General features: G+C 59.2%; 61 protein-coding genes and 1 tRNA gene (1 of these 62 running past the window's edge). 32 read left to right on the forward strand and 30 right to left on the reverse strand.

Annotation, left to right across the window (positions count from 1 at the left end; translation table 11 throughout):
* The first annotated feature begins 191 nt into the window (after positions 1–191).
* Positions 192–593, forward strand: coding sequence for an Hsp20/alpha crystallin family protein (locus BW940_RS16320; protein ID WP_076610282.1), 402 nt, complete (start codon positions 192–194; stop codon positions 591–593).
* 93 nt (positions 594–686) lie between these two features.
* Here BW940_RS16320 and BW940_RS16325 read toward each other — a convergent pair whose 3' ends face one another.
* Entirely contained in the window at positions 687–1,559 is an 873-nt protein-coding gene (locus BW940_RS16325) for a hypothetical protein (protein ID WP_076610283.1), read from the reverse strand.
* 157 nt (positions 1,560–1,716) lie between these two features.
* On the opposite strand from BW940_RS16325, the gene BW940_RS16330 reads away from it, so the two are divergent.
* Positions 1,717–2,496, forward strand: a complete 780-nt coding sequence (locus BW940_RS16330; RefSeq protein ID WP_076610284.1) for an SDR family oxidoreductase — start codon at positions 1,717–1,719, stop codon at positions 2,494–2,496.
* A 6-nt stretch (positions 2,497–2,502) separates the two neighbouring features.
* On the opposite strand, the gene BW940_RS16335 is transcribed toward BW940_RS16330, so the two are convergent.
* The 3 genes from BW940_RS16335 to BW940_RS16345 form a co-directional block, all read right to left on the reverse strand.
* Positions 2,503–3,372, reverse strand: a complete 870-nt coding sequence (locus tag BW940_RS16335) for an ATP-grasp domain-containing protein (protein ID WP_076610285.1) — start codon at positions 3,370–3,372, stop codon at positions 2,503–2,505.
* A gap of 128 nt (positions 3,373–3,500) precedes the next feature.
* Positions 3,501–4,031, reverse strand: coding sequence for a 50S ribosomal protein L16 (locus BW940_RS16340; RefSeq protein ID WP_076610286.1), 531 nt, complete (start codon positions 4,029–4,031; stop codon positions 3,501–3,503).
* A 358-nt stretch (positions 4,032–4,389) separates the two neighbouring features.
* Positions 4,390–4,620 carry a MarR family transcriptional regulator gene (locus BW940_RS16345; protein WP_076610287.1) on the reverse strand — a complete coding sequence of 77 codons (231 nt, stop codon included), beginning with the start codon at positions 4,618–4,620 and terminating at the stop codon, positions 4,390–4,392.
* 515 nt (positions 4,621–5,135) lie between these two features.
* Between BW940_RS16345 and BW940_RS16350 the strand changes: the two genes are divergently transcribed.
* From BW940_RS16350 to BW940_RS16360, 3 genes are all read left to right on the forward strand, one after another.
* Positions 5,136–6,365 carry a site-2 protease family protein gene (locus BW940_RS16350; protein ID WP_076610288.1) on the forward strand — a complete coding sequence of 410 codons (1,230 nt, stop codon included), beginning with the start codon at positions 5,136–5,138 and terminating at the stop codon, positions 6,363–6,365.
* Positions 6,366–6,456: 91 nt separating this feature from the next.
* Positions 6,457–7,461: an ABC transporter ATP-binding protein gene (locus tag BW940_RS16355; protein ID WP_076610289.1), complete on the forward strand. Its 1,005-nt coding sequence runs from the start codon at positions 6,457–6,459 to the stop codon at positions 7,459–7,461.
* Positions 7,461–8,258 (forward strand): ABC transporter permease, encoded by a 798-nt coding sequence (locus BW940_RS16360; protein WP_076610290.1) that lies wholly within the window; start codon positions 7,461–7,463, stop codon positions 8,256–8,258. The genes BW940_RS16355 and BW940_RS16360 overlap by 1 nt, the downstream gene beginning before the upstream one ends.
* Before the next feature lie 56 nt (positions 8,259–8,314).
* Here BW940_RS16360 and BW940_RS16365 read toward each other — a convergent pair whose 3' ends face one another.
* On the reverse strand, positions 8,315–9,331 hold the full coding sequence (locus tag BW940_RS16365) for an NADP-dependent oxidoreductase (RefSeq protein ID WP_076610291.1): 1,017 nt from the start codon (positions 9,329–9,331) through the stop codon (positions 8,315–8,317).
* A gap of 146 nt (positions 9,332–9,477) precedes the next feature.
* Here BW940_RS16365 and BW940_RS16370 point away from each other — a divergent pair, with 146 nt between their 5' ends.
* The 9 genes from BW940_RS16370 to BW940_RS16410 all read left to right on the forward strand — a co-directional run bounded on the left by BW940_RS16370 (position 9,478) and on the right by BW940_RS16410 (position 17,729).
* Positions 9,478–10,179, forward strand: a complete 702-nt coding sequence (locus BW940_RS16370) for a carbonic anhydrase (protein WP_076610292.1) — start codon at positions 9,478–9,480, stop codon at positions 10,177–10,179.
* A gap of 190 nt (positions 10,180–10,369) precedes the next feature.
* Complete coding sequence (locus BW940_RS16375) at positions 10,370–10,588, forward strand: hypothetical protein (protein WP_076610293.1); 219 nt, start codon at positions 10,370–10,372, stop codon at positions 10,586–10,588.
* Positions 10,589–10,698: 110 nt separating this feature from the next.
* Positions 10,699–10,893: a cold-shock protein gene (locus BW940_RS16380; RefSeq protein ID WP_005554588.1), complete on the forward strand. Its 195-nt coding sequence runs from the start codon at positions 10,699–10,701 to the stop codon at positions 10,891–10,893.
* 114 nt (positions 10,894–11,007) lie between these two features.
* Positions 11,008–11,433, forward strand: coding sequence for a cupin domain-containing protein (locus BW940_RS16385; protein WP_076610294.1), 426 nt, complete (start codon positions 11,008–11,010; stop codon positions 11,431–11,433).
* 131 nt (positions 11,434–11,564) lie between these two features.
* Positions 11,565–12,674 (forward strand): FecCD family ABC transporter permease, encoded by a 1,110-nt coding sequence (locus BW940_RS16390; protein ID WP_076610295.1) that lies wholly within the window; start codon positions 11,565–11,567, stop codon positions 12,672–12,674.
* Positions 12,674–13,540: an ABC transporter ATP-binding protein gene (locus tag BW940_RS16395; protein WP_076610296.1), complete on the forward strand. Its 867-nt coding sequence runs from the start codon at positions 12,674–12,676 to the stop codon at positions 13,538–13,540. The genes BW940_RS16390 and BW940_RS16395 overlap by 1 nt, the downstream gene beginning before the upstream one ends.
* Positions 13,541–13,590: 50 nt before the next feature.
* Complete coding sequence (locus BW940_RS16400; protein ID WP_076610297.1) at positions 13,591–14,700, forward strand: ABC transporter substrate-binding protein; 1,110 nt, start codon at positions 13,591–13,593, stop codon at positions 14,698–14,700.
* 239 nt (positions 14,701–14,939) lie between these two features.
* Positions 14,940–15,593 (forward strand): class I SAM-dependent methyltransferase, encoded by a 654-nt coding sequence (locus tag BW940_RS16405; protein WP_076610298.1) that lies wholly within the window; start codon positions 14,940–14,942, stop codon positions 15,591–15,593.
* 69 nt (positions 15,594–15,662) lie between these two features.
* The gene (locus tag BW940_RS16410) at positions 15,663–17,729 is read left to right on the forward strand and encodes a DEAD/DEAH box helicase (RefSeq protein ID WP_076610299.1); all 2,067 of its coding nucleotides are present in this window, start codon (positions 15,663–15,665) and stop codon (positions 17,727–17,729) included.
* 213 nt (positions 17,730–17,942) lie between these two features.
* Here BW940_RS16410 and BW940_RS16415 read toward each other — a convergent pair whose 3' ends face one another.
* A complete protein-coding gene (locus BW940_RS16415) occupies positions 17,943–18,197 on the reverse strand; it encodes a pro-sigmaK processing inhibitor BofA family protein (protein ID WP_076610300.1) in 255 nt (84 codons plus the stop codon).
* Between the two features lie 85 nt (positions 18,198–18,282).
* Here BW940_RS16415 and BW940_RS16420 point away from each other — a divergent pair.
* The 7 genes from BW940_RS16420 to BW940_RS16455 all read left to right on the forward strand — a co-directional run bounded on the left by BW940_RS16420 (position 18,283) and on the right by BW940_RS16455 (position 23,673).
* Positions 18,283–18,355 (forward strand) — tRNA-Pro (locus BW940_RS16420).
* 88 nt (positions 18,356–18,443) lie between these two features.
* On the forward strand, positions 18,444–18,674 hold the full coding sequence (locus BW940_RS16425; RefSeq protein WP_143823920.1) for a DUF7563 family protein: 231 nt from the start codon (positions 18,444–18,446) through the stop codon (positions 18,672–18,674).
* 401 nt (positions 18,675–19,075) lie between these two features.
* Positions 19,076–19,309 carry a hypothetical protein gene (locus tag BW940_RS16435; RefSeq protein ID WP_076610302.1) on the forward strand — a complete coding sequence of 78 codons (234 nt, stop codon included), beginning with the start codon at positions 19,076–19,078 and terminating at the stop codon, positions 19,307–19,309.
* Positions 19,306–19,827: a hypothetical protein gene (locus tag BW940_RS16440; protein ID WP_076610303.1), complete on the forward strand. Its 522-nt coding sequence runs from the start codon at positions 19,306–19,308 to the stop codon at positions 19,825–19,827. Before BW940_RS16435 ends, BW940_RS16440 begins: the two co-directional genes overlap by 4 nt.
* Positions 19,828–19,993: 166 nt before the next feature.
* A complete protein-coding gene (locus BW940_RS16445) occupies positions 19,994–20,284 on the forward strand; it encodes a hypothetical protein (protein WP_076610304.1) in 291 nt (96 codons plus the stop codon).
* A gap of 2 nt (positions 20,285–20,286) precedes the next feature.
* Positions 20,287–21,909, forward strand: a complete 1,623-nt coding sequence (locus tag BW940_RS16450) for a DUF7845 domain-containing protein (protein WP_076610305.1) — start codon at positions 20,287–20,289, stop codon at positions 21,907–21,909.
* Positions 21,910–22,251: 342 nt separating this feature from the next.
* The gene (locus BW940_RS16455; RefSeq protein ID WP_076610306.1) at positions 22,252–23,673 is read left to right on the forward strand and encodes an SIR2 family protein; all 1,422 of its coding nucleotides are present in this window, start codon (positions 22,252–22,254) and stop codon (positions 23,671–23,673) included.
* Here BW940_RS16455 and BW940_RS16460 read toward each other — a convergent pair.
* The gene (locus BW940_RS16460) at positions 23,670–24,272 is read right to left on the reverse strand and encodes an MjaI family restriction endonuclease (RefSeq protein ID WP_076610307.1); all 603 of its coding nucleotides are present in this window, start codon (positions 24,270–24,272) and stop codon (positions 23,670–23,672) included. The two genes, BW940_RS16455 and BW940_RS16460, sit on opposite strands and share 4 nt — an antisense overlap.
* A 337-nt stretch (positions 24,273–24,609) precedes the next feature.
* Here BW940_RS16460 and BW940_RS16465 point away from each other — a divergent pair, with 337 nt between their 5' ends.
* Positions 24,610–24,864: a DUF7692 domain-containing protein gene (locus tag BW940_RS16465; RefSeq protein WP_076610308.1), complete on the forward strand. Its 255-nt coding sequence runs from the start codon at positions 24,610–24,612 to the stop codon at positions 24,862–24,864.
* Between the two features lie 49 nt (positions 24,865–24,913).
* Entirely contained in the window at positions 24,914–25,768 is an 855-nt protein-coding gene (locus BW940_RS21145; RefSeq protein ID WP_143823922.1) for a hypothetical protein, read from the forward strand.
* A 28-nt stretch (positions 25,769–25,796) separates the two neighbouring features.
* On the opposite strand, the gene BW940_RS16470 is transcribed toward BW940_RS21145, so the two are convergent.
* The 9 genes from BW940_RS16470 to BW940_RS16515 form a co-directional block, all read right to left on the reverse strand.
* The gene (locus BW940_RS16470) at positions 25,797–26,180 is read right to left on the reverse strand and encodes a hypothetical protein (RefSeq protein ID WP_076610309.1); all 384 of its coding nucleotides are present in this window, start codon (positions 26,178–26,180) and stop codon (positions 25,797–25,799) included.
* Positions 26,177–26,440, reverse strand: a complete 264-nt coding sequence (locus BW940_RS16475; protein ID WP_076610310.1) for a hypothetical protein — start codon at positions 26,438–26,440, stop codon at positions 26,177–26,179. The genes BW940_RS16470 and BW940_RS16475 overlap by 4 nt, the downstream gene beginning before the upstream one ends.
* Before the next feature lie 166 nt (positions 26,441–26,606).
* Positions 26,607–27,773, reverse strand: a complete 1,167-nt coding sequence (locus tag BW940_RS16480) for a hypothetical protein (RefSeq protein WP_076610311.1) — start codon at positions 27,771–27,773, stop codon at positions 26,607–26,609.
* Between the two features lie 177 nt (positions 27,774–27,950).
* Positions 27,951–28,160: a hypothetical protein gene (locus BW940_RS16490; RefSeq protein WP_076610313.1), complete on the reverse strand. Its 210-nt coding sequence runs from the start codon at positions 28,158–28,160 to the stop codon at positions 27,951–27,953.
* Entirely contained in the window at positions 28,157–28,975 is an 819-nt protein-coding gene (locus tag BW940_RS16495) for a hypothetical protein (RefSeq protein ID WP_076610314.1), read from the reverse strand. Before BW940_RS16495 ends, BW940_RS16490 begins: the two co-directional genes overlap by 4 nt.
* Positions 28,972–29,550 (reverse strand): hypothetical protein, encoded by a 579-nt coding sequence (locus tag BW940_RS16500; protein ID WP_076610315.1) that lies wholly within the window; start codon positions 29,548–29,550, stop codon positions 28,972–28,974. The genes BW940_RS16495 and BW940_RS16500 overlap by 4 nt, the downstream gene beginning before the upstream one ends.
* A 1-nt stretch (position 29,551) precedes the next feature.
* Positions 29,552–31,324 (reverse strand): hypothetical protein, encoded by a 1,773-nt coding sequence (locus BW940_RS16505; protein WP_076610316.1) that lies wholly within the window; start codon positions 31,322–31,324, stop codon positions 29,552–29,554.
* Complete coding sequence (locus BW940_RS16510; RefSeq protein ID WP_076610317.1) at positions 31,324–32,058, reverse strand: hypothetical protein; 735 nt, start codon at positions 32,056–32,058, stop codon at positions 31,324–31,326. Before BW940_RS16510 ends, BW940_RS16505 begins: the two co-directional genes overlap by 1 nt.
* 18 nt (positions 32,059–32,076) lie before the next feature.
* The gene (locus tag BW940_RS16515; protein WP_076610318.1) at positions 32,077–32,508 is read right to left on the reverse strand and encodes a hypothetical protein; all 432 of its coding nucleotides are present in this window, start codon (positions 32,506–32,508) and stop codon (positions 32,077–32,079) included.
* A gap of 110 nt (positions 32,509–32,618) precedes the next feature.
* Here BW940_RS16515 and BW940_RS16520 point away from each other — a divergent pair, with 110 nt between their 5' ends.
* The gene (locus BW940_RS16520) at positions 32,619–32,804 is read left to right on the forward strand and encodes a hypothetical protein (protein ID WP_076610319.1); all 186 of its coding nucleotides are present in this window, start codon (positions 32,619–32,621) and stop codon (positions 32,802–32,804) included.
* Positions 32,805–33,120: 316 nt separating this feature from the next.
* Here the strand turns inward: BW940_RS16520 and BW940_RS22480 are convergent, their stop codons facing one another.
* Positions 33,121–33,768 (reverse strand): type IV pilin domain-containing protein, encoded by a 648-nt coding sequence (locus BW940_RS22480; protein ID WP_084776796.1) that lies wholly within the window; start codon positions 33,766–33,768, stop codon positions 33,121–33,123.
* A gap of 5 nt (positions 33,769–33,773) precedes the next feature.
* Positions 33,774–34,268 carry a type IV pilin domain-containing protein gene (locus tag BW940_RS16530; protein WP_076610320.1) on the reverse strand — a complete coding sequence of 165 codons (495 nt, stop codon included), beginning with the start codon at positions 34,266–34,268 and terminating at the stop codon, positions 33,774–33,776.
* Positions 34,269–34,604: 336 nt separating this feature from the next.
* Here BW940_RS16530 and BW940_RS16535 point away from each other — a divergent pair, with 336 nt between their 5' ends.
* Positions 34,605–35,444 carry a hypothetical protein gene (locus BW940_RS16535; protein ID WP_076610321.1) on the forward strand — a complete coding sequence of 280 codons (840 nt, stop codon included), beginning with the start codon at positions 34,605–34,607 and terminating at the stop codon, positions 35,442–35,444.
* A gap of 52 nt (positions 35,445–35,496) precedes the next feature.
* Here BW940_RS16535 and BW940_RS16540 read toward each other — a convergent pair whose 3' ends face one another.
* Positions 35,497–36,039, reverse strand: a complete 543-nt coding sequence (locus tag BW940_RS16540; RefSeq protein WP_076610322.1) for a hypothetical protein — start codon at positions 36,037–36,039, stop codon at positions 35,497–35,499.
* Between the two features lie 153 nt (positions 36,040–36,192).
* Between BW940_RS16540 and BW940_RS16545 the strand changes: the two genes are divergently transcribed.
* Complete coding sequence (locus BW940_RS16545; protein WP_076610323.1) at positions 36,193–37,206, forward strand: Cdc6/Cdc18 family protein; 1,014 nt, start codon at positions 36,193–36,195, stop codon at positions 37,204–37,206.
* Between the two features lie 150 nt (positions 37,207–37,356).
* Complete coding sequence (locus BW940_RS16550) at positions 37,357–37,650, forward strand: hypothetical protein (RefSeq protein ID WP_076610324.1); 294 nt, start codon at positions 37,357–37,359, stop codon at positions 37,648–37,650.
* 5 nt (positions 37,651–37,655) lie between these two features.
* Here the strand turns inward: BW940_RS16550 and BW940_RS16555 are convergent, their stop codons facing one another.
* Positions 37,656–37,922: a helix-turn-helix domain-containing protein gene (locus tag BW940_RS16555; RefSeq protein WP_008164165.1), complete on the reverse strand. Its 267-nt coding sequence runs from the start codon at positions 37,920–37,922 to the stop codon at positions 37,656–37,658.
* Between the two features lie 234 nt (positions 37,923–38,156).
* On the opposite strand from BW940_RS16555, the gene BW940_RS16560 reads away from it, so the two are divergent.
* The 4 genes from BW940_RS16560 (at position 38,157) to BW940_RS16575 (ending at position 44,446) form a co-directional block, all read left to right on the forward strand.
* The gene (locus BW940_RS16560) at positions 38,157–38,585 is read left to right on the forward strand and encodes a helix-turn-helix transcriptional regulator (protein WP_084776797.1); all 429 of its coding nucleotides are present in this window, start codon (positions 38,157–38,159) and stop codon (positions 38,583–38,585) included.
* Complete coding sequence (locus BW940_RS16565; RefSeq protein ID WP_076610325.1) at positions 38,575–38,892, forward strand: hypothetical protein; 318 nt, start codon at positions 38,575–38,577, stop codon at positions 38,890–38,892. Before BW940_RS16560 ends, BW940_RS16565 begins: the two co-directional genes overlap by 11 nt.
* Positions 38,889–39,911 carry a tyrosine-type recombinase/integrase gene (locus tag BW940_RS16570; protein ID WP_076610326.1) on the forward strand — a complete coding sequence of 341 codons (1,023 nt, stop codon included), beginning with the start codon at positions 38,889–38,891 and terminating at the stop codon, positions 39,909–39,911. The genes BW940_RS16565 and BW940_RS16570 overlap by 4 nt, the downstream gene beginning before the upstream one ends.
* A 506-nt stretch (positions 39,912–40,417) precedes the next feature.
* A complete protein-coding gene (locus tag BW940_RS16575) occupies positions 40,418–44,446 on the forward strand; it encodes an LAGLIDADG family homing endonuclease (protein ID WP_076610327.1) in 4,029 nt (1,342 codons plus the stop codon).
* Positions 44,447–44,493: 47 nt separating this feature from the next.
* Here BW940_RS16575 and BW940_RS16580 read toward each other — a convergent pair whose 3' ends face one another.
* Positions 44,494–45,393 (reverse strand): transcription initiation factor IIB, encoded by a 900-nt coding sequence (locus BW940_RS16580; protein ID WP_076610328.1) that lies wholly within the window; start codon positions 45,391–45,393, stop codon positions 44,494–44,496.
* Between the two features lie 359 nt (positions 45,394–45,752).
* Positions 45,753–47,012 carry a threonine synthase gene (gene thrC, locus BW940_RS16585; RefSeq protein ID WP_076610329.1) on the reverse strand — a complete coding sequence of 420 codons (1,260 nt, stop codon included), beginning with the start codon at positions 47,010–47,012 and terminating at the stop codon, positions 45,753–45,755.
* 230 nt (positions 47,013–47,242) lie between these two features.
* On the opposite strand from thrC, the gene BW940_RS16590 reads away from it, so the two are divergent.
* On the forward strand, positions 47,243–47,713 hold the full coding sequence (locus BW940_RS16590; RefSeq protein ID WP_076610330.1) for a histidine kinase: 471 nt from the start codon (positions 47,243–47,245) through the stop codon (positions 47,711–47,713).
* A gap of 397 nt (positions 47,714–48,110) precedes the next feature.
* Here BW940_RS16590 and argF read toward each other — a convergent pair whose 3' ends face one another.
* The 8 genes from argF to argH all read right to left on the reverse strand — a co-directional run.
* Complete coding sequence (gene argF / locus BW940_RS16595; protein WP_076610331.1) at positions 48,111–49,040, reverse strand: ornithine carbamoyltransferase; 930 nt, start codon at positions 49,038–49,040, stop codon at positions 48,111–48,113.
* A 30-nt stretch (positions 49,041–49,070) separates the two neighbouring features.
* Complete coding sequence (locus tag BW940_RS16600) at positions 49,071–50,141, reverse strand: [LysW]-lysine hydrolase (RefSeq protein WP_076610332.1); 1,071 nt, start codon at positions 50,139–50,141, stop codon at positions 49,071–49,073.
* A complete protein-coding gene (locus BW940_RS16605) occupies positions 50,138–51,283 on the reverse strand; it encodes an aspartate aminotransferase family protein (protein ID WP_076610333.1) in 1,146 nt (381 codons plus the stop codon). The genes BW940_RS16600 and BW940_RS16605 overlap by 4 nt, the downstream gene beginning before the upstream one ends.
* Complete coding sequence (locus tag BW940_RS16610; RefSeq protein WP_076610334.1) at positions 51,280–52,131, reverse strand: acetylglutamate/acetylaminoadipate kinase; 852 nt, start codon at positions 52,129–52,131, stop codon at positions 51,280–51,282. The genes BW940_RS16605 and BW940_RS16610 overlap by 4 nt, the downstream gene beginning before the upstream one ends.
* Positions 52,132–52,240: 109 nt before the next feature.
* A complete protein-coding gene (gene argC, locus BW940_RS16615) occupies positions 52,241–53,287 on the reverse strand; it encodes an N-acetyl-gamma-glutamyl-phosphate reductase (protein ID WP_076610335.1) in 1,047 nt (348 codons plus the stop codon).
* Complete coding sequence (gene lysX / locus BW940_RS16620; RefSeq protein WP_173834904.1) at positions 53,287–54,165, reverse strand: lysine biosynthesis protein LysX; 879 nt, start codon at positions 54,163–54,165, stop codon at positions 53,287–53,289. Before lysX ends, argC begins: the two co-directional genes overlap by 1 nt.
* Before the next feature lie 58 nt (positions 54,166–54,223).
* Positions 54,224–54,388 carry a lysine biosynthesis protein LysW gene (gene lysW / locus BW940_RS16625; RefSeq protein WP_005554620.1) on the reverse strand — a complete coding sequence of 55 codons (165 nt, stop codon included), beginning with the start codon at positions 54,386–54,388 and terminating at the stop codon, positions 54,224–54,226.
* 225 nt (positions 54,389–54,613) lie between these two features.
* On the reverse strand, positions 54,614–55,670 hold the 3' portion of the coding sequence (argH, locus tag BW940_RS16630) for an argininosuccinate lyase (protein WP_076610337.1). It continues 452 nt past the right edge of the window; only the last 1,057 of its 1,509 coding nucleotides appear in the window; the start codon falls outside the window, past its right edge — the gene reads right to left on this strand; its stop codon occupies positions 54,614–54,616.

Below are 55,670 nucleotides of genomic sequence, written 5' to 3' on the forward strand. Positions count from 1 at the left end.
ACGGGAACTATTACGGTTCCTGCAAAGTGCGTCATGGAAGCAGGAAGCCCCACCCTCAGCGAGCGCATTAGCGCGAGCAGGGTGGGGTAGTTCACACGACGCCAGTCGGACCTTCGATACCTCGATTTCGACCACCCCGAACAACTAGTGGCGACAGAAAGTTTTTGCCGTGTGGCCCACTACGGATTCGCATGCGCCGAGACGACCGCGACGAACCCTTCGACGACCTGTTCCGTGAGATCGAACGAATGATGAACGAAATGATGAACGGTGCCGACGCCAACGTCGAGTTCAACTCCTCGAGCAATGTGGACAACGGCTTCGGGATGGACACTCACGTCGATATTCACGAGACCGACGAGGCGGTCCGCGTCATCGCCGACCTGCCCGGTGTCGAGAAAGACAATATCGAACTCGAGTGCGACGGGAAGACGCTGACCATCTCCGCCTCGAGCGACCACCGCGAGTACGACGAACGCGTTTCGCTCCCCCAGCGTGTCAACGAACACACCGCATCCGCGACCTACAACAACGGGGTTCTCGAGGTCGTCTTCGACCTCGCAGAGCAGTCTTCGGATATCAGTCTCGAGTAACGTCGTTGCGTCGCGGTCGAAAGACAATTTTAGCGCGCAACTCGAAAACACACCGTCGGATTGACGCGAGCGGCTCTCGTCGTGTACGTTGGCTTACACCACAATCTTTGCAGCCAGCCAGCCAAGCGCCATTCCGCCCAGAACGACACTGCCCAGCAACAGCGCCGCGTTTGCCAACGCGTTCGGAACGAGTGCTGGTACCTGTCCGCTGACGAACATCATCACCGACACGCCAAGCAGGCCGACGATTCCCCCGATCCCTGCCACAGTCGGTGGATCCGGTGACGTCCCCGGGGAGGCCTCGGCTGTCGTGGTCGTCGACGCTGTCGAACTGTCGTCTGCCGTCGCTGGGTCCGTTTCCGTCTCGGGCTCTGAGTATGACGTCGTCGCCTCGTCCGCATCCGACTCGGCGGGTGACTCGTGATTCGAATCGGGCTCCGTCGACACATCGTCGTCTTCTCGCTCTGTCGTGTCGGTTTTTTCGTCCGTGCCGGGAGTTGGTTCGACAGCGAGGCTCGGCTCCTCGAGTTCCGACACCACGACATCTGTCGCGGTCGTTGGGCGTTTCGCGATCCAGTTTCGCCCCTCGGTAATGTCGTCGGTGATCAGCCGCTCGATGTCGTCATCGACTTGTTCCATGACGCTGTCGACGGACATCTTCGCGATGACCGACTCGGGATAGACGATGACGAGAGAATCAAGCCCCGCTTCGTCCGCCTGCGTCGCCCACTCAGTGATCGACCACAGTTTGTCCTCCTCGCTGATCGCCCCCTGATCGCGTGCATCGGCGTACATCTTGTTGGCCCCGGTGGCCTCGAGCAACTCGATACAGAGCTCCATATGCGCCCGGAAACTCTCGCTGGTCGCGAACCCGTGCCATCGGAGCAAGACGGCATCGAGCTCGTCGTCCCAACCAACAGTTCCGGCGTCCGTTCGACGATAGACGTTCTCTTGAACGAGAGTCATACCGACCGCTAACAAACCTGTATAAATATATCTACGCCAGGATATCAAATATAATAATGAGACAACTGTTGAGAGAATGACTATAAATAATGCAATTTTAGTTCCAATTCATCTATATCAACGCAAGATTGATAGTCAAGGTATTTGATGCACAACCATGAACACTGTACTCGACGGCGAAACGGCAGTTATTACAGGTGCCGCAAGTGGGATCGGTCGTGCAATTGCACTGACGTTTGCAGACGCAGGCGCAGACGTCGTCGTCGCAGACCTCCGTGAGGAGCCACGCCAGGGCGGTGTTCCAACACACGAACGGATCACCGACGAGACCGACGCCGAAGCGACGTACGTCGAGTGTGACGTCACCGATCAGATCGCACTCGAGGCAGCGATCGACGCCGCAGACGAGTTCGGCGGCCTTAGCATCATGGTGAACAACGCGGGCGTGTTCGGGCCGATGGGTTCGATCACGGAGATCTCCGTCGAAGACTACCGCGACCTGATGGCGATCAACCTCGACAGCGTCTTCGTCGGCTCGAAACTCGCCGCCGAGAAACTGATCGAGCAGGGCGAGGGTGGAGCGATCGTGAACATCTCGAGTCTCGCTGGGCTCCAGGGATACGGCGAAATCGCCCCCTACTGCACCGCAAAAGCCGGGATTCGGAACCTTACCTACTCGCTGGCCGACGATCTCGGCCCGCACGGTATTCGGGTCAACGCCATCCACCCCGGAGAGGTCGAGACGGCGCTGACGACCGAAGACTTCCCGATCGTCGGCACCGAACAGGAGGCGGCACTCAAACAGATGATCCCGCTCCAGAAACTCGCACAGCCGGAAGACGTCGCCAACGCGGCGCTGTTCCTCGCGAGCGACATGGCTGGCCACATCACGGCCGAGTCGCTGCTCGTCGACGGTGGCACGCGGAACACGAGCTAGGTTTCCTCACCGACACCGAGTGCGTATCGCCGCCGCTAACCGATCGTAGAAGTCCGGCTCGTACTTCGTCTCCTCGTCGATCGTCGGACGGGCGTTCGTCTCGTTTATGACCAGTCGATCGTCGGTCTCGAGCAGGTCCACGCCGAGAAACGAGATCTGGAGTTCGGTCGCAACCGACTCGGCAAGGGCACGCCACTGCTCGGGGAGGTCGACACCGGTTGCCGTCGCTCCGCGATGGACGTTGTGTTTCCACTGGCCCGCCGCGACCGCGTCGTCGGGAAGGCGACGCTCGACGGCGCCGACGTACTCTCCCTCGAGAACCATCACCCGGTAATCGGTCGCATCGGGCAGATACTCCTGGACGAGAAACGAGCGGTCGCCGGTCGCACGGTAGTCGTGGACCAGCGAGAGGTAGTCACAGATCCCCAAAAACGAATCGAGATCGTGGGCCTTCGCCACGCCGACGCCGCGCGTCGTCGAGTTCGGCTTAACGACGACCGGTGGGTCGAATCGATTGAAGACGTCGGCTAACTCCGCCTCCGAAACGTCGTTCGAGACGTAGACCGACTTCGGGACCGGCAGATCGGCCCGCTCGAGGCGAGCGAGCACTTCGGCCTTGTTTCGCGAGGTGAGGACCGCCTCGAGATCGTTGAGCCACGGCACCTCGAGGACGGCATCAGCTACCCCACCCTCCATGAGCCGGCCGGGATAGACATAGCCGACGTCGTACTCCTCGGGCGACCACGGTGCGTCCGCACCCAGCGCCACCACGCGCTCGCTAACGGGCACGTGCTGGGCACGGACTCCCCGTTCTGCAAGCGGGTCGCGCATCCGCTGGAACGTCTCCTGGTCGTTCGCGACCGCAAGCTCGATCATACACAGCAGTCGGGAGTGAGTGAATAAAAAGCTGCTCGAGACGCCAGTCGAAACAAGCGAACGGCTCTTTCGAAGCTGGTATCGACGATGCGGCGCTATCGCATCCGCAGCACAAAAGGTCGGTTCGGTTAGGCGATCAGCTGCTCTTCGCCCTTCTCGACGACGATTCGGCACGGCGGCGAGATCTTGTTGTAGGCACGGCGGAGCGCGTCCTTTGCGAACTCGGCGTCGTCGACGTCACACCAGATCGTAAAGATGCGCTCGCCGGAGCCCATTCGCGCGGCGGTGCCAACGATCTTCCCGAAGGACTGTCGCATCCCGTCGGAGACACGGTCTGCACCCGCACCCGTCGCCTGCTTGTTCTCTCGGATGACTTGGTGGGGGAACTTCCGGAGAATCATCTTGTAGTTGCCCTCACCGGCGTTTTTCAGCATGTGACGGTTGGCCGAGAGGCGCGAGGCCTCGAGGCTGCCGTGACGGAGCTGAACTTCTTCTTCGGTGATGAGGCTAATCTGGACGGGGTAGTCCTCTGCGTTGGCGCTGAGGTCGCCCATCTTGTGCTGTGCAATCTTCGAACCCGGGATGCCAGTAATGTATTCGCGGCGCGTGTAGGCCGGCTTACTGATTTCCCGATACATTGAGGCGGGTTTATCGGACATGGTTGTGGTTACTTACGAAAACGCAGGCCTACCGTGCGGATAAAGGCTTCGAAGCACGCGCTGAGAAGACCGGCCGAACGGGATGTATAAGCCGACCGATGGGGACGAAACTGTGGCTTCTGCAACAGAGGGTAACTTTCGCGCGGGTGCGCGAGGATCTCGAGCTACTCGAGGTGAGCGACACCCGTTGGTGGTAGGCGACGAGAGAACCATGTGGGGTGGAAAGTACCCGAAACCGACGACACGGCACGAGGAGGCGACAGAACAGCGACGGACTCCGACTCATACGGTCTGCTGTAATGATATACCGATGCAACCGCAGGGCGGTCGCGCCGGAAATGACTTCTAACAGACCGTCTCAGTTGTGCAGGACGTATTCGCTGCCGTCTTTCTCGATTAGCTCTTGCGTCGAGAGGGAGTTCAGGACGCTCAGAATCGAGATCTTCTTCATCGACAGGAGTTGGCCGAGCTCGTCGGCCGTCGCACCACCGGTCGCATCGATCGAGAGGTAGACGAGTTTGCCCTGTGGGGACTTAATTTCGGTTGGGAGGTCGTCGACCGCGGCGTCGGCGTGGGTCTGTTCCATCATTGTACTAACACCAACCACGAACTCCTGTATAAATCTATGGTGCAGTGGGTGCATATTGACTAGCGAGTAATAATGTGATTATATGTATTGTTGTGTGATATCACGGCCAACTGTCTCCGGCGGTACGACACCGAAGCATCGTTAGAAACCCGCTACGGCGGATAAAACCGTAATCATCACTGTGGTCTATGCGTTGTGTCGATCGACGGACTTCCCGTGTGTCCTCGAGGAGAACTAGCGAAGTCGTCGACTACCAGATCAATTAATGATATGAAACGTATGTATTACCATATATCACGTTCTGTTTACTGTGTATTAACATCGTTAGTCGATCTGCTGGAGAACACGATTCAACAGCGATTTCGGCTCCGCTCGAGTGTGACGAACGACTGGGAGAGGATCTGTGTAGGCGATGGCTGCACGGGTCGGCCTCGAGTTGCGAGAACCGGTCTCGACAGCCGAGGAAATAGCACACTGGCAGCGTGTTTAAGGCCTTCCCGCAGGTATACTATGGTATGATGAAGAGTTTCCGAATCGGCTCTCTATTCGGGATTCCGATCAAGTTGGATCTCACGTTCTTGCTGGTGTTGCCGCTGTTTGCCTATCTCATCGGCGCACAGATCGGTCCTGTCGTCGAGATCCTCAACACGAGCATGAACGCCGGAATCGACGCTGGAGCGCTCACGACCGAGTGGTGGCTGCCGTACGTCGTCGGCCTTACTGCGGCGATCGGGCTGTTCGTCGGCGTCGTGCTCCACGAACTCGGTCACTCGCTGACGGCCCAGCGATACGGGTTCCCGATCGACTCGATTACACTCTGGCTGTTCGGTGGGATTGCCGCGCTCTCCGAGATGCCCGAAGACTGGAAACAGGAGTTCAACATCGCGATTGCCGGTCCGATTGTCTCCGTACTCGTCGGCATCGCGTCGTATGTGCTCTTTTCTATTACCCCCGAGGCGTTCAGCGGGACACGGTTCGTGCTCGGCTATCTCGCCGTGTTGAACGTCGCACTCGCGATCTTCAACATGATCCCGGCGTTTCCGATGGACGGCGGACGAATCCTTCGCGCACTGCTCGCTCGCGGGCAGCCGTACGCGAAAGCGACTCAACAGGCCGCAGGCATCGGGAAGTTCTTTGCAATCCTGATGGGCCTGTTTGGCCTGCTTTCGGTCAACATCATTCTCATCGGTGTCGCCTTCTTCGTTTACATCGCCGCCTCGAGTGAGGCCCAGCAGGTGACGATGAAAGCCGCCTTCCAGGACGTTACTGTCGGCGATATTATGACCCCGGCCGGTGATCTCCACACTGTCGAACCCGAAACCCCGATTTCGACGCTCATCCAGCGGATGTTCACCGAACGGCACACGGGGTATCCGGTCATCGGACAGGATATATCCGGAGGCCAACGGCTCATCGGCCTCGTCACGCTCTCGGATGCTCGCGGGATCGATCCGGTCGAGCGTGACGCCTACACGGTCGAGGACGTGATGACAACCGATCTGCAAACGATCTCGGCGGGTTCGGATGCCATGACCGCGATCGAACGAATGCAAAAACACGGTATCGGTCGCTTGCTCGTCGTCGATAGCGACCACCGTGCCGCCGACCGTTTGCACGACGAACCGCCGCGCGACGACGACGAACTCGTCGGCCTGATCTCGCGGTCGGACGTGATGACTGCCTTCGATATCGTCCAAAAAAGCGGCTCGGTTAATCCAGTTGGCCAACCACGAACCGCGGATTGAACGAATGATAAACCGGCAATATGGGCCGTAACGGCCGTCTCGAGCACCGAGACCAACATTCTTAACCGCAGTCGGGGCTGACGCTTCGTCGATGCCACCGGCCATCGAGACCGTCGATCTCGTCAAGGAGTACGGCGATTTGCGCGCTCTGCAGGAGCTTTCACTGACCGTCGAAGAGGGTGAGTTCTTCGGCTTGCTCGGCCCCAACGGCGCGGGCAAGACGACGTTTATCAACACGCTGGTTGGACTGGTCCGCAAGACCGGCGGCGAGGCACGAGTCTTCGGCCACGACGTTGAAGACGACTACCGGCAGGCCCGTGATGCGATCGGGCTTGCGCCACAGGAGTTCAACGTCGATCGGTTTTTCCCAATTCGGGAAGTCCTGATGCACAAGGCCGGCTACCACGGAATCCCGGAAGCCGAGGCCGGGGAGCGTGCCGACGAGGTGCTCAAACGCGTCGGCATCTACGATAAGCGAAACGAACGCTTCGACTGGCTCTCTGGCGGGATGAAACGCAGATTGCTACTCGCGCGAGCGCTCGTGACCGAACCCGATCTGCTGATCCTCGACGAGCCGACGGCGGGCGTCGACGTCCAACTTCGACACGATCTCTGGGAGCTCGTTACCGAACTCAACGAGGAGGGGACGACGATCCTCCTGACGACCCACTACATCGAAGAGGCCGAACGCCTCTGTGATCGGGTCGCGATCATGAATGAGGGCCGAAAGGTAACCGTCGCGACGCCTGACGAACTGAAGACCCGCGGTACGGATACGATCTCGGTACAACTCGAGTCCACACCAGCCGTTGCACCCGATCTCAAGGCCTACGCACATGACACGAGGGTCTCCGGGGACCACCTCAAGGTGCGCGTCGACGACGGCGGCTCGATTGCGCCCCGCCTGCTTAATGACCTCGAGGCGATGGGCTACGAGATCACCGACCTCGAGATCTCCCGGACCTCGCTCGAGGAGATCTTCGTCGATCTGACGAGAAGCGAGGATCGGACGGTGACTCGTTCGTCGGCCACAACCGAAACCGACGAGGAAACGAGCGAACGCGACGCCAAGCGAGAACAGGAGGGGGTCGCCTGATGTTCTCTGTCGGCTTCCGGGCGCTGTTCCGGCGTGAACTGCTCCGATTTATCCGTCGGCCGAAGAACACGTTCATGCCGCCGGCGATCACGAACGTGCTCTACTTCGCCGTCTTCGGGGTTATTCTGGGCGGCCGGATCGACGAACCGGTTGCGGGGATCGGGTACATCCTCTTTCTCATCCCGGGACTCATCGTACTCGGAACCATCTCGAACGCCTTCGAGAACGCCTCGTTCTCGATCTTCCATGGCCGATGGAACGAGTACATCCACGAGACGCTGACCTCGCCGCTCTCCTATGCCGAGATGGTCGTCGCCTACATCGGTGCCAGTGCGGTCCGCGGACTGATCGTCGGCACCATCATCGCCATCATCGGCCGCCTGTTCGTCCCGATTTCGATCGAGCACGGCCTATTCCTCGTCGCGACGATGGTCGTCATCGCGTCACTCTTTGCTGGCCTGGGGATCATTGGCGGACTGGTCGCGAGAGACTTTGACGACCTCACCGTGATGAACCAGTTCATCCTCCGGCCGCTGGTCTTCTTTGGCGCGGTCTTTTACTCGCTGACCATGCTCCCCGCGACCTGGCAGTACGTCTCGCTGTTGAATCCGATGGTCTACATGGTCGATAGCGTCCGATACGGCTTGCTGGGGTATTCGGACATGCTCGAGGTCGCGCCGGAAGCCTACGCCGAGTTCGCACCGTACGCCTCACTCGGCGTGCTGATCGCGCTCACCGGAGCCGTCATCGCACTCGACGTCTACCTGTTCAAAATCGGTTACGGGCTGACGGACTAAGCGACGCTGCTCGAGCTCTCGATACCGGTTCGAAGCCGAACCGATCTCGAACGACGCTACGACTCGTACTCTGCGACTTTGACGAGCTGTTTCCCGATGTTCTCGCCCTCGAACAGCCCCAGGAACGCGTCGGGGGCGTTCTCGAATCCCTCGACGACGTTTTCGCGGTACTGGAGGTCACCGTCTCGGATGAACCCCGAGAGACGCTCGAGCGCCTCGCCCCAGCGCCCCTCGTAGTCGCTGACGAGGAATCCCTCGACGCGGGCGCGACTCTCGATGAGTTTGCCGAGCTTTCGCGGTCCGGTCGGGACGTCGGTCTCGTTGTAGAGGGCGATCTGCCCGCAGACGGCGACGCGGGCACGGATGTTCAGCCGGGGCCAGACGGCGTCCGTGATGGGGCCACCGACATTGTCGAAGTAGACGTCGATTCCGTCCGGACAGGCGTCGTCGACCGCACTCGAGAGGTCGTCGGTTGTCTTGTAGTTGATCGCGGCGTCGAAGCCGAGGTCGTCGGTGAGCCACGCGACTTTCGCCTCGCTGCCGGCCGTGCCGACCACGCGCGCGCCACTGAGTTGTGCGAGTTGGCCGACGACGGAGCCGACTGCACCGGCCGCGGCGGAGACGACGACCGTATCGCCGGGTGTCGGCTCGGCGACGTCGAGCAGTCCGAAGTAGGCCGTGACGCCGGGCATGCCGAGGACACCGAGGGCTGTCGAGATCGGGCCGTGCTCCGGGTGTACCTGCCGGAGTTCGTCCGCGTCCGCGACAGCGTGTTCCGCCCACAGGAGGTCTCCCGTGACGATATCGCCGGCCGAGAACGCGGCAGCGTTGGACTCTATGACTTCGCCGACGACGCCGGCCCGCATCGGCTCGCCGACGTCCCAGGGCTCAGCGTACGACTCCGCGTCGCGCATCCGGCCGCGCATGTAGGGATCAACTGACTGATACAGCGTGCGAACGAGGACCTCGTTTGGCCCAGGGACGGGACGGTCGACGGTCACGAGGTCGAAGTTTGCTTGGGTCGGTTCGCCGACTGGACGGCTCGCAAGTCGCCACTGTCTGGTCGTTGCCATACGCACGCATGGATGCTCGGGAACGTGAATATTCGGCTCCCGGAACCGGATTCTCTTCGAGTTCAGCATCTAGGCAGGGTCTAAACGACGCCGTGACACGTGCACAAAGAGCAACCGTTTTGACGGCCATCCACCATGTCGTTCGTATGGGCGCAGATCACGACGTACTAGACGCGTTACTCGCAGGAAACGAGCGCCACGTAGCGGGACTCCCAGACGACTACTTTGCGGCGGTACAGGACGGCCAACACCCCGACGTCGTCTCCGTCTGCTGTTCGGACTCCCGTGTCCCACAGGAACGAATGTGGGGTGTAGACGATCCGGGAACGGTCTTTACCCCCAGCAATATCGGTAATCAGGTCTGGGACGAGGACGACGGCGAGCAGATCGTCGACGGCGGACTGCTGTATCCGATCGCACACACCGGAACCACGGTCGCAGCCGTCGTCGGTCACACCGGCTGTGGTGCCGTCACCGCAGCCTACAACGCCGCAACCGACGGCGAACTCCCCGGCCCGCGGGGCGTCGACAAGTGGGTCGAACAGCTCGTTCCGGTGATCGAAGAGGGCCTCGAGAGCGACCTGATCGACGCCGATGCCAACGACGAGACGGTCATCAACCAGCTCGTCGAGTACAACGTCGACTATCAGACACGGTTCCTTCGTGCGGCCGACGACGTCCCTGACGAGGTCGACGTCTACGGCTTCGTCTACGATTTTCAGGGGATCTACGGTGACGAACCCGGCCGGACGTATCTGGTGAATATCAACGGCGAGACGGATCCTGAAGCGATCGCAGCGGAGCTTCCCGAGGAGTACGAAGCGGTGACGGACAGCCTCCTCCACTGATACGGTCTGCTGTACCGAGTTACCGCCGATCACCGACCCGTCTCTGGTGATCGGCGGTAATTGACGACAGCAGTCCGTATGAGAGCGACGCCAAAGGCGTCGGTTTCAGTCTCGACGTTCGAGACCTCGAAACGCAGTCGAGAGCACCTGTGTCGGTAGCGTTTTGCCGCTCGCAGTAAAACGGTTGGCTATGCGAGCGTTCCTCGAGTCCGATACGGGATTTTATTACGTTATTGGCCTCTTTACGATTGGTGTGTTTCTCGTGGCGCTGGCGGCGCTAGCAGTGGTCAGTCCTGCCGGCATCGGTGCAGCCGAACTGGGTGGCCTCATCGTCGGCTTTCTGGTGTTTATGCTGGTGTATTTCGTCTCGATGGCGGTCCATCGCCTCGAGGAACGAGACGGGCCATGACCGCTCTCCAAAATCGCCGATATAGTCCCTGAAACCCCAATAGCGCCCGATATCGGCACTTGCGGCGAGTCGCAGGCTTTATGCATATACGGCCACTCTATCCAAAAGCAATGGCGAAAGGAACCGTTGATTTCTTCAACGACACTGGCGGCTACGGATTCATCGAGACTGAGGACGCGGACGACGACGTGTTCTTCCACATGGAAGACATCGGCGGCCCGGACCTTGAGGAAGGACAGGAGCTTGAGTTCGATATCGAGCAGGCCCCCAAGGGCCCGCGCGCGACGAACGTCGAGCGCCTGTAAGGCGAATTCGCGGTAGTATCGGCACTTGATTGCAGTATTTTACACCGGTGAGCGACAGCGCTCCGTTGTTGAGGTCCACCGAACGTTTAGTATCTCCACCGTCCACGGATAGACATGCACACCACTGACGACGGCTCCCACGTGCTCCGACGTGGCGACGAGATCGAGTACGAGTCTGTCGACGCCGCTGATGGCCTCGAGAAAGGCGTTCTGATCGACGAGAGCGACGGCGCGCCGACGTTCGCGATCCGGCGGTTCGTCCTCGAGGCCGGCGCGACGGTGCCAGAACACACCAACGAGGTCGAACACGAGCAGTACGTCCTCGAGGGCGAGTACACGGTCGGTATCGGCGATGTGCCAAAGGCACATCGAGCAGACGGCAACGCCGTCGACGGTGACGAGGAGTATACGGTCGAAGCGGGTGACTCGCTGTATATTCCCGCCGGAACCGTCCACTGGTATCGCAACGACGGGGATCGAGACGGCGCGTTCCTCTGTGCTGTTCCCAACGGCGACGACGAGATCGAACTGCTCGAGTAACGACGCCCGCGTGGTGGTCGTCGGCACACGTCGCCGGCCTCGAATGCGAGAGGACTCGGACGGGACGACCGTCGGCGAGCACTCGTCTCGAACCACAACTACTAAACACCTTTTAGGTGCACCTAAATGTAATGCGAGAAGCGAAGTCGATGGGTGAACACGCGCCTACCCGACAGCGGGATGGGTGGGTGACGGGAACGCTCATCGTGTTTTGTTTGGCGAGTACGGTCGTTACGATCGTTGCCGGACTGATACAGGTGAGTTTCGGGGAGTACTCGATGACGTTCGGCGAGGCCTGGAGGGCGGTTTTTAACCCCGATGTCGTCTTCGATCTCGACGCGTGGTCGGCGTTCCTGTTCGGTACCGACCTGCCGGAGATGGACACCGGAAGTGTCGTTGTCTGGACCCTCCGGCTCCCACGGGTGTTCGTCGGCATTATCGCTGGCGCGACGCTTGCGGTCTCCGGTGCGATCTTTCAAGCCGTGACGCGCAACGAACTGGCGAGTCCGTTCGTACTCGGCGTCAGCTCAGGCGCTGGGTTCGCCGTTCTGGCAACACTCGTCGTCTTCAGCGGCCTCTCACCGTTTCTACCACTGATCGCTGCCCTCGGTGGGACGTTCGCGTTCGCAGTCGTCTACACGATCGCCTGGAAGGGAGGGACCAATCCCGTTCGACTCGTGCTCGCGGGCGTCATTGTCAACATGGTCTTCCAGTCGCTTCAGCAGGGACTGTTCTTTTTCGCGGACGATCTGGGTGTCGTCCAGACGGCGATCGCCTGGCTTACGGGCTCGCTCACGGGAACCGGCTGGGGGGAGGTCAGGATCGCGCTCCTGCCGGCGATCGTCGCGGTCGCGATCGCGCTCGCCGGCTCGAGACAGCTGAACGTCCTCATGCTAGGCGAGCGAACCGCCCAATCGCTCGGGATGCGCGTCGAACGGGTCCGCTTTTTCCTCTCGGCCGTCGCGATCTTGGCCGCGAGCGTCGCGATCGCCATTGCGGGGGTCGTGAGCTTCTTCGGCCTCGTCGTTCCCCACATCGTTCGGAACACTGTCGGCGGGGATTATCGGCGGCTGATGGTCGGCTGTCTGTTCGCCGGCCCGGCACTGATGGTCACCGCCGACGTCGGCGCACGTCTCGCACTGGACGGCATCCAGATGCCCGTCGGCGTCGTGACCGGGCTGATCGGGGGCCCGTACTTCCTGTATCTGATGCGGAAACAGCAATCGATGGGTGAGCTATAATGGACCACACACGACAGGAGATGGACCGCGAACGGGAACAGAAACGCATCACCGACGAAGACGGTGTCGCCGTCGAAAGCGCCCTCGTCGGCGACGACCTCGAACTCAGCTATCCGACGAGCGAGGAGACGATCGTCGACTGTGCTCGCCTCGACGTTCCCGAGGGTGCGGTCACCGCCCTCGTCGGCCCGAACGGCAGCGGGAAGTCGACGCTTCTGAAGGCGCTCTCGAACCACCTCGAGCCGGAAGCGGGAACAGTTCGGATCCACGACGAGGACCTCGAGTCGTTCAGCCAAAAGGAGCTGGCACGCGAGCTGGGCGTCCTCTCGCAGGAAAACGACTCGCTCGGCTCGATCACCGTCGAAGACCTCGTCTACCACGGACGCTATCCGCATCGGGGCTTTTTTGACGGAGTCAGTGACGAGGACCACGAAGCGGTCGAACGCGCGATCGAGTTGGCCGGTATCGAACACATTCGGAGCGCCGAACTCGGACAGCTAAGCGGCGGCCAGAAACAACTGGCCTGGATCGCCATGGTACTAGCACAGGAGACAGACGTCCTGTTGCTCGACGAGCCGACGACGTTTCTTGACGTCCACCACCAGTTTCGCGTCCTCGAGACGATTCGCCAACTCAACGAGGAAAAAGGCGTCACCGTCGCCGTCATTCTCCATGACATCTCGCAGGCGGCCCGCTTTGCGGACTACCTGATCGCGATGTGTGACGGCGAACTGTACGACTGGGGCCCGCCCGAGGAGGTGGTAACCGAAACGCTGCTTGCGGACGTCTTCGGCGTCGAGGCCACCGTCAGATGCGAACCCGAGTTACAGGTGCTACCCAAACGAGCGCTTCCGAATCGGAACTGAAGTGCTGCTTTTCGGAACGTTTTTATACTTTTAGGCCAGCCTAAAAATCGATGAACGACCAACGGTGCTGGACGAGACGGAACGTCCTTCGAATGGGTGGGGTAGCCGCCGTCGGCAGTGCGATGGCCGGCTGTCTCGACGATGGCGGAAGTGACGACGGGGATGCGTCGAATGACGCTGCTGGAACGATTTCGATGCAGCCGGTCGGTGACGTCGAGTTCGATAGCGTGCCGGAGACGTGGGTGGCCAACAACGGTAGCTGGGCCGACATGGGGATTGCGCTAGGTCAGCAGCCGCCGGAGGCCGTCTGGATGCCCTCGCGGTACCACACTCACTACTACGACCAAATTCCCGACGTCAGCGTCGACATCGACGAGATCGACGCCTTATACAGCGACGGCGTCGATAAGGAGAAGTTCTACGAGTATCAGGCAGATGTCCACGTCATCGACCCCAACTTCCTGCAGAACCGATTCGAAGGCTGGGACGAAGAGGACATCGAGAACGTCGAGCAGATCGCCCCCTTCTTCGGTAACAGCATCTTCTCGCGAGGCTATCCGTGGCACGAGGACTACGAGTACCTCACGCTGTACGAGGCCTTCGAGAAGCTATCGCAAGTGTTCCAGGAAGAAGACCGCTACGAGGCGTTCAAGACCCTCAACGATGAGTTCCAGTCGACGCTCGAGGATGTCGTGTCAGCCGAAGACAAACGGCCGTCGGTTGCCATCATGTGGCCCAACGGTGACGGTACGTTCCTTCCGTACCTCATCGACGAGGGGACGAGTTTCAAACAGTGGCGCGACCTCGGCGTCACCGACGCGCTCGCCGAGACCAATGTCGATGACTTCCACAGCGGCGGCGGGCAGATCGACTACGAGACGCTGCTCGAGATCGATCCCGACGTCATCCTGTGTCGCGGGCAGGAAGCGAAGAGCGCCCAGGAGTTCCAGGACAGCGTCGTCGCGAACATGGACGCGGACAACGCCGGCAGCCAGCTGACGGCCGTCGAAAACGGCGACGTTTACCGCGGTGGCCCGCTCTATCAGGGCCCGATCACGAACCTCGTCGTCACCCAGCGCGCGGCCGAGCAGGTCTACGGCGTCGACGAACAGCTGTACGATCCACAGGCAGTCAGCGACATCGTCAACGGATCGTTATAGACGATCTGATCTCTCATACGGTCTGCTGTACCGAGTTCCCGCCGATTACCAGAGACGGGGTCGGTGATCGGCGGGAATTGACGACAGCAGTCCGTATCATTGCTTCTGACTCGAGTGTGTGTCCTCTCCTCCATAGCCGTTCTCGAATACCCTGTGCATCCCGCTCAGTTGTTGGCGACGACCCACAGCCGAGCACTCGCCCGGCCAAGCGTTATGCCACCCCATGTTGACTGTCCGATATGGGCGCGCTACAGGATACCGAGGCAACCCGACGCTGGTTCAATCTCCTCGCACCGGGCTACGACGCCGTCGTGCCGTCGCTGTTCTGGCCGGCCTCGCTCCAGCAGGCAGCGATCGACCGACTCGAGCTCGCGTCGGCGGATCGAGTGCTCGACATCGGCTGTGGGACCGGCGAGACGATCGCCCAGTTGAATACGGACGCGTCAACAGTCCACGGCCTCGATCTGAGTCGGCCACAGCTCGAGACCGCTGTAAATAAAACGCACCTCGAGGACGCCCGATTCGTTCGCGGGGATGCCTGTGCGCTCCCGTACGCGGACGAGACGTTCGACTGTGTGGTCTCGATCGGTTCGATCCTCTACTGGTCCGATCCTGTCGAGGCGCTCCGGGAGGCCCACCGGGTCACGAAACCGGGCGGCGAGCTACTGCTGCTCGGGTTCAATCGCCGATCGCCGTCGTGGTGGAACCCGATTCAAAACGCGCAGGACGGCATCGCCGAGGCGCTGTTTTTCCGGTACGACCGCGAAGAGGGGACGACACTCGTTCGGTCGGCCGGCTGGACCGACCCCACCCACGAGGTGACCGGGCCCGTCTGGGGCCCCGATCTCGTGCTCGCTACGACAGCACGGAAAGCCGAGTCCGGGGCGCACTGACTCTCATCGCGATCCGCGCTGTTCGACGTTTCGAACCGCTCAAGTACGACGACCGACTATGACTATCCAGTGTCGAAGCAGGTCCAGCAGGTCGAAACGATCTTTTGTCACGAGATCGGTGACGATTATCTCGTGGTGGTCGAGCGCGACGGACAGCGGCTGTTCCGGGCAAAGCTCGGACTGTCGGAAACGTCGGCTGGTCCCCGTCCCGCGAAGTTCCGGCTCAAAGACGGCTCAAGCGAAGAGCCCCGCCAGCCCGACGAGTTCATCGAACTCGCCCGTCGAGCCAAGCGGATTCGAATTTCGGAGCAGACCTCGCGACAGGGTCGCCAGGAACTCATGGAGATGCTCAGCGGGTACCAACTCGAGGACAAGGCCAAGGCCGTCCGGACCTGTCGGTACTGTGCCTCTGCGGGTCGGTACTCGCCGATCACCACCGAAACAGCCGTCAAAGACGACAACGACTGGATCTGCCAGGACTGTGCACGGCAGGAACTCGAGCGCCAACTGTCGTATTCCGGCGGCGGCGCGGTCACCGGCGCGGCCAAAGACCGCCTCGAGGAGCTCATGCTCGAGGTCCAGGATTTAGAGCGGATCGTCAACCTGTTGAAAGGCCAGCTCGATCCCGATCTGACGAAGTTCGATACCATCTCGGCGACGACCGACGAGGTCGATCCCGTGCGTGTGGACTCGCTGAACCTCCATCCCGGCTTGCAGGGGCTGCTCGAGGACCGCTTCGAGACTCTCCTCCCGGTCCAGAGTCTCGCAGTCGAGAACGGCCTGTTCGACGGTGAGGACCAGCTCGTGGTGTCGGCGACGGCGACCGGGAAGACCCTCGTCGGCGAGATGACCGGGCTCAACCGCGTCCTAAACGGGAAGGGGAAAATGCTCTTTCTCGTGCCCCTCGTCGCACTCGCAAACCAGAAATACGAGGACTTTCAGGACGAGTACGGCCATCTCGTCGACGTCTCCATTCGCGTGGGCGCGAGCCGAATTAGCGACAACGGCAACCAGTTCGATCCCAACGCCGACGTGATCGTCGGCACCTACGAAGGGATCGACCACGCCCTGCGGACCGGCAAGGACATGGGCGATATCGGGACCGTCGTCATCGACGAAGTCCACACGCTCAAAGAAGACGACCGCGGCCACCGGCTCGACGGGCTCATCTCGCGGCTCAAGTACACCTGCGAACAACGCGCGACGCGCCGCGACGAGTACGGCGGCGCACAGTGGGTCTATCTTTCGGCGACTGTCGGCAACCCCGAGCAGCTCGGGGCGGCCCTCGAGTCGACGCTCATCGAGTTCGAGGAGCGCCCAGTGCCGATCGAACGCCACGTGACGTTCGCCGACGGGCAAGAGAAAGTCCGGATCGAGAACAAACTCGTCAGACGCGAGTTCGATACGGAGTCCTCGAAAGGCTATCGCGGCCAGACAATCATCTTTACCAACTCACGGCGACGCTGTCACGAGATCAGCCGGAAACTCGAGTACTCCGCCGCGCCGTATCACGCTGGCCTCGATTACAAGCGCCGCAAGGAGGTCGAGCGCAAGTTCGGCGAGCAAGAACTTTCCGCGGTCGTGACGACCGCCGCGCTCGCAGCGGGAGTCGACTTCCCGGCTTCGCAGGTTATTTTCGACTCGCTGGCGATGGGCATCGAGTGGCTTTCGGTCCAGGAGTTCCACCAGATGCTCGGCCGTGCGGGTCGCCCCGACTACCATGACAAGGGGACCGTGTACGTCCTCGTCGAACCCGACTGTGCCTACCACAACTCCATGGAGATGAGCGAGGACGAGGTCGCGTTCAAACTCCTGAAAGGTGACATGGAGTCGGTGATGACCCACTACGACGAGGCCGCCGCAATCGAGGAAACGCTGGCGAACATCACCGTCGGTGGCAAGGCCGCAAAGAGGCTCAACGACCGGATGCTCGGCGACGTGCCGACGAAACACGCCATCGGGAAACTCCTGCAGTACGACTTCATCGACGGCTTCGAACCGACACCGCTGGGGCGGGTGATAACTGAACACTTCTTAGAACCCAGCGAAGCGTTCACCCTCGTCGATGGGATCCGAAAGGACGCCCATCCCTACGAACTCATCGCGGATATCGAGCTTCGCGACGCGGATCTGTAATCGCTCGAGGCCGTCACACTGCCCTGCTCGAGAAACGTGGACGCGAGTTCGAGTTTTCGGAACGAAGCTGACCACTGACCGTCAGTACACAGTCGCCTCTGTTGGTACTATCGACCGCCGAGCGGTGAGATGGTCTGCTGGTACGGTGTCCGGCGCACCTGCAGGGCGGATTGGGGTGTACCGGCACTGACTGCCAGGAGTCCGTCTGAGTGATTACGGGACAAAGGCAATGCCCAGTAGCGATAGCACGAGCACGGCGATCGAGCCAGGAAGGCCGCCGAGGGCGACGATCCCGAGGACGATCGGTGTTAGCGCTACCGAGAAACCGAATACGGCCTGCGCGAGAAACAACACCACCAGTCCGACGACCGCATTGATGATGAAGGGGCTAACCGCACGGACGAGGGCTGCCGCGACGAGGACGCCCACGAGAACGAGGATCAACAGCAGGATCTCGAGGCCTGTCATGAGGCTAACCGTAGTACGTCGATGGGCAAAACCGTTCGGTCGAGAACGAAACTCTTTAATTAATGCACCCGGTAGATGGAGGTACGGGATCGTGGGTTAGCTTGGTATACTTCGGGCCTTGGGTGCCCGTGACCCCGGTTCAAATCCGGGCGATCCCATACGGTATATAAGTAAAGCGGGTCATTTTGCCGCTTTACTCCCACCATTCTCACACCACCCAGCAGCCGCTTTCTGGAGGTGGTCGTGATGTCGATAGCGTTCGGAGCCCACGCTACCGACAGCTCGTGCCGACACTGTGGCGCCCACGTTTCCGACCGGTTCAGCCGCGTGTTCGGTGACGACGACGACCGCGCCCACCGCTGTTCTGAGTGCGATACCTACGCTCGCCTGAGCCGCGGCTCCGCTGCTGGCGTGGGCGTCTCGATACCAGATCCGGAGACGTCACCCGGCCGTCACGGAGGTGAGGCCGATGCGTGAGGGCTCGTTCGTTCCCGCGAGTCAGCTCTACGATGTCAGAAGTCAAACGCCCATAGCCCATCCGGCCCACCAAGCCACAGACGAGGATGTTCGTCGCGCGCTCGAGGCTCGAGAGATCCGAACCGATGGCGGGCTTCGCGATGTACTAATCTACGTTCCGGATTTCGAATCAGTCCGGCATAAGCTCGCGAGTAATCTTGAAGACGACGAGATCGCGTACTGGTCCGTTCACGGAACACCGAGACAAACCGGAGCAGGAGCGACGGTACTGTTCTCAGACGGTAATCGAGTCGTTGCCACCGGTGACGTAGTCGGCACTTCGGAAAACCGTCTTTGGATTGATTCGCTCGAACGAGACAATCGAGCAAATCCCGCAGAGCCGGTCACACGGGGGTTCAAGTATGTCTGAGAGCGGTACTGACCGCGACGAGACTACGATCCTGAAGGTCCCGCTGGTCCCGTTCGGAGCGGCGTTTGCGCTCGTCGCGTCCGGTGCTGTCATCGCGATCACCGTCAACCCGGCCGGGCTGGTATTTTCCCTCCTCGGACTCGCGGCGTTCGTGTATCGGAGAGACGTGGAAATCGATCGCTCTGTAGGATCGGACACTGACCACGAGGACAGTGGTTCGCGATGAGTTCGCGGACGTCCGCCCTCGAGAGTTCGAAGGCCAGCGGCGATGCCCTCGAGGCCGAGATCGTCCAGACGGTCGACGCCCTGGAGTACGTCGGCGATCGAACGGCCACCTGGCACGATGCGAAGACGACGGCCGTCCTCGAGGCGAGTCAGTCGCTGCCGTTCTACGGCATCGTCCTCGTCGAGCCCGAGACGCCAATCGAGATCAAAGGCTGCCAGATTGAGACGAGCAACGGTGACCGCTCGACTCGAGGGCGATTCTACGTCAAACGCCGAGCACACGACCAGCTGCTCGAGGCGGCCGGGATGTACCTGCTCGTGGTCTACCTACCGCGGCCGGGATTGCCCCAGGTGGCCCGCGCGATCGTGCCGGCAACCATCGTCGACGAACTATTAGTCGGGCGGTGGTACGACGTCGGCGGCTCGCGATCCGAACAGGAGGTCGCGAAACTCGCGTGGTCGCACGTGATCGATCCGATGGGTGTCGATCCCTCCGTGACCGTGGGTGATCGACTGTGAGTTCCGACGCCGATCTCGATGTCAGGGACGGTTGCGCTCAGATACAGGACATCACGGGAACCTGGGCACGAGCCGATCGAATTCGTGACTGTCGGTTCTGTCGAGAGCGGTTGTATACAATCGCCGACGGTCACCGTCACGAGTGTTTCGACAGTGGTGGTCAATCGTGAGTTCGGACTCTCAAGCTGCCGATCGCGACCTCGAGGTAGAACTCGCGAGCGCAGATGCGGGAACGGTCGGCGTTCCCGTCGATGCGATCTGCGTGGGCTGTGGGCGGATTCGAGTCAAACGCGCGAGCCTCGAGGAACTGAACCAGGCTTCGCACGTCGATCCCGCCACACTCGAGACGGCAGATCTCACCTCGTTCAAGCATGTGTGCCACCCCTGCGGTGGCGCGACGTGGTGGAATCCGGTGGCAGTGCTGACCGGACTACTCGAGTCGGAGCGAGGTGAGTAGCGGTGTCACAAGTCGAGACGACGCCGCACGAGATCGAGGGCCGCTGGAAGTGGGCCGATTGGGGCCGCGGGCCGTACGATGCACTGTCGTCGGTGATGCTCGGTGCGCCGTTCGAGGGCTACCTCGAGTTGGACGTCGAGATCGACGGCGAGCCCTGGCACCTCGAGGTGAGCTACAGCAAGTCCGGCTTCGCCCCGCGACTGTCGGATGGGATCAACGCTGAACGCCTCTACGAGTGGGATATCAAGGGCCGCGGGCGAGGCGAGCGGAAAGCATCGTACAATATCTCGCCGCGGTTTCCGAACATGCGCCACTGGGAGACCGGCGATCCGATACAGCTGCCCTGGGAGAATCAGGTCGGTGACGTCGACGGTGTGGACGTCGAGTTCCACACTAGTAACATCGAACCCGAACGTGGGCTCGAGTTGCTGCCGGAGTTCTACGCGGCTATCTTCGAGCACGCGAACAAACGGATCTATCCTGAGTACTTCCGAACCGATCCGCATTCGGCGAGTCGGATGTGGGCGTACGAGCGCTACGTGCGAATTCGACGGGAGTGGGCGGAAAAGCTCTCGTCGGCCGGGGTGCTCCAGAAGGTCGCGCTGTATCTCTCCGACCTGGAGGGCATCAAAGCCGAGCTCCACATCGACAACGAGGAAGTCGTCAATCACCAGAACCGGCTGTTTCTGAACCCCGCCTCAGCTGGGAAGCTCATGCCGGGCCACACCTACGGGCGAAAGCTCGAGATCTACCAACTGGCCGATCCGGATGCGGTCTCGAAAGATCACCCGTCGTACCATCCGAAGGTGGAGGTGCTGGTGAACAAGTCGATGAACGACAAGGAGGCATGGGCATGGGCCGATCGCCACGAGGTGACCGAGCAGATCGAGGAGACGCTGTTGAACGCGCTCCACTGGGAAGACATCCCGCTCGGTCCCGATGGGAACGGTGTCTACATTCCGGACGATCACTTCGACGCCGTCGCTCGAGATGACCTGGTGGAACTCTACGACGATCCAACGCCGCGCCTCGAGGCGAAGTCGGATCACCTGTTGATGACGACGCTGCGAGATATGGGCGAGACTGCTCGGGATGTCACCGAGACAGTCGCGACCGACGGCGGTGCGACGGTCGACGATCTCGCCGACCAGCTGGGCAAACACCCCGCGACGATCTACCGAGCGATCCAGGACCTCGGTGATATCTTCGAATTGGATCAAGGGCAGATCTCGTTCCGTGCCCGGAAGTATCGCGAGGAACTTCGCGGGCTCGTCGAGTCGGCCGAGTACGCGATCGAGAGCTACGCCGATCGGATGCAACACATCATGGGCTTGGCCGACCACGTTGCGGAACTCTCGCCGTTTCAGCAGTGGCTCACGGAGAACGGTGCCGATCTCGAGTTCGACGATGTCGGGAACCCGAAGCGCCTACGAGTGGATACGATCCTCTCGACGCTGAAAGGCGACAGCTACGAAAACGCCCAGCGAGTCGCTCGAGAGGCGATCGAGAAGTGGCGCAAGTCCGGGAACGACCCAGTTGGTTTTGCGAGTATCCACATGGTCTGGCAGTCACCCGAGGGCGACACTGCCGCCCGTCCGCTCGGGAAGCTCGCGCCTGACTGGTAGCGCCGTCCCTCTGAGTGGCAACACTCGCTCGACACTTCTTTTCAGCAATTCAGGTTGTATAATAGCCGTTACTGTCCAACTGTGGTTGTTATTTGCGCCTCGAGGGCGGGGTCGGCACAGCGATCGCACCGCACTGCATGCGGGGTCGTTTCGCGCTGCGCGCGAACGCCCCCTTGGCGGGTGTCCCCAAGGGGACAGCGTCAAAAAATTACAGCGCCCCACCCCCACCTCCGTACGTAGATCTCCAGTTGAAGCACATGAAACGGAGGTGTTTGATACTATCTGGGGTCGCAGAAGCGGATTAGTCAAAGTTCTTATTTTGGCGGAGTAGGAAGTAGGCGTATGCCTCAAACGTCATACGGCGAATATATTGACACTGTCTCCTCTGCTGTTGAGGAGAAAGTTGAAGAGATGACCTGTCAACCGATATTATTTGTCGGATCAGGTATTTCACGACGATATTTCGACGGCCCCGATTGGCTTGAGCTCCTCGAAGAGATGGCTGAACAGTGTCCCACCGCAGCCGAAATCGGTTATTATACCCAGAAGGGGATGGACGAAACAAAAATTGGGGAGCAACTCGCAGATGCCTATTACGAATGGGCATTTGAGGATAAATCTCAATTCCCTTCCAAGCTTTATGACGGCGACAATTATGGAGAAGACATCTTCCTAAAACACTCTATTTGTGAGCATTTGAAAGAGAAGTCACCGGAGAGCATAGAAGACATTGATGAACAGTATCATGAGGAAATAGAGCTCTTGCAGGATATCAGCCCTCAATCTATAATCACAACTAATTATGATCCTCTTTTAGAAGTCATCTTCCCGGAGTATGAACCAATAATCGGCGAAGAAGTCCTACGGTCGCCACATCAAAGTGTTGGAGAAATCTACAAAATACACGGGTGTGTGTCAGATCCTGATAGTCTTGTCCTCACTGCGGAAGACTACAATAACTATGATGAGAAGAAAAAATATCTTACCGCGAAGTTACTCACATATTTCGCGGAACATCCAGTGCTCTTCACCGGATACGGTGTTGGAGACCGCAATGTGAAGAAAATCCTATCCGATCTGGATGAGGTGCTTGCTCCCGATGAAAACGAGGCTGTTGAGAATCTATACTTCCTCAAATGGAAGGATGATATCTCTGAGCTTGCGAAGTTTGATTATCAAAAGCGGTTCCAAACAGTAGGCGACAGGACGATTATTCTAAATTATATCGTGGCCAGTGGATTTGAGTGGGTCTTCCGGGCCTTTGGATCCGGTGGTAGTATTGAAGGAGTCAATCTCAAACTCCTGAGAACAGTTATGGCCAATACATACGATATAATCGCAGAAAAAGCTCCGAGGAAGGAGGTTAATATAAATTACGAGTCTCTCAAAACAGCAGCCGATTCTGAAGATAATTTTGCAACAGTATTTGGGGTGTCTATGATGGACGATCCGCCGGATGCAAATGTTCTATACCGATATCGTCTCACAGACATCTCCAATGAACTCGGTTACGATACCTGGCATCCGATGGATGATAACATCGAGAAAATTGAGCAGGAGACCGGGATAGATATTCGGGATTTCAACAATAGATATCACATGGATATCGCATTCCACTCTGACTACCCACAGCACCGATATTCAGAAGCAGGATTGCGGTTACTGAAGAAGGTGGAGAATGGCGAAGAATGGATACTGGATATCTCAAGGGACCTGCCCGAGAGCTCGATAGAAGAGGAAGAACCAGAAGCTTCACCTGCCTAAAAATCGGTAATCTGGTGGTTCAACTCCTTAAGATTGATCGTGATTGTATTCTCTTCTTCTTTCTCCTCATAGAATATCCTAATCCCGTCAAAGTCGGAATTCTCCTCCTTACCCTCTGGGAGAATTCGAATCTTCCTTCCCTCATACATTAACCATTCTCCCTCTTCAACTTCTTCACAACCCCGAACATCTTGTATCAATTTCCTCCGTACGGCTTGGCGCGGATTTCTATTCTCATAGGTTCCATAGAGAGACATCCCTTCCACAAACTTGCGAACATCGTCCTTGTCAAGTTGCTTTATCGATTCTCGAATCTTCACTAACATACCGTAAGCGTCCTCTGTCGCTTCTTCTAACCGTTCCTCTCCCTCATGTCGGTTGTAATAGAATTGTTCCCAGTCTTCGAAGTCACCGTTGGGATGGACTTCTTCGAAAGTATCATATATTGCCTGCATATCACCGAGTCGCTCCTTTTTATTCACGCCACTGTACCGTACTGCGTTATTCAGAGCAAAATACGTGTACTTCTTCCTGTCTGGTACTCTTCCTGAAGTTAGTTTCTTCCGCTCATCCGAATCAATCTCGATTGTATCGGACATGCTCTCTCAGTGTTGTGTTATCCAAATAATATTTTCCCTTGTCAGTCACACATTGGTCATGTTTCTATTTTGTCTCATTCCTATATCCAACTACGACACCTACGAAATAGGAAATATCCCTCAAATTTTCAAACTATCCCTCGGGGTTGCACGTCGACAGAATCCGTTTCCCGGATATGCACACGAGATCGGAAACGCCGTGTGCATATCTCGAGTCGATCGGTCCCTCGAGCCGGGATTTATCTACGATGGGCCGACAGATCACCCCCGTTTTGGGCCGATATGGGGCGTTGAGTGAGCCGAAAAAACTAGGATTTCGGGGGTCGTGTGTACGAGCATGCGAATCAGAACCGACGGCGATTATGCGTATCGACGAGACGCGATCGAGCGAGCAGCTGACTTCTACGACTGCAACAGGACGAAAGCTGTGGTCAGTGCCTGCGATGACGTCCCCCACTTTGTCCGTGCGATCCGGCAAGTCCTCGAGCGCGATGATCTCACGCTCGAGCAGCGCCGGGAGATCGCCGAGACGTTATCAACGAAGGCAATGTCCTTCAAGATCGAGACAGAGGTTGCCGTCAGCCCTGATTAGCACGGCGGTAACAGTAGGTTTTAGCGAGTGAAAACATATTGTGAATATAATGACTAGTGGGGGTGACAAATCCGATCCAAATGAAGTGTCTGATTCTAGTACCGAACAGGAACAAAACGGGGGAGAAAAGCCAAAGTCAAAAGAACCGGATTCAAACACAAAATGTGCAGTGATCAGTAATATAAATTTAAAATATATACCTAGTTTGGTTTTTCTCGTGATACTTCTTGTGTTTCTGTCAGCATATGTGCCAATCATTCTAGAAAGTCCTGAAAGCATAACTCCAGAAAGAGAGACACATTCCATTGCCCAATCTGTTGGTCAGGGAGATTATGACAATAACACCTATCAATTGGAGGAACCCGAGAGTGAATACATCTATAGAGAAGAATTTATTGCTGAGTGTACTCCAGAAGGAGATTATCTAAGTACAGGAGGATCTTTTAGTTGCGATTATAATGTCAGTGCTACTGATGGTGGTGAAAGTATTGGACTTGTGGAATTTGATCGTGATTTCTTAGACCGTATTGGAAATGAACCACTCATAATCGCAAAGTGGGAGAGACTTTCTCCAGAAAGAGAAACGTTCTATGTCACGCACCGCTACGGCTATTCAGACAATCCAACACTTAACCGAAGTTTCGAGGCATATACACCAGATGAACCCGGTGAATATGAATTCAGTCTTCTAATAAGTACATATCTCAACCCAATTGGCCCAGAGCATTCCGAAGAAAGGGTAGTATACACCATCCCTTCGAATGTATATGTTTACTCGGAGGAACAGGCTGCATCATTCACAATCTCAGAAGCGACGTATAGACTTGAACAGCTCGTAATCATTGGAATTGCTGTTGGTTTGGCACAATTGATTCTGAGTGTATATCCCAATCGAAAAGAATGAAAGATAGAATTTGAACTATCCTAAATTGTTATAAAACCGACCCTATTGCAATCTTCGCCTGCTCAGTGTCGCGGTGATCGCCGCCACCGTGCCACCGGAGCAGCGGGAGATCGGCCGCCCGAACCATCTTGTCCTTGACGACGGTCAACCCGCTACGACCGTGCGGACGGTAAACTACGAAACAGTACCAGCCGTCCGCCCGCCGAAGCTTCTCGTGATATGCTCGGTAAATCTTGAAGTTCCCCGGCTGGCCGTCGGCGTGCTCGAGCATCGTTGATTTGATCTCGACTGGGGTATCGTTCTGGAAGCGAGCGTCATGCCAGCTGGCGCGCTCGAGAGAGAACCGACGCTTCCGCGCCATCCGCTTTTCGCAGATCGTTCCGAAGTGGTTGGCTCGCTTCGATCGGTTCACAGTTTCCTCCGTTCGTCTCGCCAGCGCCGGTCGGCTCGAGCAGTCGACCAGGTGAAGAACGCGGCGAAGAACAGCGCGCTCAGTCCCAGTCCGTATGCAGCCTTCGCGATCGACGCGATCGCGACCGCACTCGAACCGCCGATGATCGCGAGCGTTTGCTTCGAGAAGACACCGCGCTCGTAATCCATCCGTAGTTCGTGGGCCAGATCGACAACGGTGAATCGAGCAACGTCGATCAGATAGCGGAGGGCGACAGCCATTCCGATCACATCCTACGCGCTCGTCGCGCGCCTTTGTTTATTTCTCCGCCAGCCATGTCACACGGAACGCAGGCGATGGGCGTAGCCACGCGGCCCTGTCGGGCCGCGCCCATAGCTATTGCAAAGGGGGGTGTGTAACCGTAACCAGCTATCCAACCCGCCGCTGTCATGCGATTACCTCCTCGATCTTGCCAAGTGTCTCGACGTGCTTGCCGTCCTTGCGGTGTTCGTTCCACCGGGAATTGACCCATCCGTGGCTGTACGGAACGAATTTGGCGGTTTCACGATCCGTCATTCCCTCTTCTTTGCACCGAATAGCCGTCCAAATGGCCGTCATCTTCGCCGCCTGGTCCGCCTCGAGGTCGTCCGTTTCCTCGCCGTACTCCGACCAACTCCAGTCGCTCGCTTCCTTCGTGTTATATCGGAAGTCCGTCGGTGGAACGCCTTCGAGCTCGCCCTCGATATCTGCCAGCTGGGCGTTCCGAATCGAGTCGGCGATGACCGCCTTCTTTCTCGAGACCTTCTTGACGATCGTCCCAACGCGCCAGAGCATCGGATGGATCGAGCGCTCGCCGTGTGCGATATAGATCAGCGCACCGCCGTACTTGCGGATCTTGTACACCAGCGGCGCCATCTTCTGTCGGGTTTCATATCCCTGCTTCCCGCTGCCGCTGGCGGCACTCGAGAACTCGTCACCGATGAACAGTTTGCTGCGCTGGCTGTGCTCGAGCGGGTCGCCGTCCTGCTCGACCCACTCCATGAGCGTGCCGTAGTCGCCGATCCATCCGTCCTGAACGTCGCCATCGTCGTCCACCCAGCGGTCTTTCTCCTCGAGGCTCTGGATGTTCGTGCCGAGCAGCGAGTTCTCCTGGTGGAGCGCTCGCCAGCGCTGTGCGAGCAGACACGCGAAGTCGGTCTTGCCCGCGCCCATCTCGCCCAAGACGACGATGACCGGAGCCGGGCCGTTCACCAGTTCGTCCACTTTGCCGATCGCCTTCAATCCAGAGACGTCCGCGCGTTTCGAGGTGTCGCCGACGAGGTGCTTGATCGTCGGCATATCGCCGTTCTCCATGGCTCTGCGGAAGGTTTCAGTTCCTTCGACCATCCTGATCTGACGGTGTTTCTCGAGGTCTTTGCTCTGGCCGGGCATCTTCTTGGGTCGATCGGCAGCCGTTGGGTCGTAGTGAATTGACCGGATCGACATGGCTCGAGAGATCGATTCATCGCGAACGATGCCGCCGTGGTCCGCGATCTCGCGATTCTCTCGCTGACCGAATCCGTCCTGGTACTCTCGCGCTTCGCCCGTGACGTGGAGTGCGTTGTCGTCAGTCATCGGTCCACCTCCATCGATTTTGCTCATGACCAACGATTAGCGGTTTCTCGGTCCGCCGAAGCTTGTACAACAGCTTCCCGAAACTGTTCCTCCGGGCCGACATGACCGGCTCACTGCCGACGAACGCCTTCGGTGGCTCAATTGTTCGATTCCGCAACGTACCGTCGTAGATGTATCTCATTCTGACCCTCCGTTTCGGCCGGCGATCACGGCGGCAAGATGGTCGTTTCGTCGCCGCTCGATGGATCGTACTTCGTCCCACAGCTGTTCTTCGACCAAGCGATATCGTTCGTCGTTCGGGGCTTTCGCTATCCCCTCGAACAACTGATTTCGATACATCTCGAGTGCGTTGCTATTGAATCCGTAGTGCTCGATATGAGGAATCATTGTTCAGGTCCTCCGTCGGTCGCTGCTTGCCCATCGCCCATGCCCATCGCTCCCTGATCGATCGTCACGGGATCGGGGTCGGCTGGGTCGAACTCCTGTTCGTACTCGCCGAGGTCGCTGATCTCGTCGCTGGACCACTCGGTCACATCGTCTTCGGCGGCTTCGAACCGCTCCTTGACGCTCGTCTTCTGTGTCATCAACCCGCGCTCGTCCGCCTCCGCGTGCGCGTTAATCGTGTCGCGTTCGATCTCGATACCCATTCTCGAGATCCGGCCGCGAAGTTTGTTGTAGGCGATCGCTGTCTCGACCAGCTCGCCGTGGATGTCCTCGAGCATGGCTTTGACCGTGACGAGTTTCGAGTCCGACAGCTGTGAGAAGTAGCAGCCGGTGACGATGAGGGTGCCAGTCTCGCCCTGGTCCTCGTGCCAGTCGAACTCGCGAACTTCGAATGCCTCGTCGTCATTCACTCGGTATGGGCTCGGGCCTTCGACCGTCTTTTCGTCCCAGACCTTGGGCTCGACGTAGAGCTTTCGCCGGACGTCCTCGACGGCGTTGATGTGGTGAACCTCGATCATCCGTCGTTGCCGAAGCTTCCGCGCACCCGTCACGAACAGCGCGAGCAGCGGTGGCCCGAGCAGGAGCAGCGCTGCGAACCAACCGAAGACGATCGGGGGAACGCCCGGCAGTGACGGCCGTATCCAGATCAGTGCCGCGCCGAGTGAGACCGCCAGCCCGAGGACGAGCAACTGACCTTCCGCCATGATGTACGTCAGTCGATCGCTCCAGGAGCCGAACGTGCCGCTCGTGTCGCTCATGCTTCGATCACCCCGCTGTCTTCGGAGCGAAGGACGTACCACGTCCCAACGCCCGCCAGCCCAACGGTCATGAGGATACCCGAGAACAGCCCGGACTCACCGCCGAAGTGCCGGAACGGGTTTTGCTCAACCTGACCGACCGAAACGAACGCGCCGGTCCCTTGCTCGAGTGACTGTCGCGTCGCGATCGCGACGCCCGCGCCCTGCCGATCGGTGACCGGCATGGTGACTGTGTTCGTTCCTTCCTCGAGGTCGAACTCTCGGTAGTTGAACGAACCCGTGCCTTCCTCGAAGTCACCCGCCTCGGTCATCGAAACCTTCGTCGGCGAGTCCGCCTCGAGCGTGATCGTGAACATACCCGGCCGGTACTCCCAGTCGACGATCCGCGTCTCGGTGTCGATCTCTCGAAGGTAGTCGTCGCCAGCTTCGACCGCGGTCTCGTTGGCCGTCTCGTTGAGCTCGTCGCTCGAGTTGTTGACCGCGTCTTCTTGTGCCGAGATCGGAGCCGCCCATAAGCCCATGCCCATCGCCAGCGCCACTGCTGCAATCGTGGCAAAAACGAAAATCCGTCTCATGTTAGTTCCCCAGTCCCGGAATAAGGTCAGTCACGAATCCGATCACCGCGAGGACAGTCACGCCGATGAGACCGAGACCGAGATAACCAGCACTGTCGCCGAGATTGCCGAGTAGTCCCGTCCCGATCGGATCGGACTCAACAGTGACAGAGACATTAGTTTCACCGTCTCGAGTCTCTCTTTCGTCGTCATACGCCTGTTGCAGTCGTTTAATGATCTCCTCTGTATCTGCTGGTTCTGTTAGATCACGTTCTTCGAAATGGAGAGTTTCACTATCGTCTTTGACACTCTCGATAGTAAACGGATTTTGCAGTTGGTGAGTGATAAGATCGCCAACCTGATCGGACGGTCCGTCAACGATCTCGGCAGCGATGTGCAACTCACCGATCGTATTAGACGGGTCGATCTCTGAGCCGACAGGTAAGCCGTCACCAGAGGGACTTGTCCAGAACATTGCACCCTCGAGCGTCAATTCCCCGGCCATGATCGTACCGGGTTTCTCAGCTTCGGGGAAGTTCACAGCGCGGTAGTATCCGGCCATGTCCTGCCAGTCTTCGGCATTGTCGGCAGCCTGTAAGATTGCCTCACCGCTGGCAATGTCGTGAGCATTGACCTCGCCATCTACGATCGGCTGGTACAGCAGGTCAACCAGATTTTGCGCTTCCGTTTGGAGTTCGTCGTGCAGGTCGCGGATATTCCGGTCTATTTCCACGAATTTCTGCACGTCGAAGAACACCGCGGCATCGTCTTCGGGGTCCGGATTCAGCGGATACGCACTGAAACGGATTGCAGCGTCAGATGTTGGGTCAGACGCGTCAGTGTAGCCATTTTCGTCGACTATTGTTTGATACTCGTCACGATCTGCAAGGAATTCGTACAAGTGACCTAACGTGTCAGTGTACGATGTACCATTACCCGGCTCGAACGTCGGACTCGACAATTCGGCAGTTGGCACGAATCCGATCGAGTCGTCACGGATGAACGAATGCGCGGGAAGCGTGGACTGGCTGCCATCAAGCAGCGTTGTCGTCACAGTGTGAGCAGCTATATCATTCCACGGCGCAAGCTCGGTGCTCTGCTGTGCTGTCCACTCCCACGGATACAGCGAATCGTTACTGTTGCTACTCGAGTCCCAGTACCCAACGTGAACATTGTTTTCGGTAGTTACTGGCTGGGTGGTAATCCCAGTGCCATCATAGAACGACAGATAGAACACCGAGCCATAGTTTGTGAGTGATCCATCTTGTCGGACTTGTTCAGCCCGACGCATGGAAGCGAGGAAGTCAGTTGCCCAGAGATTATACAGCTTTCCCTGAATGTCTGCCGCATTAGCAGATACAACGGACTCAGCAGCAGCAAGCACGTCAGCCTCAGAGTCTCCTGCTTTCGTTCTATCAGCAATCTCAAAGGCCATATTGTTCCGCACATAGCCCTTGAGCATTGTGACATTATCACGGATTGAGTTTAGTGCCGGGCCACGGTTTTCCTCGAGTTCAACCGCGTCAGCGTAGATCCGCGTATGCAGATCTTCACCCGACTCATCACCGAGATCAGCAAGGGCACCAAAGCCACGAAACAATGCGACCGGACCAGTAATCGGCATTGGGTAGGTCGCCAGTTGTGCCGATGCCGAAGTGCTCGAGGCCGTCCCACCCACCGCGAGAGCCATGCTCGCGGCCGTCCCTTTGATGAACGTCCGGCGGTCGATCGAGCAGCCGGGCACGACCTCGTGGGCCGTGGGCTGTGGGCTGTGGGCCGATCCGTCGGCAGCCATCAGCTACCACCACCGAGACGAACTCGAGCGACCATTGCCGACGCGATCGCGATCACCGCGACACCGACACCGAAGCCGGGCGAGCCGTCCGCGCCAGTGAAGATGCCACCGATCGAGCCGTCGTCGACAGTGACGGAATCGGCTTCCGTGTCGTCGGCCGAGACGATCACGCGGTACGAGTCGCCGTCAGTCAGGCCGTCCGCCGTCGTGTATTCTGCCTCCGTGGTGTTGCCCGGATCAGCGGTCATCGAGTCGGAGACGACCGTATCCGCCGTCGCCGTCACCGAGAGAATCGTATCGTCGGCCGTCAGCGAGTCAGCCGTGTGCGTCGACAGATCAACCGTCCCGTCGTCTGCGATGTCCGCCGCCGCGATCGTGACCGTCGTCGCGCTCGAGTCCAGCTCGACATCGAACGACGTGTCGTTCGAGACGTTTTCTGTATCGAACTCGGCGACCGTCCCGGTCAGGGTGGTCGCGTTCAGATGCGAGTCCGTCACGTCGTCGCCGTCGACGTGATATGCGTCTTCGCCGTAGACCGTGATATCTGCCGTCGCGCTCGAGTCCGCGCCGTCCCTCCAGTCGACCGAGACCGTCAGGTTGCTCGAGTCGTCGAAGATCACCTCTTCGTTCGCCATATCGGTCACAGCCGCCGCGCCGAGTCCAGCCGCGCCAGCGATGCTAACCGTAATCAGTGCCAGTGCAACAACCGCCGTGGTGAATCTTGAAAATGCCATTGTAGGTAATCGAATCGGTTACTTGTAGGCGATGACGTAGAACGCGGCTCCGTTCAGAAAGACGCTGAACCAGCCGACGTACCACATGCTCTCGAGGGTGACCTGCATCGCTGGGACGAGTGCCCCGAGCACGTTCAACAGCACCGCCAGGAGCACAACGACGGTCTCGACGTCGGTCCAGTCCTCGGGGGTACTTTCGTTGGTCAACCAGCCGACCACGAGAATCGAGATCGAGAGGATAAACGCGTAGGTGATGTCCGTCCCGTGGGCCGAGTAGAGCGAGTCCGTGAGTGCCACGTCGAGCGGCGCGCTGAACTGAAGCGTGCCGACCGCGCCGATCGAGAACGACGCCAGCACGAACAGCGGGGCGAGAATACTGTCTGTCAAGTCGATACCGTCTTCCTGACGAACCGAGTCAGGGACGTACTTCTGCGGGAGGCTTAATGCCATACGACCAGCCGGTTTCCCCGCGCTGACGAAAACGTCAGGAAAACCTCCGGAACACCTTGGGTTTCCCGAGAGTCACCAACTTTTATGAGAAGGGGGGTTGCCCGCCTGCTATGGCACTGAACAAACTCCGCCAGCTGGATCAGGATTCGGTCGGTATCACGCTCCCGAAAGACGACGTCCGCCTCGAGGGGCTGTTAGATGAGGATGGGCGACTCGAGGGCGAACATCACGTCCATATTCGGCATGTGGGTGAGGGAGAATGGTCGCTCGAATTGGTCGAGGGGTTCGAGCCCTGAGGAATCATATGAAACAAATGATTCAACACTAATAATTTAAGCTGGTGAATGTGTTTCGAACTATTGTATCGAATGATCATATTCGAGTCGGATAATACGACTATCGAGATATAGCTTGGACTCGATGGTTGGGATGTATTGATTTATTCAGATCCCACGGTCCCGTATTTCCATGAGATTTTTCCGTTACTATCGAAATGGGGAATTGAAACTTCTCAAGCCTAACAGAACCAGATTATAACGGTTTGATGAACATCTCTGCCACTGCCCTCAAAAACAAAGTCGAAATTGAGCTGGCCGAAATTAGTCGAGTGATTTAGAACGATTCAATTTCGTCCTCAATGTCGTCGTCAGTATCCTCGTCGACGGCAACAACAGTACCAGTTCCGTCACCGTCTAAGTCAACAGTGTCCGAACCACCACTGACATCTAGATTGGTCGTGTCACTACCATCCCAATCAATGTAGAAGCTATTTGCATCTCCTGCTTCGTCAATGGTAACAGTCACTTCACCACTCTCACCTGCATCCTCATCAACTTCAGCAGTAGCATCCGCTCTCACCCCATCTTCCCATTCGAAGTTTCCGACAGTGTTTTCTGCATCGCCAGCTACAGCAACGATATTGACGCTTCCACCTTCTGATGGTAGGTAAATAGATGTTGCATCGCCTGTTTCACTTATACTCAGTGACTGCTGAATATCCCCTGCAAGCCTGAACTCTTCTGCATCTCCTGCACTGTCGATGGAAATCGAGACTTCTCGATCAGAATCGCTAACGTCAGTAGTGATACCAGCGTTTACGTTCCCTTCTCCCATGTTGTCGCCAAGATCCAGTACGAATGCTGCGATCACGGCCGCGAGGATGACTGTTATCGCGACCATGAGAATGACACCGATAACTGGTGATACTGCTCTCTCTTCTTCGCTTCCGATCAGTTTATTACGGTATTTTTCTATACCCATATTAATCACGGATCGTAAACATCATCTTCGAAGTCCCACTCAAAACTGCCAACAACAGTTTCTGAGTCACCATCTACAGCAACAATATTAGCTTCTCCCTCTTGTTCATTTAGAGCTTGAACTCCAGAACCGGGATTATTGTTAATAGATCCAGTATTGTCTGCTAAGGTAAGAGTAACTGTATCTCCTGTTGCATCAAGATTTCCTTCTAAATTCGCTTCATCTCCACTCACAACATCGCCACCGAGCCTGAAGTAATCAGCATCACCCATTGTCTCAACGGAAAGTGTAACCTCGCCGTCAGAGTTGCTCACATCAGAACTCACACCCGCGTTTACATTTCCGTCACCCATACTATCACCAAGGTCAAGCACGAACGCTGCGATCACAGCCGCGAGAATCACTGTTATCGCGACCATGAGAATGACACCGATGACGGGCGATACAGCTCGCTCATCTTCGCTTCCGATCAGCTTGCTTTGATATTTTTTAAGATCCATGTTTTGATTTTGCGTTTTCACGCACCCGCAAACGGTGAGAAGGCTTATCTCGAGTGCCACGGTAGCACTCGGTGACGCTCGAGGGGGATTGGAAATCGCACCTCGGCGTTGCCTTCTCGGTGTTTCGGGGCTACTTGCATCCAGTGAAGTCTGTATATATATAATTATCCCGTATTGCAACACATTGGTGAAAACGACGTTTCGTGTCACTTTCAGATCTGATAATTAGGGAGATGCAGAGACCCTACAGCACCCCCTTGAAGCCACGCCGTCTTGCGATTCGCTGACTGTTCAATGATTCAACACCTATTTGAAGTCTCACATCTGAAACCCAGTATGGACTGGGACACCCCCGTAGTCGACGGGCGCGACCTCGCGCGCACCTACGACGGCGGGGCATACAGTGATCCGTGGGCGGCCGTCCTCGATTATCAGGCAGTGCTGCGATACGCGAGTCAGCATCCGAACAAAGGCTCCTACGCGATCTCGAATGCGCTGGAGCTACCACGTGGGCGCGTTCGTGGGTGGACTGACGGCGGGAAGCCGGATGCCGCCCGCGGGATCGAGATCGCCCGCGACTACGGCTGGTTGGATGCGACGATGCAAGACCAGACGTTTCTCGCACTGAACACGCTCGTCGCGAACGTGTTCTCCGGCGGCTCGATCGCCACCGAGACGTTCGTCCCCTCCTTCGCATTGAACCATCGCGATCACCGCTCGCACGTGATCGACGCCCTCGAAGGAGTCGGTATCGGGTACGAGTTCTACCACGAGGATGCCGACTCGCGAGCAACGGAGGTTCGACCGACGACCGCCGGTTCGGTCTTGGGCCGAACGCTTGCGGTCCTCGGTGCGCCAGTTGGGCCGAAGGCGCGACTCGAGGACTTCACGTTACCGTGGTATCTCGATGAAGCGCCCTTCGAAGTCCGCGAGATGTTCGTTTTGGCGTATCTCGCGAACCGAGCGATCCACCAGCGAACGAAAGAGACCGTCCAGATCCAAGAGGAACGCGACAAATCCTATCGCGACGAGCTGGCAGCGCTGATCGAAGACGTCGCGAAGGAACCCGTCACCTCCGGCGAGCGAATGGTGACGATCTCGGCCGACGCCGCGCGATCGCTTGGACTCCAGCCGCGGTATCGTACACCGACTGGAACGACCGAACCCAGCGAGTAGCTCCCGATCCTGTGCCTACTCAGGGAACCGGACTTCAGTTCTGCTTGGGGTTTTATGTTGAAACTTTCTTGACGTGCTCTTCGTCCGGTGTGTGAGCGTTACTGGCTGCCTTCGAAATTGCTTCCGCGAACTCGAGAGACGTTTCGTGTAGCTGTAGCGACTTTGCTACCTCTCCCTCTTGCGTTCGTAGCTGAACAGAAATCTGGCCCTCCTCGGTATCGAAAGCGTATATGAGGGCGATTATACCGCTAATGAGTCCAGCAGCACCAATCATGATGAACACAGCAGCGATACCTTCCGGCATCTGTGCTTGAAGTGCCAAGGAGACGAGTCCGGTAAAAAGTGCAATCAAACCGACTGCTAGACTGTCCGTATTCAGATCGTTTCCTTCTTTTTTCTGGATGTTTACTCCGCCCAAACCATCCAAAAACTGTGATGTAACCGTGATTGTTCCGTTGTCCTCTTCATTATACGTGAAAAACCGTCTATCGGTTAGTAGGTATGTAACCGAGCCTCTGGTACACGCAGTGATTGCCGTCTCCCCGTCGGCGAGATATGATGAGAGTGTTTTTTGTTTCGCTTGTGACAGCGTCATGAATACGTCCTTTCATATCTGTGGTCGGATTAGTCTCTTTCCCTAGCTATCAGCACCGATAATTAGCCAGCTACCCTGTCTGAAGACTGTACGCTCGATTCGTGATTTACTCCAACCGTCAGTAATTAATACTGAGTCTGATAGCTATAGCTCATGATTACGGACGCTCGAGCACTCGAGACGACCTATCTTCCCCAGGACCTCGAGCACCGGGACGGTCAGATCAGCCAACTCGCCGCAGCGCTGGAGCCCATCACGAACGGGATCGGTGGCGAGCATAGCCTGATTTTCGGCCCATCGGGCTCGGGGAAAACGACCCTCGCGAAGTACGTCGTGCGAAAACTCCGTCAAGAGTCGTTCGGCGTTCGGCGAGCCTACTGGAACTGTATGTCCGGCTCGTCGAAGACGGAGGTGCTCCATGGGCTCGCGCAGGATTCCGGGATCGGGAATCACCTCTCTCGAGACGGAACGGCTGCCAGCACGTTCATCGAGACGTTTCGAGAAACAGATGATCATATCGTTGCGATCCTCGACGAGGTCGACGTCCTGGAGGACGAGACGCTCCTGCTGGGGCTCGGTGATCTCCCGAACGTGACGATCGTCGGGATCACCATCGACGAAGACGACTTCTTCGCCAACTACCAGCTGAATGGGCGGGTGAAATCGCGCTTCTCGAGTGCCGAGACGCTTCGACTTCGGAAGTACACGCACGACGAGTTAGTCGACATTCTGCTTGCGCGGATCGACGCGGGCCTTCGCCCCGGCGTAATCACGATGGACGTCGTCGAGTACATCGCCGATATCGCAGCTGGCGATGCTCGAGAGGCGATCAAGCACCTCGAAAAAGCCACCAAGCGTGTCATGCGAGACGATCGATCACAGATCAGGCACGATGACGTGAACGCAATCCATGGTGCGGCCCGGAGCGATCTACGGCAAGATCACATCGATACCCTGGGAACGCACAAGCGATTGTTGTACGATATCGTTGCCGACGCTGGCCGGATCGGTGTCACCGATCTCCATGCGACGTACGAGGAACGGGCCGGTGATCCGAAGCCGAACCGAACCCGCCGACGGTATCTCTCGACGCTCGTCGACAAGTACGGCTTGCTCGAGACCACTGGGACGGGGAGAGGAAAGAACTACTCGATTCCGGATCTCTGAAGGCGATTTTCTTTCCGGACACTTTCCGGCCACTTTCCGGCCACCGGTTTCAGTCTCTCTCAGTGCTGTTTTCAGGCGGTATATTGAATATCGGCGTTTTCCGGCCACTACCGGTGTAGGAATATGGGGGCTTCGTTCCTTCCCCCGTGTATGTCACGGATCGCAACTAGATCTGAATCAAACGCAACGAATTCACTCGAGGAGATCGCTGTCGATCTCCCGGACGGACGAACGGCTCGAGTCGAGATTACGGGACTGCCAACGAATCATGCACGTGTCGACGTGCGGATTCCGAACGGCCGTCGCTGGATCTTCGGCGTGAACGGCGATATTGCTGGGCTCGTGATGGTCCTCAACCAGAACGGTCAGCGTGTCGACGACGAGCTTCCGACGTGGATCGAACCGGTGATCCAGCGGACCGGACTCAAGGGGATCGATTCGTGAGTCGGTCAGCTGTCGGTCGGCTCGAGGTCGGCCGCATCGAGATCGCCCGCGAGATACTGCTCGCCGAGGTCGGTAATCTCGTAGTACCCGCGCTCGACTCGAGTGACGAGCCCATAGTCGACGAGAGCCGAAAGCCGGCGAGTGACCTCTTCGCGGCTTCGCTCGATGTTCTTTGCGAGCACTGCTGGAGAGAGAATCAGACCCGACGAATCCAACGCCTCGAGAACTCGATCGTCGGTCGGCTGTTGCATCCAATCGCCGGGCTGTCGCATACGTCATCTGTGTCAGAACGAAAGGATACGCCTACCGGTACGACGATCAAATATCAACGTATAGCGAGAGATAGCTCACTAACTAGTGAGAGATTTTATAGTGATGGAGTCACGACTAATCTGATAACGCGAGTTACACGCGGGCCTGACTGTCTGTCGGGCCCATTGCAAGAATGCGGTCCGGTGCTAGGGACACCGGGTCCGCGCGGCTCGCGTAATCCAGGTACGCAAGCCATGTACGACGACCATTCGCGGGGTCTTGAAAGCCCCGACCGACCAGCAGCATCGACTGTTACTGACCAGCGCATCGTTGCGGACGGCGGCACGACGTGGAGCGACCTCACAGGGTTTCAGCGAGACTGTCTTGAGGCGATCGCCCGACTCGAGCGCGACGACGAGCGATGTCATGGGCTCGGTATCAAACAGAAACTCGAGCAGCAGTACGCGGCGGTGAACCACGGGCGGCTGTATACGAACTTAGACGCAGTCGTTGAGTATGGGCTCGTCGAGAAGTCCGCTTTCGACAAGCGAACGAACGAGTACACCCTGACAGATAGCGGGTATGCACTTCTGTACCAGCGCGTAGAGCGTCTTGCGGACGCTTGCGAAATGGGGATCGCTGTCACCGACGGTTCGGGAACCGGTGATCGCGATGGCGAGTGACGAACTCCTTGCACTCGAGGCTCAGACAACGACTTTCGAGCGTCAAGCTGAGGCACTCGAGGCAGTCGCGACAGAACTGCGGTATCAGAACGCGGTTCTGTGTGAGCACCTGGAGGCGATGGACGAACTCGTTGCGCGCGTGTCTGATCACCACGTCGCCGAGGACGAGCCCCGTGATCGATCCGGCCGTGCACTCCAGAGGGATGTTCGGGATCGGCTGTTCGATCGCGATCGAACCGAAGATGAGACCCCGGAGTTCCGCTGGGGGTCGCCCGAGAACTGGCAGTGCGCCGAGAGCAAAAAATGAGACGGCCCAACGAGCTGACGCCACGCGAAGCGTGGCACCGATATCTCGACGGTCGTCGGACGGAGATCACCGACGAAACTGCATCGACGTACCACTACCGACTGAAGCTGTTCGTCGAGTGGTGCGAGGAAAACGAGGTTGAGACCGTGTCGGAACTGACGGGATGGATTCTCGATCAGTACGAAAGTGCCCGCTCGGGCGAGGGCGTTGCGGCGACGACGCTCCACAACGAGATGGAAACGCTCCAGTCGTTCGTCGAGTACCTCGAGCGGATCGAAGCCGTCGACGACGGGCTCGCTAATCGCGTGAACATTCCCGATATCCCGTCCGACGAGCGATCCCGCGAAACGAAACTCGAGGCCGATCGCGCACTCGCACTGATTCGTCACTATCGCACGAGCGAGCAGGCGGGCTCGCGAAATCACGCACTGCTCGAAGTCGCCTGGCATACAGGCGCTCGGTTAGGCGGGATTCGAGCGCTGGATCTCCGAGACTTCGATGCCGGTGAACAGACACTCGAGTTCGTTCACCGGCCGGAGACTGATACCCCACTGAAAAACAAACGCAAGGGCGAACGGATCGTTGGGATTCGTGACGGCGTTGCGACGGCACTGAAACGGTACATCCAGTCCGAACGGTGGGACAAGCACGACGATCACGGTCGTCAACCTCTGTTTTCGTCACTCCAGGGCCGTGCGTCGACGAACACGATGCGTGCCTGGATGTACACCGCGACGTTCCCCTGTAATCGCGGCCCATGCCCACACGGACACGAACCGGAGACCTGCGAGTTCCGTAGTCATACGCACGCGAGTAAGTGTCCGTCCTCGAGGGCACCGCATCACGTTCGGACGGGTTCGATTACCTGGCACCAAGATCGCGGTGTTCCTCGCGAGGTCACGTCGGAGCGCGTGAACGCCTCGCAGAACGTCATTGATCGGTACTACGACAAGGCAACGAAACGCGAGCGGATGGAGCTTCGCCGCCGTCCGCATCTCGAAAAACTCGAAATCGAATGAGAGACATGATCCTGACAGTTAGCGGTTTGATCGACGCACAGTATTGCGATTATCAACCTAGTTCCAAACCGGGCGATCCCATACTGTTGTTGTGAACAACTCTGCCAGCATAGCAGTCAGACCGTGGCAGAGTGTTGCAGTTGATCGAGCGGTTGTCCGAAGCACCGGTTCCCGAGCGAGCGTCGAATTACGACCGCTGCTGTCACGAACGGATCAGTGAGCGCTGTCGTCCCAACTGCATAGCGCACTAATCACAAGAGAGCGTGCGTGTAGCCGTCTATTCAGCAGGACGTACCAAAACAGATTGGCCGTACATACATAACCGAACGAAACCAAGCCCAACTGTGGCCACGTAAACAGGGAATACAGGAAACGGTGTGTGCGTTTCCGGCGCAGTGCTGGAGACGATCCTCGAACGGCCGGTTCGATGTGGCCCGAAATCGGTCCGTTCAGTTTCGGCTCGCTTTGCGACCATTTATACCCGATGGCAAACCTAGAACAGTGCAATGGCGCAAGCGGGAAATTCTGAACTCGTCGACTCGTTCGAGCAATTCTTCCGCAACTACTACGACAACGAAATCAAGCAGCTTGCGCAGCGATACCCCAACGAGCAGCGGTCGCTTCACGTCGACTGGCAGGATCTCTACCGGTTCGACCCAGACCTTGCTGATGACTTTCTGAACCAGCCCGAACAGCTACAACGGTACGCCGAAGAAGCGCTGCGGCTGTACGACCTGCCGATCGACGTCAGTCTTGGCCAGGCCCACGTCCGGGTCGAAAACCTGCCGGAGACGGAGTCACCCGAGATCCGGGATATTCGCGCCCGGGACATGAACTCCCTCGTCCAGGTCCACGGCATCGTTCGAAAAGCGACCGACGTCCGGCCGAAGATCGAAGAGGCCGCCTTCGAGTGCCAGCTCTGTGGTACGCTGACACGCATTCCACAGTCCAGCGGTGATTTTCAGGAACCCCACGAATGCCAGGGCTGTGAGCGACAGGGGCCGTTTCAGGTCAATTTCGACCAGTCGGAGTTCGTCGACTCTCAAAAACTCCGGATGCAGGAGAGCCCCGAAGGCCTTCGCGGCGGCGAAACGCCGCAATCGCTCGACGTCCATATCGAAGACGACATCACCGGCGAAGTCACCCCCGGCGACCACGTCTCGGCGACTGGGGTCTTGCGACTTGAGCAACAGGGCAACGACCAGGAGAAATCGCCCGTCTTCGATTTCTACATGGAGGGGATGTCCGTCACCGTTGACGAAGAGCAGTTCGAGGACATGGACATCACCGAGGATGACAAGAAGGCGATCTACGAGATCTCTAACCGAGACGACATCTACGAACAGATGGTCGCCTCCATCGCGCCCTCAATCTACGGCTACGAACAGGAGAAACTGGCGATGATCCTCCAGCTGTTTTCGGGCGTCACAAAGCAGTTGCCCGATGGCTCGAGGATTCGTGGCGACCTGCATATGCTGCTTATCGGTGATCCTGGTACTGGCAAATCCCAGATGCTCAGCTACATCAAAAACATCGCTCCTCGAGCCGTCTACACCTCTGGCAAGGGGTCGTCCTCGGCAGGGCTGACGGCTGCTGCGGTTCGTGACGATTTCGGCGACGGCCAGCAGTGGACCCTCGAGGCCGGCGCGCTCGTTCTGGCCGACCGGGGGATCGCCGCAGTTGACGAACTCGACAAAATGCGGTGTGTCACAGGCGATACGCTGGTCCATACTGGTGACGGAATCGAACCGATTCGTGAGCTTGCACACGAGTCGATAGCTGGCGGTTCGATCGAAGAACTCGAGAACGGCCGGACGATCCGAGATGTCGACATGGACGTCTGGACCATGACTGCAGACGGAACCGTGGTCAGACGCAACGTTCTCGCGATACATGAATACGACGCACCAGACATACTCCGGAACGTCGAACTGGAGAGCGGAGAGCAACTAACGACTACCGCAGACCATCCGTTCTTCGTCTTGGAAGACGGGAAACGCAAAGAACGTCAGGCCCAGCATCTTCGCGAAGGCGACTGGGTGTACGTTCCTGAGACGATTCCAACGGAGATCACGGACGGTGGAGCCAGCGTACTCCCCGCTACCGATACGGAACCGGAAGCAAATGAAATGACCCCCGCTCACGGAGCGGTGCTGGGCTATATCGCTGGTGATGGGAACATCTTCTACGATCGAGAGGGTGGAAGCTACGGATTCCGCTTTACGAATACGGAAGAAGAACTCCTGGGCGACTTCGAAGCGGTCTGTGAAGCGGCGTTCGATACGCACGCCGTTCGGCATCCGAGTGAGAAGCTGAGTGACGGTGTCGAAACGGTTCGCGTCCACGGAAAACAGTACGTCAACGACCTTCTCGAATCGGGTGCGAACCTCGAGACCTACGATGGAAAACGGCTCCCCGAGGCGATAACGAACGCATCCCGACCGACGAAAGCAGCGTTCGTTCGTGCCCTCGCAGACTCCGAAGGGACAGTCGACAAACGGGCTGTCAAAATCTACTCCTCGAGCTACGAACTGCTCCTCGGAACGAAGATGCTCCTGCTCGAATTTGGGATCTCGAGTCAGATACAGACGCGTGCTCGCGACGACGGGCGTAACTTGTTCGTGCTCGTGATTACGTCTAATCAGTCGCTCGAAGCATTCGAGCAGCACATCGGATTCACCCTCGACCGAAAACAGCGATCGCTGGAACAGGCCTGCGAACGAACGACGGGGACCCGAACGATCGTAGATGTACTGCCCGAGTGTGGCGACTTGTTCGAACAGGCACGTGGCGCACTCCGATTACATCAATCCGAGTGTGGGCTCGAGAGCGATTCGACCTACTGCAACTTCGAAAACGGAGATGCGAACGCATCGCTTCGACTCTCGGAATCCATCCTCGAGACGTTCGAAGAGCGGAACGCAGCGGCCGGCGATCATCACAGTGAACTTGCTTCTGAGACGTCTTGGGAACGACTCGAGGAACTTCGAGAGCAGTACCACGTCTCACAGCGGGAACTATCCGCAGAGATGCCGTGTTCCCAGCAGCGGTTGTCCGCTCAATGGGGATGCGATACTGATCTTCGAGAGCGCGTGCGGAGCCGACTACGTGATCGACTCGAAACGCCTGCCTCGGTCGATCTCGAGCCGCTCCAAGCGTTGATCAAGAGTGACGTAAAGTGGCGTCGCGTGACCGCAGTAGACTCAGTAGCTGCCCGAGAACACACCGACACCAGAATACGGGTTCTCGAACAACAACTCGCCGACGAAATCGGCGTTTCGACCGTCGATTCGATTCGAGAGCGAGCGCGTTCGTTGCTCGAGACGGACGAACCGGTCGAAACGTGGGACGCACTCCGGGAGCGACTCGAAACGTACGGCGTTTCGTTCCAGCACGTTGCTGCGGAGATGGATGTCACGGGATCAACGGTCTCACGGTGGTTCTCGGGAGCCGTTGATGTCGGCAATTTCGATACCGTCCACTCCGTCTGCGAGGAGTTACTCGATGAAAAACGACAGAACATATCGACACTTCTCGGGGAAATCGAGCGACGAGAGCAACCCAGAGTCTACGACCTCACGGTGGAAGGGACCCACAACTTCATTGCAAACGGCATGGTCGTCCACAACTCTGAGGACCGCTCTGCAATGCACGAAGCGCTCGAGCAGCAGAAAATCTCGGTTTCGAAGGCGGGGATCAACGCAACCCTCAAGTCCCGGTGTTCGCTGCTGGGTGCGGCAAACCCCAAGTACGGCCGCTTTGACCACTACGAACCGATCAGCGAGCAGATCGACCTCGAACCTGCACTGGTCTCGCGATTCGACCTGATCTTTACGGTCACGGACGAACCCGACGAGGAGAAAGACCGCAACCTCGCAGAGCACATCCTCACGACCAACTACGCCGGCGAGTTGACCACCCAGCGCGAGCAGATGACGTCGATGGATGTCTCCGACGAAGAGATCGAAGCGATGACCGGGCAGGTCGATCCTGAGATCGACGCCGAACTCCTGCGCAAGTACATCGCCTACGCGAAACAGAACTGTCATCCACGGATGACAGAGGCAGCACGCGAGTCGATCCGAGACTTTTACGTCGACCTGCGGTTGAAAGGCACCGACGAGGACGCTCCGATTCCGGTGACGGCACGGAAACTCGAGGCGCTGGTTCGGCTCTCGGAGGCGAGTGCCCGCGTGCGGCTGTCGGATACGGTCGAGGAGTCCGACGCGAGCCGAGTGATCGAAATCGTTCGGTCGTGTCTACAGGATATCGGTGTCGACCCAGAAACGGGTGAGTTCGACGCGGACATCGTCGAAGCAGGGACGTCCAAATCACAGCGCGATCGGATCAAGAACATCAAACAGCTGATCAGCGATATCGAACAGGAGTACGACGACGGGGCGCCGGTGGATATCGTTCTCGATCGCGCCGAGGAGATCGGGATGGACCACTCCAAAGCCGAACACGAGATCGAGAAACTCAAACAGAAAGGCGAGGTCTACGAGCCGAGTCGGGACAATCTCCGGACGACCTAATTGGTCGTTTCGATGCCAATTGGCTCCGCTCGAGTGACGAGGATCGATCACTGCTCGTTGAGCATCTTCACCGTCGAACGGATCGTTACGGGTGCAACATCGGCGACGTCGGCAGCGTCGGCCTGTGTGATTGTCGGCCACTCCTCGCGTTCACTGGCCGCCTTGTAAAGACAGGCCGCTGCGACGCCGCTTGGATTTCGACCGCCGATGAGTCCCTCCTGAAGCAAGCCGGTGAGGAGTTCTCGAGCGCGGCGCTCGACGTCCGTCTCGAGGCCGAGTTTTGAGGCGTAGCGCGGCAGGTATCCTGTGGGATCAATCGGTCCCGTCGGGAGGCCGAGTTCACGATTGAGTGCGTCGTAGGCAGCCGTGAGTTCGTCGGCGTCGGCACGGGCAACGGCGGTGATTTCGTCGATCGTTCGCGGATTCGAGCGTGTTCGACAGGTGGCGTAGATCGCCGCGGCGGCAAACCCCTCGAGTGATCGACCCTGAAACAGCCCTTCGGATTGGGCAGATTTGAACAGGGTACACGCCTGTTCTCGAGCGGATTCCGGCAGCGAGAGCAAGGCGTTGACACGACGAATCTCGGTAAACCCGTAGACCTGGTTTCGTTCGGCCTTCGACGAGATTCGAGCGCGGTTGTGCTCGCGTCGCAAGCGAGCGATCTGTCGGCGTTTCCGGCCGGTTACTCGAGAGCGATAGGCTGAATCGGAGCCGGAGCCGTAGCCGATTTCCGTCGAGAGTCCACGGTCATGTCTCGACCGAGTCAACGGCGCGCCGGTCCGCCGTGGGTCGGTCTCGTCGTCATCGAACGACCGCCACTCTGGTCCGCGATCAATCGCGTCCTCGGCAAAAACGAGACCGCAGTCTTCACAGATCGTCTCGGTACCGTTCGTCCGCAATCTGCCGTCACATTCTGGGCAGACACCATCTCCATCTATCCTAACCATTGGTTATTCCCAATCCGTACATGGATTGATGTTCGCGATCATATTTAAAATATATGATCTAGTTGGGAATTAAACATACAATCCGGTTTCAGTTACCGGAACGCGAACTAGATCAATTAGGGGTCGCCCCCGCTTACAAACCGGCTACGACGACGAACGTGGCGGATTTCATTCGAGACGGCGCGCCTCGAGTCGGGCTGATACGGCCTGCTGTAACGGTTTACCGGTGTGACCGCAGGGCGGCCGCGGTTGCACCGGAAATAACTTACAGGAATCCGTGTGAGGTCTCAAAACGGTGGTTGTGACTATGTCGTGTTTCGAAAGCGAGGTGGTTCAGTTACAGTGGACGCGCGAGCCCGCTACTGCTTGAGGTGCTCGAGGATGTCTGCCGTGTCGGCTGGCACGGGTTCGGGGTCGCCGCCGGCAGCGGCCGCAGCGTCGGGGTCTTTGAGCAGGTGACCGGTCGTTAGACAGGCAACGCGTTCGTCGTCGTCGACGACACCGTTGACGCGGAGTTTTCGCAGGCCGGCGAGTGAGGCAGCGGAGGCGGGTTCGACACCGATCCCCTCGCGAGCGAGGGCTCGCTGGGCGTCGGTGATCTCCTCGTCGGAGACGGCAACGGCAGTCCCATCGGTTTCTCGAATTCCGGGGAGAGCCTTCGGTGCGTTGACAGGATTGCCGATCCGGATCGCCGTCGCGCGCGTCTCGACATCGTCCCAGCGCCGGACCTCGTCCGCACCGTTCTGGATTGCTTCGACCATCGGGGCCGCGCCCTCGGCCTGAACACCCGTCAGCTTAGGGACGTCGTCCTCGGCGAGTTCGCCCGCCTGGACGAGTTCGCGGAACGCCTTGTACAGCGCCGAGGTGTTCCCGGCGTTGCCGACCGGCAGCACGATCCGGTCGGGAACGGTGTCGTAGTCGGTGAGGAAGCCCTCGAGGATCTCGAGGCCGATCGTCTTCTGGCCCTCGAGTCGGAACGGGTTCAGCGAGTTCAGCAGGTAGACTTCGCCCTTGGCGGCCAGTTCCTGGACGATATCCAGACAGGCGTCGAAGTTACCGTCGACCTCGAGGATGCGCGCATCGTGCAGGCTCGCTTGCGCGATTTTGCCCGCTGCGACCTTGCCCGCAGGCAAGAGCACGAGCGTCTCCATGCTGCCACGGGTGCCGTAGGCGGCCAGCGCGGCGCTCGTGTTTCCGGTCGAGGCACAGGCCAGCCGGCCAACGCCGAGTTCTTTGGCGACTTTGACGCCGACGGTCATCCCGCGGTCTTTGAACGAGCCGGTCGGGTTCATTCCCTCGTGTTTGATCCGTAGCGCTTCGACACCGACCTCGTCTTCGAGACGGGGGACCTCGTACAGCGGGGTCGATCCCTCCTGAATCGAGACGCCCGATTCGAACGGCAGCGCGTCGGCATATCGCCAGACGCCGTGGCCCTCGAAGTCGTCGAACGTCGGCAGGTCGTCGTAGCGAACTTCGAGCAAACCGTCACACTCGTCGCAGGTGTAGCGGACGTCATCAAATGGCGCGAACGTTTCGCCACACTCGATGCACTCGAGCCAGACACCGTCGTCGGCGACGTCGGGAACGGCCGGCTGCTCTGCGGACAGGCTGAGACTCATTGTCAGCCGAGAGGTGTGGCAGGGGCAAAAAGGACGTGGATTCGCCGGTCCCGCCGGTGTGACTGACTGACAGTCGGTGACTGTCTGTGTCGTGACCGTCGAGCCGCCCCCGTCCCGACGCTATGGCCCCCAAGAGCGTCACGGGTCCGTGATTATCTTGCAGTGGCGTCTGTGTGACGTGGTTACCCAACCCAGATAGGTGTATGCCACCGCATGACGTGAATGGCGACATGGCATCGAAAACTGCGACTCGACTCGGCGTCCGACGCGGTACCGCCCTCGAACCCTGGCAAGCCGGAACTGTCGGCGGAATTATCGCTGCACTGGCCTTCGGCATCCTGATGTCCGTACAGACCCCTGCCGTCCTCGAGATGGGGATTCCAGCCATGTACGGCCTCGAGGGTGGCCTCGCCGGCTGGCTGATCCACGTCTCACACGGCGCGGTGCTCGGCGTCGTCTTCGCTGCGCTGCTTACAGCGACGAAGCGACCTCATCTCGGTCCCGTCAAGAGCACCGCCGCCGGGCTCGTCTACGGGGTCGTCGTCTGGGCAGTGCTCGCGGTGGTCGTGATGCCCATCTGGCTCTCGACGGTAGGGTTCGCGATGGCACCAGCGTTCCCGAACATCGATATGATGAGCCTGGTCGGACACGCGGTCTATGGGATCGTCCTCGGTATCGCGTACGCGTTCCTCGAGCGGTAACCGGAACACGCCCGCCTTCTCCTCCATCAGTGAGCACCGCTGTCCCCCATTCTCGGCTACATGAGAATGAGAACAAGCAACGCTGCAGGCCCCAGCAGCAAGAGCAACGTGGCGAGTACCAGTCGAATCAACATACTACGTACATCCGAGTTCGAACTGCCGGATAACGTCTCCAGATCGTTCACCCCGCTAGTGACATCCTACCAGAATTTACTCGAGAACTGAATATCAGAACGGACTGATTAGCGAATCGAACCGGCTAATCTCGATCGAGGAGCAGCCAGAAACAGCGTCGAACGTGATCCGGCAATCGTTCATACAGACTGCTATCCGTTAGTTTCGGCGCGACTGCGTGCCATCCCGAAGTTGTGTCGAGACACAGGGACAGCAGACCATATCACTCGAGCAACCAACTCAACACGGCTTTCTGGGCGTGGAGCCGATTTTCGGCCTGGTCGAAGACGATCGATTGGTCGCTTTCGATGGCGTCGTCGGTGATCTCCTCGCCACGGTGGGCGGGTAGACAGTGCATAATCGACGCGTCGGGGGCGTGCTCGAGCAAGTCCGAGCCGACCTGAAAGCCCTCGAAGTCGTTCATTCGGACGTCGCGTTCGTCCTCTTGACCCATGCTGATCCAGACGTCGGTGTAGATAATATCGGCATCGGTGACTGCCTCGACTGGATCTGTCGTCGTTGTTGGATCGCCGCCCAGTTCGCGGGCGCGCTCGAGTACTTTTTCGTCGAGTTCGTAGCCCTCGGGCGTCGCGACCGTTAGATCGATGTCGGTCATCGCACAGCCGAGTGCAAACGACTGGGCGACGTTGTTGCCGTCACCGATCCAGGTCGCCGAGACGCCGTCGAAGCCGTCTTCCTGTTCACGGATCGTCTGGAGATCCGCGAGCGTCTGGCAGGGGTGGGCGTCGTCGGTCAGCCCGTTGACGACGGGGACGTCGGCGTACTCCGCGAGCACCTCAACGTTTTCGTGTTTGAACACGCGGGCCATCACGGCGTCGACGTACCGCGAGAGCGCACGCGAGGTGTCTTTCAGCGGCTCGCCACGACCCAGTTGAATGTCGTCTTCCCCGAGGAAAATCGCGTGGCCACCCAGTTGGGTCATCCCTGTCTCGAATGAAACTCGAGTTCGGGTACTCGCCTTCTGGAAGAGCATTCCCAGCGTCTGGTCCTCGAGGTCGGCGTGGTCGTCGCCGGCCTCGAGGGCTCGTTTGTACTCCGCGGCCCTGTCGAGGACCGTGAACAGTTCTGCCTCGGTGAGATCGTCGACGTCGAGGAAATGTCTCGGCTGTGTGTCGTCAGTATCTGTCATCATTATCTGTGAATCGTCTGAAAATGCGTGTAGTCAGTCCTCGCGCAACGTCTGCGAGACGCGCTCTAAGATCGAAACGGACTGGTCGAACTCCGACAGCGACAGTCGCTCGTCGGGTGCGTGATCGAGGTCGGAGTTGCCGGGGCCGTAGGTGACCATCGGACAGTCCCACGCGCCCGCGTAGATATTCATGTCGCTGGTCCCCGTCTTGCGCACCAGTCGTGGGTCTTTGCCCTCCTTGCGGATAGCGACGCGGAACGCTCGAGCGACCTCCGTTCGCGGACTCATCATCACGGGTGGAACCTTGTCCTTCCAGGTCACGGTCCCGACCTCGAGTTCGGCTTCGGCGGCTTCACGAACCGTTTCGACGTCGAGTGCCGGCGGCACGCGCAGTTGGACGTCCATCGTCGCTTCAACAGAGAGGCCGTCCTCGCTGACGCCGCCTTCGATGTCGACCGGCTTGGTCGTCACCTGCTCGAAGACCGGTTCGTACTCGCCACCCTCGAAGTGGTCTTCGACGGTCGCCCACCAGCGAACGGCGTGTTGGATCGCGTTCGGGTCCGGCCGAGAGGTGTGGCCGGATTCACTGGTCGCGACGTAGGTGCCAGCGATGAGGCCACGATAGCCGAGCGTGATCCCATCAGCCCCGGAGGGCTCGCCGTTGACGACGGCTTCCGGTGACTCGTCTCTGTCGTCGACGAGATAGCGCGAGCCTTTCGAGTCGACTTCCTCGCCGACGACGCCAACAAAGGAAACACCGGTGCGAACGGCGGCGGCCGCCATTGCGGCGAGCGGGCCAGTCGCGTCGACGCTGCCACGACCCCAGAGGATCTCGTCGTCGCCGGTTTCTTCGACCTCAACCGGAATGTCGCCCGGGACGGTGTCGATGTGTGAGGTGAGCAACACGGCATCGTCTGCTGGTGCGCGGACGTTGCCGACCGCGTCGATCCAGACCTCTCGGTCGTGGGCCTCGAAGAAATCCACGAGACGTTTGGCCGCCTCGCGCTCCTCGCGGGTCGGCGACGGGATCGAGACGAGGTCGACCAGCAGTTCTCGGGCTTCCGAACGCGAGACGTCCGTCGGTTCAGTCGTGCTCGTGCTCATGAATCGTCAGATGCGATGACCGCGCCCAGCGCGTCTATGAGCTGGTCTGCCTCTTCCTGGTCGATCACCAGCGGCGGCAGCAGGCGCAGGACGGTCCGACCCGCCGGCAGCGCCAGCACCTGATGGTTGATCGCCAGGTCGCGGGCGGCGCGATTCGCTCCTCGTTTCAATTCAATGCCGATGAGCAGGCCCTCGCCGCGGACCTCCCGTACCTCGTCACCGAGGGTCGCCTCGAGTTCGGTCGTAAGATAGTCGCCCATCGACGCGGCGTGGGCGGGCCACTCCTCTTCGACCAGCGTCGAAATCGTCGCGTGGACCGCCGCGGTGACGACGGGGCCGCCGCTGAAGGTGGCATTGTGCGAGGCCGCGCCGTCGGCGATCCAGTCACGGACTGCGACCGCGCCGACTGGCAGCCCGTTACCCAGCCCTTTCGCCGTCGTGAGGATGTCGGGCGTGACGCCTGCATTCTGGCAGGCCCACATCTGGCCCGTCCGTCCCATGCCGGTCTGGACCTCGTCGAAGACGAGCGCCGCGCCGGCTTCCTCGGTTGCCTCGCGGGCACGCTCGAGGTAGCCCGCAGGCGGGACGTTGATGCCGCCTTCGCCCTGGATGGGCTCTAAGATGACGGCCGCGGTCTCCTCGTCGACGGCGTCGGCGAGCTCCTCACCGTCGCCGTAGGGGACGAACTCCACGTCGCCGGCCAGGGGCTCGAACGGTTTCTTGTACTTGTCTTTCCAGGTCGCTGCAAGCGAGCCCATCGTTCGGCCGTGGAAGCTCCGGGTCGCGGCGATGATTTTGGAGTTGCCGGTCGCCGAACGGGCGAACTTCAGTGCGGCCTCGTTGGCCTCGGTGCCGGAGTTACAGAACCAGGCCGAGTCGAGGCCGTCGTGCGTCGACGCGACGAGCGCAGCGTAGGCGTCTTCGCGCGACTGGACAGGGAACGAAGAGTCGACAAAAGTCAACTTCCCGACCTGTTCTTGGACCGCGTCGACGACCGCTGGGTTGCTGTGACCGAGCGGCGTACACGCGTAGCTCGCGCCTGCGTCGAGATACTCCGTTCCATCGGTACTGTAGAGGAACGACCCCTCGCCGCGTTCGAGCGGAATCGGCTTGCTGCCGGAGATGAAGTCGTGGTCACTCATTGTGCAGCCTCCCCAGTATCGAGTGCGCCGGGCTCGAGGGTCGTCCCCTCACCGGAGAGCGCACTCGAAATCGGCTCGTCTGCGTTCGCATCAGCAACGATGACCGAGGACGCACCGCCCTCGAGGGCTTCCTCTGCGGCCATGACTTTCTTCGTCATGAAGCCTTCCGCAGCCGATTTGACGGTCTCGAACGCTTCCGGAGTCGCAGCCGAATCGATCTTGGTCGACTCGTCGTCGGGGTCCTCGTAGATGCCGGACACGTCGGTCAACAGGACGAGGTCGGCCTCGAGTGCGCCCGCGATTGCGGCGGCAGCGCGGTCGGCGTCGGCGTTGACCGCGGTGTAGCCACCGTCTTTCTCCTTGCCGAGTACCGGGACGGAGACGACGGGCGTGTAGCCGCCTGCGAGGACGGTCTCGAGCAGGTCGGCGTTGACCGACTCGATTTTGCCGGAGTGGTCGCCGCGTTTGATTTTCTTTTTGCCGTCTTCTTTGACGCGGACGGCAGACTTGCGCTTGCCTTCCAGCAGTTTGCCGTCGGTCCCCGAGAGACCGACTGCGTTGACGCCCTCGTTCTGTAAGCTCTCGACCAGATCGGTGTTGAGCTTGCCGGGCATCACCATCTTGAAGACGTCCATGGTACGTTCGTCGGTAAAGCGCCCGACGACGCCGCCAGGCGTCTCGACGTAGGTCGGCTCCTCGCCGAGTTCTTCTAAGGTCTCGTCGACGGCTGTCGAACCACCGTGGGTGAGCACGACGTCCTCGCCATCCTCGACGAGACTCGCAACGTCTGCGAGTGCGCCTTCCGGATCGACAGCGCGTGCGCCGCCGATTTTAACGACCACGGTCACTCCGGACACCTCCGTTCCCTGTCTGCTCGCGGGCGTCGCCCGCTCGCACGGCTTGAGGGACGCATGCGTCCCTCATTGCTTTCGATCACGTTCGCTCTCGAAAAGGCTGTCATGGTGCTCCCACCGGGTGCAGTCCCGTAAACTCGAGTCCGGCCGTCTCCTCGAAGCCCAGCGCGATATTGGCGGCGTGGACCGCCTGGCCCGCCGAGCCTTTCATCATGTTGTCGATCGCTGAGAAGACGACGATGCGCTTGTTCGAGGGGTCGAGTTCGAAGCCGACTTCGGCGAGGTTCGTTCCCGCGACCGACTTCGGCTCTGGGTAGCGGTAGACGCCGGAGCCACCGGCAGCCATGCGGACGAACGGCTCGTCCTCGTAGGCGCCGCGGTAAGCCTTCCAGAGGTCGCCCTTCGAGACGGGGCCCGACGGGAAGACGTGACTCGTCGCGCTCGCGCCACGGATCATATCGACGGCGTGGCACGTGAACGCAACGCTCGTGCCGAGGAACTGCTCGATCTCGGCTTCGTGACGGTGGCCCGTCGGCGCGTAGGGGCGAACGACGCCCGAGCGCTCGGGATGGCTCGAGGCCTCGCCGCCGCCGGCCCCGCCTTCGGAGGAGCCGACTTTCACGTCGACGACGACCTGCTCGCCGCCCTCTAAGATGCCGTGTTCGAACAGCGGGTAGAGCCCGAGGATCGTCGCGGTGGCGTTACAGCCGCCGCCAGCGATCAGCTCTGCGCCCGCGAGGTTCTCGCGGTTGATCTCGGGAAGCGCGTACTCGGCCTTCTCGAGGTATTCGGGCGCGCTGTGGCCGTCGTACCACTCGTCGTACTGCTCCTCGGTGTTGAGCCGGAAGTCAGCCGAGAGGTCGACGACGGTGTCGGCAATCTCGAAGAACTCGTCGATCTGTCCCATCGAGACGCCGTGTGGCGTCGCCGCAAAGAGGACGTCGACGTTCTCTAAGTCCTCGGGTTCAGTAAAGCGTAGGTCCGTCCCCCGCAGTGGCGGGTGGACGGAGCCGACGCTTTTGCCGGCTTTCGATCGGCTTGTGACTTCGGCGAGCTCGACGTTCGGATGGCCTTCGAGCAGGCGCAGGAGTTCGCCGCCAGTAAAGCCCGAGCCGCCGATGACGGTTGCGGTAACCGTGTCGGCTGCCATCAGGCGCTCACCTCGAGTTCGCTGTCGGCAGCGTCGGCTGCTTTTTCCTCGAGCCAGTCGACGACAGTGCCGGCGATGTCGGTGTCGACGGCCCCGTCAAGGGCTTTGAACTCGACGGTGTGGTTGACCTCGTGGACAGTATAGCCGTCTTCGGTCTCCATCAGGTCGATACCGAGCAGTCCACCGCCAACGGCGTCGCTGGCCTGTTCGACGAGTTCGATAGCCTCTTCGTCTGGCTCGAAGACGTCCGTCTCCGCACCTTTGGCGGCGTTGGTGATCCAGTGGTCCGACGAACGGACCATGCCAGCGATGGGCTCTCCGTCGGTCGCGAGCACACGGATGTCACGGCCGGGTTTCTCGACGAACTCCTGGACGTAGAACACCTTGTGCTCGTAGTGGCCGAGCGTGGCCTTGTGCTCTAAGATGGCTTCGGCGGCGTCCGGCGAGTCGATCTTGGCCATCAGGCGACCCCACGATCCCACGACGGGTTTGAGCACGCAGGGGTAGCCAAACTCCTCGATGGCTTCCATCGCGGTCTCTTTCGTGAACGCGACTTTGGTCGCCGGCGTCGGTACGCCCGCTTTCTCGAGTGCGAGGCTGTTTTTCACTTTGTCCGCACAGATGTCGGCCGTCTCGTGGCTGTTGACCACGGGGATGCCGTAGGCCTCGAAAAACTGCGTGGCATAGAGGCTACGGCTCGTGGCGAGACAGCGGTCGACGACGATGTCGAGGTCAGCAAACGCCTCGGGGGCCTCGCTGATGTCGAACGTCTGCTTGCGGACGTCGATCTTCTCGATCTCGTGATCGCGCTCGCGAAGCTCGTTGAGCAGGAGCTTCTCGTCTTTGCGAATCCGGGAGTAGAGTATTCCTACGTTCACGCGAACCACCCCTGGTGTGTGAGCTCAGGGCACAAGGTAGTCGCGACCGTGTGCAAGGTCACTCACCCCAGTCCTCTTCGAGCTCGGGGGCTCGCTCGAGGACTGGCGGCTCGGTGTCGACGACTTCAAGCTCTGCGCCACAGGTCGTACAGTCAACGATCTCTCCCACTTCCAGATCATCGTGCAGGGACACTTCTGCCCCACACTCGACGCATTCGGTCATTGTACCTGCAACTGGGAGCCAATAACCCTTAAACCCTTCGAACCTGTCAAGGGATATACACGAAGCGCAGTATCGTCTAATGGAGCGAAAATGCTGTTTTCCAGCCGATTACAGTTCCAATATCATGGAGTTGGTAGTTTGTCCCCTGGCGGGGACCGCCGGGAAATCGTGGGCCGCACTCGAGCAACCGACAGGCTCGAGACTGAGAGGAACGCGACGGCAGGCTCAGACATAGCCGTTCACCTCCGAGCGAAGCGCCTCGTGGGCTTCCTCAAGTGCGTCGTCGGTCGCTTCAAGCGTTTCGCCGTCGGCCTCGAGGGCGTCGCGAGCGGTCTCGAGCTGTGGGCCGACGGCCTCGGGAGCAGGCCCACCCTGCGAATCGCGGCTCGCGACGCTTTCGGCGGGATCGAGCGCGGCCTCGACGGCCTCGGGGTCGACGTAGGCCTCAAGCGATTCGCCGAGGACGTCCTGGGCTGCAGCCTCGAGTGCGTCGTAGTCCGCGCTGTTTTCAGCCGCGATCGCAACGAGTTCATGTGCGGTCCGGAACGGCAGCCCGTTCGCCGCGAGCAGGTCGGCGACGCCGGTCGCCGTCGAGAATCCCTCGCCGGCTTCCGCCGCGAGCGCGTCCGCGTTCCAGTCGGCCGTCGCCACGGCCCCAGCCGCGACCTCACTGGCTTCGGTCACAGCGTCGACGGTCTCCCACGCGTGGGTCGTCGCGCGCTGGAGGTCACGGTTGTACGCACGCGGGAGCCCTTTGAGCGTCGTCGTCAGCCCCTGCACCCCGCCGGCTGCGTCTCCCGCGACCGCGCGGACGAGTTCCAGCGTGTCCGGGTTCTTCTTCTGGGGCATGATCGACGACGTCGACGAGTAGTCGTCCGAGAGGTCGACGAAGCCGCGGTTCGCGAAGATGATCACGTCCTCCGCCAGCCCGGACAGCGTCGTCGCGTGTGTCGACAGCGCTTGTGTCGTCTCGAGCAGGAAATCCCGGCTCGAGGAGGCGTCCATCGAGTTCTCGACGACCGATTCGAACCCGAGCAGTTCCGCGGTGCGTTCGCGGTCGATATCGAACGGCGTGCCGGCGAACGCGGCCCCACCTAACGGCGACTGGTTGATCCGCTCGTAGGCCTCGAGCAGGCGTGCCGTATCGCGACGAACCGCGCCCTCGTAAGCCAGCGCCCAGTGTGCCACCGTCGTCGGCTGGGCGGGCTGGAGGTGCGTGTAGCCGGGCATGATCGTCTCCGTGTGCTCGGCGGCGACCTCGATGAGCGACTCGCGAAGCGCG

Origin of the sequence: Natronorubrum thiooxidans (assembly GCF_900156475.1) — an archaeon.
GTDB lineage: Archaea > Halobacteriota > Halobacteria > Halobacteriales > Natrialbaceae > Natronorubrum > Natronorubrum thiooxidans.

Coding starts and splice junctions, on each gene's coding strand:
- BW940_RS16320 (WP_076610282.1), top strand. CDS start 192: ATGCGCCGAGACGACCGCGACGAACCCTTCGACGACCTGTTCCGTGAG.
- BW940_RS16325 (WP_076610283.1), bottom strand. CDS start 1,559: ATGACTCTCGTTCAAGAGAACGTCTATCGTCGAACGGACGCCGGAACT.
- BW940_RS16330 (WP_076610284.1), top strand. CDS start 1,717: ATGAACACTGTACTCGACGGCGAAACGGCAGTTATTACAGGTGCCGCA.
- BW940_RS16335 (WP_076610285.1), bottom strand. CDS start 3,372: ATGATCGAGCTTGCGGTCGCGAACGACCAGGAGACGTTCCAGCGGATG.
- BW940_RS16340 (WP_076610286.1), bottom strand. CDS start 4,031: ATGTCCGATAAACCCGCCTCAATGTATCGGGAAATCAGTAAGCCGGCC.
- BW940_RS16345 (WP_076610287.1), bottom strand. CDS start 4,620: ATGATGGAACAGACCCACGCCGACGCCGCGGTCGACGACCTCCCAACC.
- BW940_RS16350 (WP_076610288.1), top strand. CDS start 5,136: ATGATGAAGAGTTTCCGAATCGGCTCTCTATTCGGGATTCCGATCAAG.
- BW940_RS16355 (WP_076610289.1), top strand. CDS start 6,457: ATGCCACCGGCCATCGAGACCGTCGATCTCGTCAAGGAGTACGGCGAT.
- BW940_RS16360 (WP_076610290.1), top strand. CDS start 7,461: ATGTTCTCTGTCGGCTTCCGGGCGCTGTTCCGGCGTGAACTGCTCCGA.
- BW940_RS16365 (WP_076610291.1), bottom strand. CDS start 9,331: ATGGCAACGACCAGACAGTGGCGACTTGCGAGCCGTCCAGTCGGCGAA.
- BW940_RS16370 (WP_076610292.1), top strand. CDS start 9,478: ATGGGCGCAGATCACGACGTACTAGACGCGTTACTCGCAGGAAACGAG.
- BW940_RS16375 (WP_076610293.1), top strand. CDS start 10,370: ATGCGAGCGTTCCTCGAGTCCGATACGGGATTTTATTACGTTATTGGC.
- BW940_RS16380 (WP_005554588.1), top strand. CDS start 10,699: ATGGCGAAAGGAACCGTTGATTTCTTCAACGACACTGGCGGCTACGGA.
- BW940_RS16385 (WP_076610294.1), top strand. CDS start 11,008: ATGCACACCACTGACGACGGCTCCCACGTGCTCCGACGTGGCGACGAG.
- BW940_RS16390 (WP_076610295.1), top strand. CDS start 11,565: ATGCGAGAAGCGAAGTCGATGGGTGAACACGCGCCTACCCGACAGCGG.
- BW940_RS16395 (WP_076610296.1), top strand. CDS start 12,674: ATGGACCACACACGACAGGAGATGGACCGCGAACGGGAACAGAAACGC.
- BW940_RS16400 (WP_076610297.1), top strand. CDS start 13,591: ATGAACGACCAACGGTGCTGGACGAGACGGAACGTCCTTCGAATGGGT.
- BW940_RS16405 (WP_076610298.1), top strand. CDS start 14,940: ATGGGCGCGCTACAGGATACCGAGGCAACCCGACGCTGGTTCAATCTC.
- BW940_RS16415 (WP_076610300.1), bottom strand. CDS start 18,197: ATGACAGGCCTCGAGATCCTGCTGTTGATCCTCGTTCTCGTGGGCGTC.
- BW940_RS16425 (WP_143823920.1), top strand. CDS start 18,444: ATGTCGATAGCGTTCGGAGCCCACGCTACCGACAGCTCGTGCCGACAC.
- BW940_RS16435 (WP_076610302.1), top strand. CDS start 19,076: ATGTCTGAGAGCGGTACTGACCGCGACGAGACTACGATCCTGAAGGTC.
- BW940_RS16440 (WP_076610303.1), top strand. CDS start 19,306: ATGAGTTCGCGGACGTCCGCCCTCGAGAGTTCGAAGGCCAGCGGCGAT.
- BW940_RS16455 (WP_076610306.1), top strand. CDS start 22,252: ATGCCTCAAACGTCATACGGCGAATATATTGACACTGTCTCCTCTGCT.
- BW940_RS16460 (WP_076610307.1), bottom strand. CDS start 24,272: ATGTCCGATACAATCGAGATTGATTCGGATGAGCGGAAGAAACTAACT.
- BW940_RS16465 (WP_076610308.1), top strand. CDS start 24,610: ATGCGAATCAGAACCGACGGCGATTATGCGTATCGACGAGACGCGATC.
- BW940_RS21145 (WP_143823922.1), top strand. CDS start 24,914: ATGACTAGTGGGGGTGACAAATCCGATCCAAATGAAGTGTCTGATTCT.
- BW940_RS16475 (WP_076610310.1), bottom strand. CDS start 26,440: ATGGCTGTCGCCCTCCGCTATCTGATCGACGTTGCTCGATTCACCGTT.
- BW940_RS16480 (WP_076610311.1), bottom strand. CDS start 27,773: ATGACTGACGACAACGCACTCCACGTCACGGGCGAAGCGCGAGAGTAC.
- BW940_RS16490 (WP_076610313.1), bottom strand. CDS start 28,160: ATGATTCCTCATATCGAGCACTACGGATTCAATAGCAACGCACTCGAG.
- BW940_RS16495 (WP_076610314.1), bottom strand. CDS start 28,975: ATGAGCGACACGAGCGGCACGTTCGGCTCCTGGAGCGATCGACTGACG.
- BW940_RS16500 (WP_076610315.1), bottom strand. CDS start 29,550: ATGAGACGGATTTTCGTTTTTGCCACGATTGCAGCAGTGGCGCTGGCG.
- BW940_RS16505 (WP_076610316.1), bottom strand. CDS start 31,324: ATGGCTGCCGACGGATCGGCCCACAGCCCACAGCCCACGGCCCACGAG.
- BW940_RS16510 (WP_076610317.1), bottom strand. CDS start 32,058: ATGGCATTTTCAAGATTCACCACGGCGGTTGTTGCACTGGCACTGATT.
- BW940_RS16515 (WP_076610318.1), bottom strand. CDS start 32,508: ATGGCATTAAGCCTCCCGCAGAAGTACGTCCCTGACTCGGTTCGTCAG.
- BW940_RS16520 (WP_076610319.1), top strand. CDS start 32,619: ATGGCACTGAACAAACTCCGCCAGCTGGATCAGGATTCGGTCGGTATC.
- BW940_RS22480 (WP_084776796.1), bottom strand. CDS start 33,768: ATGGGTATAGAAAAATACCGTAATAAACTGATCGGAAGCGAAGAAGAG.
- BW940_RS16530 (WP_076610320.1), bottom strand. CDS start 34,268: ATGGATCTTAAAAAATATCAAAGCAAGCTGATCGGAAGCGAAGATGAG.
- BW940_RS16535 (WP_076610321.1), top strand. CDS start 34,605: ATGGACTGGGACACCCCCGTAGTCGACGGGCGCGACCTCGCGCGCACC.
- BW940_RS16540 (WP_076610322.1), bottom strand. CDS start 36,039: ATGACGCTGTCACAAGCGAAACAAAAAACACTCTCATCATATCTCGCC.
- BW940_RS16545 (WP_076610323.1), top strand. CDS start 36,193: ATGATTACGGACGCTCGAGCACTCGAGACGACCTATCTTCCCCAGGAC.
- BW940_RS16550 (WP_076610324.1), top strand. CDS start 37,357: ATGTCACGGATCGCAACTAGATCTGAATCAAACGCAACGAATTCACTC.
- BW940_RS16555 (WP_008164165.1), bottom strand. CDS start 37,922: ATGCGACAGCCCGGCGATTGGATGCAACAGCCGACCGACGATCGAGTT.
- BW940_RS16560 (WP_084776797.1), top strand. CDS start 38,157: ATGTACGACGACCATTCGCGGGGTCTTGAAAGCCCCGACCGACCAGCA.
- BW940_RS16565 (WP_076610325.1), top strand. CDS start 38,575: ATGGCGAGTGACGAACTCCTTGCACTCGAGGCTCAGACAACGACTTTC.
- BW940_RS16570 (WP_076610326.1), top strand. CDS start 38,889: ATGAGACGGCCCAACGAGCTGACGCCACGCGAAGCGTGGCACCGATAT.
- BW940_RS16575 (WP_076610327.1), top strand. CDS start 40,418: ATGGCGCAAGCGGGAAATTCTGAACTCGTCGACTCGTTCGAGCAATTC.
- BW940_RS16580 (WP_076610328.1), bottom strand. CDS start 45,393: ATGGTTAGGATAGATGGAGATGGTGTCTGCCCAGAATGTGACGGCAGA.
- thrC (WP_076610329.1), bottom strand. CDS start 47,012: ATGAGTCTCAGCCTGTCCGCAGAGCAGCCGGCCGTTCCCGACGTCGCC.
- BW940_RS16590 (WP_076610330.1), top strand. CDS start 47,243: ATGGCATCGAAAACTGCGACTCGACTCGGCGTCCGACGCGGTACCGCC.
- argF (WP_076610331.1), bottom strand. CDS start 49,040: ATGATGACAGATACTGACGACACACAGCCGAGACATTTCCTCGACGTC.
- BW940_RS16600 (WP_076610332.1), bottom strand. CDS start 50,141: ATGAGCACGAGCACGACTGAACCGACGGACGTCTCGCGTTCGGAAGCC.
- BW940_RS16605 (WP_076610333.1), bottom strand. CDS start 51,283: ATGAGTGACCACGACTTCATCTCCGGCAGCAAGCCGATTCCGCTCGAA.
- argC (WP_076610335.1), bottom strand. CDS start 53,287: ATGGCAGCCGACACGGTTACCGCAACCGTCATCGGCGGCTCGGGCTTT.
- lysW (WP_005554620.1), bottom strand. CDS start 54,388: ATGACCGAATGCGTCGAGTGTGGGGCAGAAGTGTCCCTGCACGATGAT.